Here is a 56,582-nt window from a genome sequence, read left to right as displayed (position 1 = left end):
GAGCATGCAGCAACAGCGCGTGATGGCCGCGTCCCGACTGATACAAACTCATCAGCCGTTCAAAGTCGCCGCGCAGCCACGGATACCAGCGCATCAGCCCTGCTCCCTGACCCACTCGGTGACAGTTCGACGAATCGCCGCGCTCACCTGTTCCAGCCCCCGGGTCGCATCAATGGTTTTAATGCGCGCATCAGCGGCGGCCAGTTCCAGATAGCGCGCCCGGGTGCGGTTAAAAAAGTCCAGCGATTCCTGTTCAATACGATCCAGCTCGCCGCGCGCCCGTGCGCGACGCAGGCCAACCTCCGGAGTAACATCGAGATAGAGGGTCAGATCGGGGGAGAAATCACCGAGCACGGCGTCACGCAGGGTTTTCAGCAAATGGGGATCAATGCCCCGCCCTCCGCCCTGATAGGCCTGGGTCGAGAGATCGTGGCGATCGCCGATCACCCAGGCGCCGCGCGCCAGGGCAGGTTTAATGACATTTTCCACCAACTGGATACGCGCAGCATAAAACATCAACACTTCGGCTTTATCGGTCACCACTTCATCCCCGGCAGCTTTGACGCCAAGCACCAGATCGCGGAGCTTTTCCGCCAGCAGAGTGCCGCCCGGCTCGCGGGTAAATACCAGGTCGGTAATACCCAGCCCCTGCAGCGTTTCAGTGATCAACGTGCGCGCCGTGGTTTTTCCCGAGCCTTCCAGCCCTTCTATGACGATAAATTTACTGCCCATCTTTATCCTTTAATGCCCTGATATAGTTCCGTACCGCCTTATTGTGGTTAGTCAGGTTGGTGCTGAACGCATGCCCGCCCTTACCATCGGCCACAAAATAGAGATACGGCGTTTTCGCCGGATGCGCCGCCGCTGTCAGCGACGCCAGACCGGGCACTGCAATAGGTCCCGGCGGCATACCGCTAATAACATAAGTATTATACGGCGTCGGCGTTTCGAGATCCTTGCGCGACAGTTTACCATCATAGCGCTCGCCCATGCCGTAGATAACCGTCGGATCGGTCTGCAGACGCATGCCGATACGCAGCCGGTTAATAAAGACGGAAGCCACCTGGTCGCGTTCCACCGCCACGGCGGTCTCTTTTTCAATGATCGAGGCCATGGTCACCAGTTGGTTCTGGTCTTCATAAGGGAGCCCATCTATGCGATCTTTCCAGACGGCGTCCACCTGAGCCACCATCTTCTGGTGAGCGCGCTTCAGTAACGCGACATCGCTGGTATTGGCGGTATACATCCAGGTGTCGGGGTAAAACCACCCTTCCACCCAGTCCGGATGCTCCATCTTCAGCGCCTCGGCCACCGTTGCGTAACGATCGTCTTTCAGGGTATGGCGGATATAGGGCGCCTCACGCAGTTGTTTGAGTAAATCACTCAGACGCATGCCTTCAATAAAGCGAATCGGAAACTGAGCCTCTTTACCGCTGGCCAGCAGCCTGAGCATGTCGCGCACCGTCATCTGAGGCGTAAAACGATACGTTCCGGCTTTAAAATTAGCCAGTTCCGGCTCTACGCGCAGCAGCCACTGGAATACCCGCGGACGATTAATGATTTTTTCATCATACAGTTGCACGCCCAGCGCCTGACGCCCGGTCCCGGCCTGTAGCGTAAAGATAGTTTCCTGCTCAATCAACAGTTTGCTGTCGGCCAACTGTCGAACTTTCCATAGTCCAACCCCGGCCGCCACGCCCAGCATAACCAGCAGCAGTAAAAAGAAGCTCAGCATCTTTTTCATTACGATGTTCTACTCACATTGGGGAGCCAGCCAGCGCCAGAGTTCCCGGGATGAATAGTGCCGCGTCTCCGTCTGCCTGACGGGCAGCACCGGCATCAGCGCATTACACGCCAGCACCTCATCCGCCTCTTCCAGCGTCTGAACCGGCTCTCTGACTTCAGATACCGACCATGGCGATGTCGCCAGTAGCGCAACAATATGCTGGCGCATAATACCGTTAACCCCGGCACGATCTACACTGGGGGTATAAACGCGGTTTCCTTTGCGCCAGAATAAATTGGCCGCACAGCATTCCACCAGCATCCCGTCACTGTCAAGCACCAGCGCCTCCTCGCCCCCTGTCTGGTCAAGATGCGTGCGAATCAGCACCTGCTCAAGGCGATTAAGGTGCTTTATCCCGGCCAGCGCCGGATTACAGCCCAGCCGCACCGGACTGAGCGCCAGAGCGACGCCCTGCTGCCGCCAGGCCAGATAGTGTTGCGGGGCGTCAGAAACGCAGAGGATACGCGTTGGCTGGCTACAGTTGGCCGCGCTATAGCCGCGCCCGCCGCTCCCGCGGGTAATAATCACTTTGATAACGCCATCCGCCTGCTGACGCGCCAGAAGGCGCATCTCTGCGCCTATCTGGCTGACATCCGGCTCCGCCATCAGCAACTGCCGACAGCCCTGCCGCAAACGCTGCAAATGTTGTTCCAGAAAGCGCACCTCCCCTGCCACCACCCGGGCGGTGGTGAAGCAGCCATCGCCAAACTGGATAGCGCGATCGCCTGCCGGTAGTTGCTGTTGCCAGTGGCCGTTAATCAAATACACGGGAGACTCCTTTTCATCGACAGGTCCGCTAGTTTCTCAGGCTCGCCGGCGCAGAGCAACCAGGGGGTAATCTCATACCAGAGGAGGAAGGCTGGAAAGAAAAAAGCCCGCCAGGCGGGCCTTAAGAGTACAACTGAACGGATCAGACCTTTTTAAACACCAGTGAACCGTTAGTGCCGCCAAAACCGAAGGAGTTACACAGCGTGTATTCCATACCGCTCACCTGGCGTGCTTCGTGAGGCACGAAATCAAGATCGCAGCCTTCATCCGGGTTATCCAGGTTAATGGTCGGCGGTACCGCCTGATCGCGCAGCGCCAGAATCGAATAAATCGACTCTACCGCGCCCGCCGCGCCCAGCAGGTGACCGGTCATCGACTTGGTTGAGCTGACCAGCACCCGGCTGGCGGCATCCCCGAAGACCGATTTCACTGCCTGCGCTTCCGCTTTATCCCCTGCCGGGGTGGAAGTACCGTGGGCGTTGACATAGCCAATCTGCGCCGGTTCAATCGCCGCGTCGCGCAGCGCATTTACCATCGCCAGCGCCGCGCCGGCGCCGTCTTCCGGTGGCGACGTCATGTGGTATGCATCGCTGCTCATACCGAAACCAACAACTTCGGCGTAAATTTTCGCGCCGCGCCGCTTCGCATGTTCGTACTCTTCGAGTACGACGATGCCGGCGCCGTCGCCCAGTACGAAACCATCACGCTCTTTATCCCACGGACGGCTCGCCGCCTGCGGATTATCGTTGCGGGTGGATAGCGCACGGGCGGCGCCAAACCCGCCGACGCCCAGCGGCGTACTGGCTTTTTCTGCTCCGCCCGCCAGCATAGCATCCGCGTCGCCATAGGCGATGATGCGCGCCGCGTGGCCAATATTATGGACGCCGGAAGTACAGGCGGTGGCGATAGAAATACTCGGGCCACGCAGGCCATACATGATGGTCAGGTGACCGGCCACCATATTCACAATAGTAGAGGGAACGAAGAACGGGCTGATTTTACGCGGCCCGCCGTTAACCAGCGAACTGTGGTTTTCTTCGATCAGGCCAAGACCGCCAATGCCGGAACCTATGGCGGCGCCGATACGGGTCGCGTTCTGCTCTGTCACTTCAAGGCCAGAATCCTGCATGGCCTGCCAGCCCGCAACAATTCCATATTGAATGAAGGCATCCATCTTGCGCTGCTCTTTGCGCGAGATAATGTCATCACAATTAAAATCCTTTACTAAGCCAGCAAATTTCGTTGCATAGGCGCTAGTATCGAAATGGTCGATCGGGCTGATGCCACTCTGACCGGCAAGGAGAGCTTTCCAGGTAGACTCTACGGTATTGCCGACAGGAGACAACATGCCCAGTCCGGTCACAACTACACGACGCTTAGACACGTTTGTCCTCCAGGGAGGGAAAAATAGACACTATGTGGGACGACAAAAAGAAAAAACTCAGGCGGTCGAATGACCGCCTGGAGATGTTCACTTACGCCTGGTGGCCGTTGATGTAATCAATGGCAGCCTGAACGGTGGTGATTTTCTCAGCTTCTTCGTCCGGAATCTCAGTATCAAACTCTTCTTCCAGAGCCATTACCAGCTCAACGGTGTCAAGAGAATCAGCGCCCAGGTCTTCAACGAAAGAAGCATTGTTGGTGACTTCTTCCTGCTTAACGCCCAGCTGTTCGCCGATAATTTTCTTAACGCGTTCTTCGATAGTGCTCATACTCTTAAATTTCCTATCAAAACTCGCTTTCGCGATGGTTTTCGTAGTGTATAAAATGTTGAAAAAGTTGCAACTAAATCCCGGCAGGTCGTACCACGATTTTACGCTATTTTGAGGCCTTTTGGACCGATAACGCAAATAAATTTCTTCGTGGTTAAACCATATACATTCCGCCGTTGACGTGCAGAGTCTCACCAGTGATGTACCCTGCTTCGTCAGAAGCTAAGAATGCAACCGCATTGGCGATTTCTTTTGCGTCACCGAGGCGACCCGCAGGAACCTGCGCCAAAATACCCGCACGCTGGTCATCAGAAAGCGCGCGCGTCATGTCCGTTTCAATAAAGCCCGGAGCAACTACATTCACAGTAATACCGCGGGACGCCACTTCACGCGCCAGCGATTTACTAAAGCCAATCAGACCCGCTTTCGCCGCAGCGTAGTTAGCCTGACCCGCATTTCCCATGGTACCAACCACAGAACCGATGGTGATAATACGCCCATGACGCTTTTTCATCATAGCGCGCATTACCGCTTTTGACAGACGGAAAACCGATGACAGATTGGTTTCCAGGATGTCATCCCATTCGTCTTCCTTCATGCGCATCAATAAATTGTCGCGGGTGATACCGGCATTATTTACCAGAATATCGACATCACCAAATTCTGCGCGAATATTTTCCAGAACGGATTCGATAGATGCCGGATCGGTCACATTCAGCATCAGACCTTTCCCGTTGGCGCCCAGATAATCGCCAATCGCCTGCGCGCCGCTTTCGCTGGTGGCAGTACCGATGACAATAGCTCCACGCGCGACCAGGGTCTCAGCGATAGCGCGCCCGATACCACGGCTCGCGCCGGTGACCAGCGCAATCTTTCCTTCAAAGTTCATGGGGTTCCTCGTTTTATTGCGAAAGCGCCTCTGACACGGCCGCCGGTTCGTTAAGCGCGGAGGCGGTCAGGGTGTCTACAATACGTTTTGTCAGCCCGGTCAGTACTTTACCCGGCCCGGCTTCATACAGATGGGTCACCCCCTGAGAAGCCATGAATTCAACGCTCTTCGTCCACTGTACCGGACTATACAGCTGGCGTACCAGCGCATCACGAATGGCCTCAGGGGTGGTTTCACACTGCACGTCAACGTTATTGACCACCGGAATCTGCGGCGCACTGAACGTGATGTTGTTGAGTTCGACGGCCAGTTTTTCCGCCGCCGGCTTCATCAGCGCACAATGGGACGGCACGCTGACCGGCAGCGGCAGCGCACGCTTGGCCCCCGCCGCTTTACAAGCCGCGCCGGCGCGCTCAACGGCCTCTTTATGGCCGGCGATCACCACCTGGCCCGGCGAATTGTAGTTTACCGGCGAAACCACCTGTCCCTGAGCGGATTCTTCACAGGCATTAGCAATCGACGCGTCATCCAGACCAATGATCGCCGCCATCGCGCCAGTGCCTTCCGGTACCGCTTCCTGCATAAATTTACCGCGCATCTCCACCAGGCGCACGGCGTCGGCGAAAGCGATAACCCCGGCGCACACCAGCGCGGAGTATTCGCCGAGGCTGTGACCGGCCATCAACGCCGGCGTTTTACCGCCCTGCTGCTGCCAGACGCGCCAGATAGCCACAGAGGCCGCCAGTAACGCCGGCTGGGTCTGCCAGGTTTTGTTCAGTTCTTCCGCCGGTCCCTGCTGAGTCAGCGCCCAGAGATCGTAGCCCAGTACATCAGAGGCTTCACGGAAAGTTTCTTCGACCACCGGGTATTCCGCCGCCAGAGAGGCCAACATGCCAGGCGACTGGGAACCCTGTCCCGGGAAAACAAAAGCGAATTGCGTCATTGTTTTTAGTCTCTGTTAATCAAAAACGAACCAGCGCGGAGCCCCAGGTAAAGCCGCCGCCAAAGGCTTCCAGCAAAATCAATTGGCCGGGTTTAATACGCCCGTCGCGTACCGCTTCGTCAAGCGCGGCAGGCACCGAAGCGGCAGAAGTATTGCCGTGACGGTCAAGGGTGACCACCACGTTATCCATCGACATACCGAGCTTTTTCGCCGTTGCGCTGATAATACGCAGGTTAGCCTGGTGCGGCACCAGCCAGTCCAGCGCCGCATGGTCGAGGTTATTTGCCGCCAGCGTCTCATCAACAATATGCGCCAGCTCGGTCACCGCGACTTTGAAAACCTCATTACCGGCCATGGTCAGGTACGCCGGATTTTCCGGCGTGACGCGATCCATATTCGGCAGCGTCAACAGCGCGCCATAGTGACCGTCGGCGTGCAGATGGGTAGAAATAATGCCCGGCTCCTGCGAAGCGCCAAGTACAACCGCCCCTGCGCCGTCGCCAAAAATAATGATCGTTCCGCGATCGGTGGGATCGCAGGTACGCGCCAGTACATCGGAGCCAATCACCAGCGCATGTTTCACGGCGCCGTTTTTAACATACTGATCGGCAATGCTCAACGCATAGGTGAACCCGGCGCAGGCCGCCGCCACGTCGAACGCCGGGCAACCTTTAATGCCCAGCATCGCCTGAATCTGGCAGGCTGCGCTGGGAAACGCGTGGGTCGAAGACGTGGTGGCAACCACAATCAGGCCAATGTCGTTTTTATCCAGCCCGGCCATGTCCAGCGCCCGCAGCGCTGCCTGATAACCCATCGTAGCGACTGTTTCGTCCGGCGCCGCAATCCGCCGCTCGCGGATCCCGGTACGCGTAACGATCCACTCATCAGAGGTGTCGACCATTTTTTCCAGATCGGCGTTAGTACGCACCTGCTCGGGCAACCAGCTGCCCGTACCAATAATCTTTGTATACATGTACGCTCAGTCACTCCTGGGGTAATACAGATTCCAGACGAGCGGCTATCCGTTCCGGAACTTGCCGTCGTACTGCCTGCTCTGCCTGCTCAATGGCGACCGCAAACGCTCGCTGATTGGCCGCACCGTGGCTCTTAATCACCGTGCCGCGCAATCCTAACAGACAGGCGCCATTATACTGGTCGGGGTTGAGGTGACTGAATCGCCGGGAAAGCCTTTTTTGTAACCAGCGTTTAACTAAAATCAGCCACCATGACCGTTTTTTGCCCTCACCCTGAGATTTCAGCAGTGAAAGGAACATTCTGACAACACCTTCCATCGTCTTCAGTGTGACATTACCGACAAATCCGTCACATACCAGGACATCCGTTTTACCGGTCAGTAATTCGTTGGCCTCTAAATAGCCAATATAGTTGATGGAAGGAGAAGATTTCAGCATTGCCGACGCATCGCGAATGCTATCCAGCCCTTTGGTCTCTTCTTCGCCGATATTAAGCAACGCGACGCGGGGTTGAGCGATTTCCAGCACTTCTTCCGCCATGACCGACCCCATAATGGCGAATTGCACCAGCATCGTACTGTCGCAAGCGACGTTGGCGCCCAAATCCAGCACAACGGTTTTGCCCTTTTGCTGATTGGGCAATACGGTCATCAGCGCCGGACGTTCAATGCCCTCAATCGGCTTGAGAAGCAGTTTCGCCAGCCCCATTAGCGCCCCGGTATTGCCGGCGCTGACGCAGGCCTGCGCCCGCCCCTCTTTGACCAGTTCCAGCGCCACGCGCATGGAAGAACCCCGGCTATTACGAATCGCCTGGGACGGTCTGGCATCACTGGCAATAACCGACTCCGCAGCAATAATCTGCAGCCGCGAACGTTGTTCGAAGTCAGCTTTGGCAAGTAATGGCGTGATGGCGTCGGGATCGCCGACTAACAGAAGGTGCAGTTGTGAATTAGAATCCAGCGCCTGCAAAGCCGCAGGCACTGTCACGGCGGGGCCAAAATCCCCGCCCATGACATCTAACGCAAGGGTTAGACGTGTCAAGATATCGCCGGATGACGGTTTAACCCCGCGTCGGCGGGGCGAAACACGCTAAGCCGAATCACGCTTGCGCGTGATTACTTAGCGATAACCTTACGACCGCGGTAGTAACCGTCGGCGGTAATGTGGTGACGCAGATGGGATTCACCAGAAGTCTTGTCTACAGACAGGCTGGTTACAGCGGTCAGCGCATCATGAGAACGACGCATGCCACGCTTGGAACGGGTGGGTTTATTCTGTTGTACGGCCATGGACCTTACTCCTCAATTACGGTTTATCCCTGTTTTTTCAGGAAAGACCTATTACTTACGCTTTAAACTGGCTAATACGGCAAATGGGTTTGGCTTTTGCGCTTCATCAGGCAGTTCGCCAAAGACCATGTCCGCTTCGGACACTTCACAGTGTTCAGAATCGTGCACCGGAACTACCGGTAAGGAGATGATAATTTCATCTTCTACCATCGCCAGCAGATCGATTTCACCGAATTCGTTAACCTCAATCGGTTCATACGCTTCCGGCAACGCTTCGGCCTGGTCGTCACTTCTGACCGGACTGAAACAATACTGCGTGTAGACCTGATGAGATAATGGCTGGCCGCAGCGTTGACATGTCAGGGTAACCGACACCCGGGCATCCCCGCGGATCACCGCAAGACGCTGGCTGTCAACCGCAAACGACATCGCGCATTCCACATCACTGTCCACACTGACTACAGATTCGGCGACACGCTCAACCTGTTCAGGGGTATAAATACCCTCGTAATCAAGGCGTTTCTGAGCCGTACGAACCGGATCAAGAGTCAGGGGTAATTTTACCTTTTGCATAGGGCGCGCATATTAACTTTGTAGCGGGATATAGTCAAAGAAAAAGGCAGCCAGGGCTGACCTTTTGCCATTTATTCGCACACATTCGCAGCGGACAGTTTAAAATAGCGCTTACAGAACGGCTAAACCGACGGAAAAATATGACCCCCATCGTGCTTGCTTCCACCTCGCCCTTTCGCCGCGCGCTGCTGGAAAAACTGGGCATCCCCTTTATTTGCGCCATTCCGGACGCCGACGAAACGCCCCGCGAAGGCGAAACGGCACGCCAACTGGTCACGCGCCTGGCCCGGGAAAAAGCGCAATCATTACGCGTTCAGTATCCCTCACACCTTATTATAGGCAGCGACCAGGTTTGCGTACTGGGAAATAACATTACCGGCAAGCCGCACACTGAACGAAATGCGGTCGCTCAACTGCGGCAGGCGCGCGGAAACAGAGTGACCTTTTATACCGGCCTGGCGCTCTTTAATTCCAGCAACGGGCAACTGCAAAGCGAATGCGAGCCGTTTGACGTCCACTTTCGCCACCTCAGCGATGAAGAGATCGACCATTATGTGCGTCGCGAACAACCGCTGTGGTGCGCAGGCAGTTTTAAAAGCGAAGGATTAGGGATAACGTTGTTCGAACGTCTGGAAGGACGCGATCCCAATACCCTGGTCGGACTGCCGCTGATCGCCCTGTGCGCGATGCTACGCAATGAAGGGGTTAATCCGCTGCTGACATAAACGGCAGGATAGCGACAGGAAGCAGGCAAGAACTCGCCTTGCCTGACGTCAGTCACTTGCTGGCGCGCAGTACCTGCAGACACTGTTTAAGCCGATCGTCCAGCGGCGCTTCCATACGCATAATTTCGCCGGTCGCGGGATGCGTAAAGCGCAGCGCCGCGGCGTGCAGAAACAGGCGATTTAACCCGGTGCCGGCTGCCGTTAGCTGGCTGTCGAAATCGCGATCGCCGTAGCGGTCGTCAAACGCGATGGGATGCCCGGCATGTAGGGTATGCACGCGAATCTGGTGAGTACGCCCGGTGATCGGGCTACAGCGCACCAGAGTGGCGAAGGCATAGCGCTCTTCTACCTTAAAACGCGTCTCCGACGGTTTTCCTTCACCGCTGACCCGGACGATGCGCTCGCCGCTCTGCAGGATATTCTTGAGCAGCGGCGCCTGAACCGCTTTAACGTGCGACTGCCACTGGCCGCGCACCAGCGCCAGGTAATCTTTCTGCATTCCTTTATCGCGTAACTGTTCATGCAGCGAGCGCAGCGCGGAACGTTTTTTCGCCACCAGCAGCACACCGGATGTATCGCGATCGAGACGGTGCACCAGCTCCAGGAAACGCGCCTCCGGGCGCAACGCCCGCAACCCTTCGATCACCCCAAAACTCAGGCCGCTGCCGCCGTGCACCGCGGTACCGGAGGGTTTATTCAGCACCAGCAGATGATCATCTTCATAAAGAATGACATCGCTGAGGGCGGCGACCTTTTGCAGGTGCGGCGAAACCGCCTCTTCTTCTCGCTCGGCCACGCGTACTGGTGGAATACGGACTTCGTCCCCGGCTTCCAGCTTATATTCAGGCTTGATGCGCTTCTTATTTACCCGCACCTCGCCCTTACGCAGGATGCGATAAATCATACTTTTCGGTACCCCTTTTAACTGGGTACGTAAAAAGTTATCGATACGCTGCCCTGCTTCGTCAGCAGAAATAGCAACGATTTTTACGGATGGCGTCTCTGTTTTCATGGTCGGCGATTCTAAATAGCCGGGGTGAATAGCGCCACCTCTTTTTCTGTGCTTATATTTAGAATCATCCTGGCGCGCAGTAAAAAAGCCGGTCTTTCTGTTGGTTATTGCAGCACAGCGGGAAGAGCGGTGCAAAAACTGTGAGAAACCGGGTGATAAATGGCAAAAGTCATCTTGCTATCACGCGCTGAGCAGTGGAATAATGCTGTGGTTTTCCGTGTTCAGACTTGTTAAGCAAGGACTTTTGCGGAATTACCCATTTTGCCTGGTCATTCATTCACGCAGCAATGGCGTAAGACGTTATGAATTATCAGGCAGTTAGCGGGCTGCGGGTTGCAGTACTTACCGGCAAATGGAATCTTTTCTGGCAAACCATAACCCAGACTATTCCCGGACTAAATTGCGCTGTTTTTCCGTTTGAAAGACAGGCAGCCGATACTGTGCGCCTCCATGCAAGCGACAACCGTGAGGTTGACGACTTTGCGAATAGTCACGAGGCCATCGGTCATACACCGGTAAGTCGTCGCCATGCCCGCCGCTCTGTCACTAATGAATGTAAGAATAATGAGTAAGTTACGATGAAAAGAATGTTAATAAACGCAACTCAGCAAGAAGAGTTGCGTGTCGCCCTTGTTGATGGGCAGCGTCTGTACGACCTGGATATCGAAAGCCCGGGGCACGAGCAGAAAAAAGCGAACATCTACAAAGGCAAAATCACTCGTATCGAACCCAGTCTGGAAGCAGCATTTGTCGATTATGGCGCCGAGCGCCATGGTTTCCTCCCTCTGAAAGAAATCGCCCGCGAATACTTCCCCAGCAATTACGCCTCTCACGGTCGCCCGAACATCAAAGATGTGCTGCGCGAAGGTCAGGAGGTTATTGTCCAGATCGATAAAGAAGAGCGCGGCAACAAAGGGGCTGCGCTGACCACTTTTATTAGTCTGGCGGGAAGTTATCTGGTGTTAATGCCGAATAACCCGCGTGCCGGCGGTATTTCACGCCGGATTGAAGGCGATGACCGCACCGAACTGAAAGAGGCGCTGGCGTCGCTGGAAGTCCCGGACGGCATGGGTCTTATCGTGCGTACCGCCGGGGTGGGGAAATCCGCCGAAGCGCTGCAGTGGGACCTCAGCTTCCGCCTCAAGCACTGGGAGGCCATCCAGAAAGCGGCGGAAAGCCGCCCGGCGCCGTTCCTGATTCACCAGGAAAGCAATGTCATTGTCCGCGCTTTCCGCGATTATCTGCGCCAGGACATCGGCGAGATTCTCATCGACAACCCGAAAATCCTTGAACTGGCCCGCCAGCATATCGCCGCGCTGGGTCGTCCGGATTTCACCAGCAAAATTAAGCTGTACACCGGCGAAATTCCGCTGTTCAGCCACTACCAGATTGAATCGCAGATCGAATCCGCGTTCCAGCGCGAAGTACGTCTGCCGTCCGGCGGCTCTATCGTTATCGATACTACCGAAGCGCTGACCGCCATTGATATCAACTCCGCCCGCGCCACCCGCGGCGGCGATATTGAAGAAACCGCCTTCAACACCAACCTTGAAGCGGCCGATGAAATTGCCCGCCAGCTACGCCTGCGCGACCTCGGCGGTTTGATCGTCATCGACTTTATCGATATGACTCCGGTGCGCCACCAGCGTGCGGTGGAAAACCGTCTGCGTGAAGCGGTGCGTCAGGACCGGGCGCGCATACAGATCAGCCATATTTCGCGCTTCGGCCTGCTGGAGATGTCCCGTCAGCGTCTGAGCCCGTCGCTCGGCGAGTCCAGCCACCACGTGTGCCCACGCTGTAGCGGCACTGGTACTATTCGCGATAACGAATCCCTGTCGCTTTCCATTCTGCGTCTGATCGAAGAAGAAGCGCTGAAGGAGAACACCCAGGAAGTGCACGCCATCGTGCCGGTGCCGATCGCCTCCTATCTGCTGAACGAAAAACGTCAGGCCATCAGCGCCATCGAACAGCGCCAGAATGGCATCCGCTGCATCGTGGTGCCTAACGATCAGATGGAGACGCCGCACTATTCCGTACTGCGTATCCGCAAAGGCGAAGAGACTCAGGTTCTGAGCTACCTGTTGCCGAAGCTGCACGAAGAAGAGATGGCGGCTGGGGTAATCGACGATGAGCCGACCGAGCGTAAGCGTCCGGAACAGCCGGCGCTGGCGACCTTTGTGATGCCGGAAGTTCCGCCGATGCCGGCGGAAAGCGCGCAGCCTAAAGCGCAGGAGAAAACCGCGCCGACCGTTGTCGCCAGTAGCGCAGCCGCGCAGCCGTCAGGCCCGGGCTTCTTTGGACGTCTTATTGCCGGTCTGAAGAAAATGTTTGCCGGCGATGACAGCGCTGAAACCAGTGTGGCTAAAGAGGCAAAAGAAGAGCAGACCACCGCTAAGCAGCAGGATCGTCGTAACAACCGTCGCCAGAACAATCGCCGCGACCGTAACGACAGAAACAGTAATCGCGATAACCGCGGCAGCGAAGCGCGTGAAGGCCGTGAGCCGCGTGAAAATCGCGACGATAATCGCCGCAATCGCCGCCAGGCGCAGCCGCAAACCAGTGATGTTCAGGCACGCCAGACCAGCGGCGCCGACGAGCAGCAGCAGGATAAACCGCAGCAGCCGCGTCGTGAACGTAATCGCCGTCGCAATGATGAAAAACGTCAGGCGCAACAGGAAGTTAAGTCACTGCAGCGTGACAACGTCACCGAGCAGGAAAATGAACAGGAAGAACGCGTTCAGGTGATGCCGCGCCGCAAACCGCGCCAGCTAAACCAGAAAGTACGTATTGAAAGCGCAGAAAGCGCCGCGTCGCAGGATGTCGTCGTACAGGAAGTCGTCACTGAGGCGCTGGCCGCCCCTGTTGCGTCGCTGCCCGCGACTCTGCCAGCCGAACCCGCGGCGCCAGCGCTGCCTGTTGCTGTCAACACTACGGAAACCAGTAGCGCTGAGGATGAGAATGGCGAAGCGCGCAGCGAAACCAGCGCCGGTATGCCGCGTCGTTCCCGCCGTTCTCCGCGCCATCTGCGCGTAAGCGGCCAGCGTCGCCGTCGCTACCGCGATGAGCGCTACCCTGCCGTATCGCCGATGCCGCTGACCGTGGCCTGCGCCTCTCCGGAAATGGCTTCCGGTAAAGTGTGGATTCGCTACCCGATCGCCCGTCCTCAGGACGAAGCGCAGGAAACCCGCGATAGCGTAATCGCCCTGCCGGCCGCCACCGAACAGCCAGAGGTTGCTCAGGTGGAAGTTATTCAGCCGGTGGTATCGCCGGTCAGCGTTGCCGCGCAGCCTGCGGTCGCCGATGAGCCAACCGTGACCTCTGAGCCGGTACAGGTTGAACCGGTAATCACTCAGGAAACAGCGGTCGCCGCTGCTGTTGAGCCGCAGACCACGCATCCGGAAGTGATTGCCGCACCGGTGACTGAACAGCCGCAAATCATTGCCGCCGCCGATATGCCGGTAGCAGAAAACGTGGCTGAACAGGCTGTCGATGCGCAAGTCGTGACTGAACAGGAAGAAGCCGCAGCAGCACAGCCAGAAGCCGTGGTTGAGCCGGTGGCAGAAACTACCGTACCGGTTATCGCCGCGCAATCTACTGCTGAACCCACTGCGCCAGTCATTGCCGCCAGTGTTGAATCTGTCGAAGCGCCGGCTATCGTGGAACAACCAGTTCGCGCCGAACCACAGCCTGCGGTGACTGAAACGACAAAAGCGGTGGTTTCCGGCGGGCACGCCAGCGCCCCAATGACCAAAGCGCCGGCACCGGCCTATGTCGCACAGGCGCCGCGTCACAGCGACTGGCAGCGTCCGGCGTATCAGTTCGCAGGCAAGGGTTCCGCCGGCGGCCACAGCGCCAGCCAGCAGGCTTCCGCACCGGCGGGCAAACCGCAATAACCGTCGGGTTCCCTGACGTGATCGATGGCCAGCACCCGCTGGCCATTTTTTTATCTGTCGTTACGCCCGGAAACTCCGCCAGGATCGCCATGCAAAATAGCCTGGCGGGTCTGCGGAGAATCAATGAACACCGCTTACCTGCGGGAAAACGCGCTCAGGATATCAATCGGAGCAATAAAAAAACCCGCTGCACATCCGGGCCAGCGGGTAAATAAAGCATGTTCCGGCAAGATACATGCTCTAAAGCGAATAGGGTTTATTTATTGAGCTGGAACAGGGACATCGACTGCATATCGCTGAACGTCTTATACGACGCCTGGAGCGCCGCCTGCTGCATAACATACGAGGAGATGGTGGCATTCCAGTCGGCATCCACCAGGTCGCTCATCTGCTGAGTCTGCGCCAGGCTGCGGTTATCCCCCGCCTGGTCAAGAGATTCCAGCTCATCGAGCTGAGTCCCCAGTCCGGCGCGCACCGTCAGTACGTTGTTAAGCGCGTTGCGTAATCCGCGGTTAGTTTTCTCTACCGCTGCCTGTAGCGTCGCTTTGCCGGCGTTATCAAGATCCGCCTGCGGCGTGTTCAGCGCATCGATCGCGCTGTCCAGCATCCGGAACAGACTACTTTCGCTGGCGCTACCATCCGGCTCCGCCACCGCGTTCGCCGGCAGCGTATCAAACACCTGGCTTCCGGTATGACCAATCACCATGATGCGGGCGCTATCCACCTGCTGGGTGACCTGTTTATCCCCGCCCTGATACACCACGTTGCCGGAAGCATCTTCCGCAAAGGGTTTAGTATCGGTTTTATAACCGGCAAAGATGGCGTTACCGTTACCATCAGTACTGTTGGCCAGGTTCAGCAGGTTGTCACGGATCCCCTGAAGATCGGTCGCCAGCGACGCCCGGTCGTTATCGCTCAGGGTGCCGGTCGACGCATAGACGATCTTCTCCTGCGCCGACTGTATAGCGGTGGTCACCTGTCCGAGAATATTCTCCTCCATCGATACCTTTTGGGTGGCGAAAGTGCGCGCTGTAGCATACTGGCTGTTTTGCGCCTGCGACTGGCTCAACACCACCGCCTGCGCCGCCGCCACGGGATCGTCCGAAGGACGGTTCACCCGCTTGCCGGTTGACATTTGTTCACCGGCCGCCAGCCAGACGCTCTGGGAACGCGTAATGCCGCCCATGGTCTGCTCGTACATCATCTGGGTGCTGACCCGCATCGCAATAGTTCCTTATGATCGAATGGATAACAGGGCGTCGAACAACGTACTGGCGGTGCGCAACACCTGAGCATTGGCCAGATAATATTGCTGGTAGCGCTGCAGATTGCCGTACTCCTCGTCAAGATTAACCCCGGAGATCGACTGTTGCTGTTCGGTCAGTTGCGTCACTACGCTTGCCTGAGTGGCGCTGGTGGTTTTCAGGGTACTGGTCTTGTTACCGATGTCCGCCACCATCCCGGCATAGCTATCGTTAAAGGTTTTATTGCCCCCGACAAGGCTGGCGTTTTGCAGATCCAGCAGCGCCTGGGCATTGCGATTATCGCTCTCCCCGGCATCGCTTTCCCCGGCCAGCGCCAGTTGCGCGCCGTCGTTGATGGCAACGCTCATCCCGGCAATCACATCGCGCACCGGGTTAACGGTAAAGCTGTCGCCCGGCGCGGCGCTACCGCTCACCGACAGCGACAGCGACAGCCCTTCAAATTCAATGGTCAGCGGCGAATTATTGCTCACCTGAGCGTCCACCACGGTTCCCGCGGGTTGACGCGTCACCTGCCAGCCCTGCTGGCCGTACGCCACGCGGTAACTGCTGGCCTGCACCTGGCGACTATCCGTCACGCTGATGCTCAGGGATGCAGATCCGTCATTGTGCTTATTGCCCTGTGCTGCCGGGGCGCCAGAGGTAAATAGCGCGCTTCCCGCATCGCCGTTCGCATCAAAACCGCTGGCGTGCTGTTGGTTAATCGCCGATGTAAACGCCAGCGCCAGTTGTCCCATCTGATTGCGCGCACTATCCAGATCCTGACTGCGAAAAGTCAGTACCCCTCCCAGCGAGCCAGAGGCAATCTGCTGTTCGGGAATCTCGAGCGTCCCGGCAACGCTATCAACCGTCGCCACTACCGTGCGACCGGGATCGGCGGCGGAAGGAACTGCCGCCAGGGCCGATGCGCGTCCTCCCTGCACCAGGGTAATCCCGTTGGCCATACTGACATTCCAGCTATTACCATCCTGAACCGTGACCTGAACGCCGACAATTTTGTTCAGTTCGCTGAGCAGTTGATCGCGCCTGTCCAGCAAATCATTAGGCTGCGCGCCGCTACCTACAGCGGTCATCTGGCCGATTTTGTCGTTCAGCGCGGCAATCTGTTGGGTATAGCTATTAATCTGCGCCACACTGGAGCTAACAGCGCTGTTCACCTGTTTATCCATATTGCGCAAATACTGGTCCGTAACCCGGAACTGATTGACCAGCCCGTAAGCCTGGCCCAGTAAGGATTCGCGGGCGGCGGGATCGTTGGCGTTACTGGTTAAAGTGGTCAGGGCCGAGAAAAATCCGCGCATTGCCGTAGTCAGATTACTGGTGCTGTCGGCAAACAGGTCATCCACCTGCGCCAGTTGCTGATAACGGCTGGTCAGCCCACTGCTCTGGGTCTGCGCCGCGTTCAACTGACCGCTGATAAACGCATCATATTCACGCTGGATAGCACTCACCGTGACGCCATTGCCTGACCATCCTCCGGCCCCGAGGGTACTCTGCGTCTGGGTTAACACCGTGGTCTGGCGTGAGTAACCCGCCACATTATAGCTGGAAATATTGTTGCTTACGGTATTCAGCGCCACCTGAGCGGCGCTCAGACCGCTCATGGCGCTGTTAATCAGGCTGCCTGACATGGCGACTCCTTCTCAACAGATATCATCGGGGTTATCGACCCACAGCGCTAAAACTTGAATCAAAACAGATCGTCGATCGGTTTCTGGTAAGCCCGGCTAATATTTTCCCCCATCCCCTTCAGTTGCTGGATCATGACGGTCAGCTTGCGGGCATAGTTCGGGTCAGTGGCATAGCCGGCCTCCTGTAACGCCCGTGCCCCCTGTTCAGCGCTGGCGGCGCCGGCAACTGCCGCATAGCGCGGATTACCGGTCAGCAGCCGCACATAATCGGTCAGGGCCTCCTGGTAAGAGTGATACACCCGGAAGCTGGCGGTGGTTTTCCTGGCAATGCCGTTTTCATATTCGGTGGTGGTGATATCCGTCACATCCCCCTGCCAGTTCCCCGATGCTTTGATACCAAACAGATTGTAGCTGGGCCCGCCGTCCCGGGTGCGAATCTGCCGCTGCCCCCAGCCGGACTCCAGCGCCGCCTGGGCGAGGATCAAATGATGTGGAATACCGCTGTGAGCGCTGGCCTCACGGGCGGGCGCGGTCAGTTGCGCCAGAAAATCGCGGCTGTTCTCCGGCAGGCGGCGCGCCAGCCCGGCAGTATCCGGCAGCGCGGAACGCACCATTTGCGTCAGGGTCTGATTCTGATAGCTGGTCACCGTAGCGTTATCCAGCGTCAGCGGCGTGACGCCAGCCTGTTCTCCCGGCGCGGCGGACGGCGCGGACAACTGGCTGACCATCATCTCCGCCAGCCCCAGTCCTCTGGCGCTCATCTGCCGGGCGATCTGCTGATCATACAGACTGGTATACAGGCGAGTTTGCTCGCTGCTGAACAATCCATCCCTGGGCAGCGCGTCACGCATGCTTTTCAACATCATCTGTACGAACATGCCCTCTACTTCACGGGCCACCGGCTGCAGATTGCTGCGAGGATCCTGTGCGGTGCGGGTTTTGAGATCATTCAGCGCCCGGGCATCCCAGGCCGCGCCATCGGGTAACGGGCCGGCTTTCAGCATCAGATGATCTCCAGCCGGGCGCGCAAACAGCCGGCGCTCTGCATCGCCTGGAGAATCGACATCAGGTCGATGGGTGAAGCGCCCAGCGCATTCAGCGCCCGTACCACATTGTTGAGACTGGCGCTGGCGTTCACATGCTGTACCGCCCCGCCGCTCTGGCGCACATCGATCTGCGTTTGAGGAGTGACTACCGTCTGGCCGCCGCCGAACGGCGTATCTGGCTGGCTGACGTTTAGCTGACGGTTAACCGTCACCGCCAGGTTGCCCTGAGCGACCGCGCAGTTACCCAGCATCACCTCCTGGTTCATCACCACCGAACCGGTACGTGAGTTAATAATCACCCGCGCATCCTGAGGGGCGATATTGACTTCAATATTCTGAATATCCGCCAGAAAGCGCACCTGTGAGCTGCCCCCCGTCGGCACCCGCACCTGGATGGTCCGGGCGTCCAGCGCCGTAGCGCTGCCGTAACCGCTGTAGCGGTTAATCGCGTCGCTAATCTGCTGGGCGAGCGTGAAATCTTCATTATTGAGTTGCAGGTTCAGGGTATTACCGCTGCCGAAGGTCGACGCCAACTCCCTTTCAATAATCGCGCCATTACTGATACGCCCGCCGTTGAGCTGGTTGACCTGTACGCTGCTGCCCCCCGCCGCCGCGCCGGCGCCGCCGACCAGAATATTGCCCTGCGCCAGCGCATAGACCTGATTATCCACCCCTTTTAGCGGTGTCATCAGCAGTGTGCCGCCGCGCAGACTTTTGGCATTACCCATTGAAGAGACCACCACATCGATAGTCTGCCCCTGGCGGGCAAATGCCGGAAAGCTGGCGGTAACCATCACCGCCGCCACGTTTTTCAGTTGCATATTGGTGCCTGCCGGTACCGTGATCCCCAACTGTGACAACATATTGTTCAGGGTCTGGGTGGTAAACGGGGTTTGCGTGGTCTGATCGCCGGTGCCATCCAGCCCTACCACCAGGCCATAGCCGATCAGCGAGTTTTCCCGTACCCCCTGAACGCTGGTCAGATCGCGAATGCGCTCCGCCTGCGCCGTAATAGCCAACCCCAGCCAGAGCAGCAGTACTATAAAACCTCGGATCATCGGGTCCTCGCTTACATCGGTGACAAATTGAGGAAGAAGCGCTGTAGCCAGCCCATATTTTGCGCTTCGTTGATATAGCCATTGCCGACGTACTCAATGCGGGCGTCCGCCACCTGGGTAGAAGAGACGGTATTGCTGCCGCTGATAGTGCGCGGGTTCACCACTCCGGAAAAGCGAATAAACTCCGTGCCCTGGTTAATGGCGATCTGTTTTTCTCCCACCACATTCAGGTTGCCGTTGGCCAGCACCTGATTGACGGTCACGGTCAGAGTACCGCTGAAGGTATTGCTGGCGTTGGCGCCGCCTTTACCGGCAAAACTATTGCCGCCGGAGGCATCCACCGCCGCGCGCTGGTTGCCAAACAGCCCCTCCAGATAGCGCGGCGTGGTATCAAAACCAAAATTGGTTTTGCCGTCCCGGCTGGCGTTGGCAGAAGAACTCTTGCTGGCGCTGACGTTCTCCTGTAGCACGATGGTCAGGGTATCGCCGATATTGCGCGGCCGACGATCCTCGAACAGCGGCTGATAGCCGTAGTTGATCGGCTGGGCCGTCTGGAAAATCGAACCATTAGCCAGCGGCTGGGGGCCAGGCAATGGCTGCGCGGTGGTGGTTCCCTGAACCAGCGGCGTCGAGGGGATCCACGCACAGCCGCCGGTCATCGCTATCACCAGCAGCAGCGGACCACAGGTAAAACCAGATTTATGCATCACAGGTATTCTTTTGCTGGCGCGGCCATCTGGCCGGCGCATCATTAAATTTGGCTCAGCTTTTGCAGCATCTGATCGGTGGTGGAAACCGCTTTACTGTTAATTTCATAGGCGCGCTGGACCTGAATCATATTCACCAGTTCTTCGGCGACATTGACATTGGAGGTTTCCACATAGCCCTGGTACAGCAGTCCGGCGCCATTGAGTCCCGGCGTACTTTCATTCGGCGCGCCGGATGACTGGGTTTCGACATACAGATTTTCGCCGATACTCTCCAGGCCGCTGTCGTTCATAAAGGTGGTCAGATTGAGCTGCCCCACCTGAACCGGCTGGGTTTGCCCCTGCTGGGTGACGCTCACCACGCCGTCGCGACCGATAGTAATACTCAGGGAGTTAGCAGGAATCGTGATCGCCGGCTGTACCGGAAAGCCGCTGGCGGTCACCAGTTGGCCGTTCTGATCCACCTGGAAAGAGCCATCCCGGGTATAGGCGGAGCTACCGTCCGGTAACTGAACCTGAAAAAATCCCTGGCCTTTGATAGCCACATCTTTACTGTTGTCGGTCTGGGACAAGTTACCCTGGGTGTGGATACGCTCCGTGGCCACCGGACGAACCCCGGTGCCGATCTGCAACCCGGAGGGCAGCGTGGTTTGTTCTGATGACTGCGCCCCCGGCTGACGCAGGGTCTGATAGAGCAGATCCTCAAAGACCGCGCGCTGGCGTTTAAAGCCGTTGGTACTGACGTTCGCCAGGTTATTGGCGATCACATCCATATTGGTTTGCTGGGCATCAAGACCGGTTTTGGCGATCCACAGTGAACTGATCATAAGTCATCCCGTGAGTTAGCTGAGCGACAACAACTGGTTAGCGCGCTGTTCATTTTCATCAACGCTGGTAATTACTTTCATCTGCATCTCAAAGCGCCGGGCATCGGCTATCATGTCGGCCATTACCGCCACGGGCTTGACGTTACTGCCCTCAAGCACTCCGGATACCACCCTGGCGCCCTCGTCCCGCGCCAGCACCGCCCCGCGCGCCGCGCGCGCTTCAGTGGTGAGGCGAAAAACGCCGTCATCGCCGCGCATGACTTCCCGGGCATCGGCTTTAACCAGTTTCAGCCGGCCGATTGGCGCCACGGTATTCGGGGCATCGCCCGGGTTAAGAGCCGATATCGTGCCGTCAGCGGCGATAGTGATCTCCGCGCCTTCCGGAACAGCTATCGGGCCACCATCCCCGAGTACCGGCATTCCCTGCACTGTCAACATCCCGGTCGGGCTACGTGTGATACTGCCGTTGCGGGTGTAGGCTTCAGTACCATCCGGGCTCTGCAGCGCCAGCCAGCCATCCTGCTGAAGCGCCACATCAAGCGCGCGTCCGGTGTAATTCATTTCGCCGGGGCTCATATCCACCCCCGGGGTGGAAGCCGTCACCAGCGCCCGGGTGGGAACCGAATACCCTTCCACCGGCACCGCGCGCAGGGCGTTGAGCTGGGCGCGAAAACCCGGCGTCGAGGCGTTGGCGAGGTTGCTCGCCGTTACCGCCTGCTGGTTGAGGGTCTGGCTGGCCGCTCCCATCGCGGTATAAATGGCATGATCCATAACGCTTTTCGCCCCGTCGCTTAGCGCAGATTCACCAGGGTATTCAACACCTGATCCTGAGTTTTAATGGTCTGGGCATTCGACTGATAGTTGCGCTGGGCGACGATCATGTTGACCAGCTCATTGCTCAGATCGACGTTGGAAGCCTCCAGCGCGCCGCTGGTCAGAGTGCCAAAATTGCCGGTATTCGCCGCCCCCAACAGCGGCAGGCCGGAGGCATTAGTCGCCGACCAGACGTTATCGCCCTGCGACGCCAGCCCTTCCGGGTTGGCAAAGTTCGCCAGCACGATCTGCCCCATTAGTTGCGTCTCTTCATTGGAGTAAGTACCGACGATCGTGCCGTCGTCATTGATCTGGTAGCTCACCAGGCTGCCGGGCGCGTAACCGTTCTGGTTAACCGCTACCACGTCATTACTGCCGGTGTTCTGCTGCATTGAGCCGGTCAAATCGAGGGTAAAGGTCGCTGGTATAGCGCCGTTCAGCGCCCCGGTGGTCAGGGTAAAGATCGGATCGGTCACCGGATTGCCCGTCGCGTCGGTCAGCGGCGTGCCATCTTCCTGCAACAGCCCGGCAACGGTGCCGTTAGCGGTAAACTGAATGCCGCCCGTGAAGGTAACCGCCCCGCCGGTGCTGGCATCCTGGCTGTAGACATTCCAGACATTATCCGCCGTTTTAACAAACCAGAGACTCATGTCATGACTATTGCCCTGACTGTCATACACGGTCACCGCGGTTTTCTTGTTATAACTGTTGCTGTCTTCAACGCTGAATTTTGTCGCGTCATGTACCGCGTCCGAGGAGTTCAGGTTAATCGCCATCCCGGCGCTGGTGGTGGAGCGGGCCGGCATCAGGGTATTGGGGATTGACAGCGGTGCCGGCGTCGCGCCCTGTTGAATGGCCGGCGGCGTGCCGCTGGCCGGATAACCGGTCAGGTAGATCCCCTGGGTATTCACCAGATTGCGGTCAGAATCCAGTTGAAACTGGCCGTTACGGCTGTAGTAAACCGCGCCGCTGTTATCCACCAGGCGGAAAAAACCGTTCTGGCTAATCGCCACATCCAGACCGCGTCCGGTATTGGTGGTGGTGCCGTCGCTGAAATCCTGCGACACGCCGGCGACTTTAACGCCCAGTCCTACTTTCGAACCGGCATACATATCGGCAAACGACACCGCGGCGGATTTAAAGCCGTAGGTGGCGGAGTTGGCAATGTTATTGCCGATCACGTCAAGATTACTGGCGGCGGCATTCAGGCCGCTGACCGCTTGAGAAAAAGCCATGTTTTACTCCTGAGTCACAGAGCGTTAAATAATCTGGCGTACCTGATCCAGTGTGGTAGTGCCGTAAGTTCCCAGATCCAGCAAACTGCCGCTGTCGGCGCGGGTAATGCCGTTTACCAGGGCAAAAGTCAGCGGCTGGGCCAGCTGCGCGGCGCCGTTGCTGCTGGCGTTTATCGTCACGCTGTAAGCGCCGTCCGGCGCGGCCGTACCGTCGCTGAGGGTACCGTCCCAGGAAAAGGTGTGGACGCCGGCGCTCAGGCCGCCCAGTTCGATGGTGCGCATCACTTTGCCGCCGCTGTCGGTAATGGTGGCGGTGGTTTTATCGGACGCCTGCTCCAGCTCGACGCCAAACGGCGTAGTCGCACTGTTGCCCACCAGAATTGACGAGCCGGGCACCATTACGCCGTGTCCCACCAGCGCGGCGGCTTGTAGCTGCTGGCTGTCGTTAATCTGCCCGGAGATCGACCCCAGGGTGGTATTGAGCTTTTCAATTCCGTTCAGGGTGCTGATCTGCGCCAGTTGCGAGGTCAACTGGCTGTTATCCATCGGGTTGGTGGGATCCTGGTTTTTTAACTGAGCGACCAACAGGGTCAGGAAGTTATTCTGGAGATCGGCGGCGCTGCTGGTATTCAGGCTCCCCGCGGTACTGGTCAGCCCGGCGCTGGTGGTATCATTAACATTCACGGCTATCGACACGCAGAGTCCTTACTGACCGAGGGTCAGGGTTTTCAGCATCATACTTTTGGCCGTATTGAGCACTTCCACATTGGCCTGGTAGCTGCGCGACGCGGACAGGGTATTGACCATCTCCCCCACCACATCCACATTAGGCATTCGCACGTAACCTCTGGCATCCGCCAGCGGGTTGCCAGGCTGGTAGACCATACGATCCGGCGCCTCGCTCTCCACGACCCCGGCGACCCGCACCCCGCCAGTGGCCGCTCCCGGTTCAGCATTTACCTGAAACACTACCTGCCGGGCGCGATACGGCTGACCGTCCGGCCCGGCGACGCTGTCGGCATTGGCCAGGTTACTGGCCGCAACGTTCAGGCGCTGGGACTGCGCCGTCAGCGCCGAACCCGCGACGTCAAAAATATTTACCAGTGACATGTTTTACCCCTGTGACTGCAGCACCGACATCATGCTTTTAATCTGCCCGCCGATAGCCGTCAGGCTGGTTTGATATTGCAGCCCGTTATCGGCAAACTGCGTGCGTTCGCGATCCATATCGACGGTATTGCCGTCCAGCGCCGGCTGATCGGGGATGCGATACATCAGGGTCTCGGCGACGGTATTCTGCGCCCGGGCGGCGATATGTCCCGGTGCGGTAACCGCCAGCGCCAGCCCGCCGTTTTCCGCACGGCCGCGGCGCAGCACCTGCTGCAATTGACCGGCAAAGTCGATATCCCGGGCCTGGTAGCCGGGGGTATCGGCGTTGGCGATATTGGCCGCCAGAATCTCCTGGCGTCGGGCGCGCAAATTAAGCGCCTCCTGCTGGAAGTGCAGCGCGGCGTCCAGTTTATCAATCATGAATCCTCCCCAGACATGACGGGTGATGGTGCACAGCTTAATGCGCGCGCGACATGGCTTATCGCAGGAATAAGGGCAAAATCGCGCGCTATTTGTTGCCTTGAGCGCTACGGCGAGCCGCTAAAATCGTCGCCAGCCCGCTACAGGAGAGTTCGTCATGAAACGCTACATCATCCTCAGCGCCGTCCTGCTGACGCTGAGTCTGCCGGCCAGGGCCGCCGATCTACAGCGTAGCCTGACTCGTTTTTTCAGCGACCGGCTACAGGGTATCGCCGATACCGTCAGCGTGACGATCCGTACTCCGGACGCCCGGCGCCCGACCTGCCCGCAGCCGCAGCTAACCCTGGCGGGCAACAGCCGTCTGTGGGGAACGCTCAGCGTACAGGCGCGCTGCGACGGAGTGACGCATTACCTGCAGGTACAGGTGATGGCAACCGGCGATTATGTGGTAACGAGGACGCCGCTGGCGCGCGGTACGGTAATCGACGCCGCTAACCTGACGCGCCAGCGCGGCCGTCTCGACCTGCTCCCCTCCCGGGCGCTGCTGAGCGACGATCGACTCTCCGGCGCCATCACCCTGCGCGATATCGCCGCGGGGCAGCCGATTCTGCCGTTTATGGTGCGCGCTCGCTGGGCCGTCACCGCCGGCCAGCGGGTTCAGGTGATTGCCAGCGGGGCCGGATTCAGCGTCAATAGCGAAGGGCTGGCGCTCAATAATGCCGCCGTGGCCGGTAACGTTCGGGTACGGATGAACTCGGGCCAGGTGGTCAGCGGACGGGTGGGCGATGGTGGGAATATTCTGATTAATATGCCAGCGTTATAAAGTAATTGCGGTAATTGCCGATAGAAAACCTAACTCCGACGCAAAATGTCACTTAGATTGAGCCGTATTCTGCGGCGAGGATGAATATCATGAGTATCGACCGTACGTCGCCACTGAAGCCCGTCAGCACTGTCCAGCAGCGCGAAGTGCAGGAATCCGCTGTTCCGGCCGGGCGCAGTGCGCAAAGCGCCGCGCCGGACAGCGCCAGCGTGACTTTGAGCAACGCCCAGAGCCGCCTGACGCAGTCCGACGCCAGCGATATCAATATGGAACGGGTGGAAGCCCTGAAAACCGCGATTCGCAACGGTGAACTGAAAATGGATGCCGGTAAAATCGCCGACGCGCTGATTCAGGAAGCGCAACAATCGTTGCAGGGGAAATAATGCTGACGCCATCCGCCATTGCCGACCAGTTGCTCAGCACCCTCAACGAACTTGAGCAGACGCTGGAAAGTGAACAGCGACTGCTGTGCGGCGCCCAGGTCGACGGCAGCGCCCTGCAGCACCTCACCAACCAAAAAAGCGCGCTGCTGGCGACGCTTGCCTGGCTGGAACAACAGCGCCAGGACGCCACCGCGCTCCCCGGGGCGAGCGAACAGCAGATTAGCGAACGCCTGCGCCGGCTACGCGAGCTCAATCAGCACAACGGCTGGCTGCTGAATACCCAGATGGATCGCAATGCCCGGGCGCTGGCGATACTTCAGCCGGCACAGCAGGCCGCGCTCTACGGAGCCAACGGTAAACCCGCGACGCTGGCGCCGGCCAGCGCCGGGGGCAAAAAGATCGCTATCTGACGCCGTCGGCGGCGCCAGGGAAAAGTTACAGGGTACGCCGGGCGAAATCTTTCGGTCTGAAGCCCAGCAACAGCAGCGTAATAAAATAGGCGCCGACGCCGGCAATCACCAGCCCCATCAGGCGCAGCAGGCGATACGGCATATTGCCGACATGCCATTCCGGCATCACCTGCATCAACCCCACCAGTACCGCTGCCATTACCAGCACCGCAATAATCAAACGCGCCAGAAACCCTTTCCAGCCCGGCTGCGGATGGAAAATATCGCGTTTACGCAGTTGCCAGTACAACAGTCCGGCGTTAAGGCAGGCCGCCAGACCAATCGACAGCGACAGCCCGGCATGCTTCAGCGGCCCGATAAACGCCAGGTTCATCAACTGGGTCATGATCAGCGTGACAATAGCGATTTTTACCGGCGTTTTGATGTCCTGGCGCGAATAAAATCCCGGCGCCAGCACCTTCACCACAATCAGCCCCATCAATCCTACAGAGTAGGCCACCAGCGCCCGCTGGGTCATGGCGGCATCAAACGCGCTGAACTTGCCGTACTGAAACAGGGATACCACCAGCGGCTGCGCCATGATCCCCAGCGCCACGGCGCTGGGCAGCGCCAGCAGGAAGCACAGGCGCAGGCCCCAGTCCATCAGGCGGTTATATTCATCATGATTGCCGCTGGCGAAGCTCTTTGACAGGGAGGGCAACAGGATAGTGCCCAGCGCCACCCCGAGCACCCCGGACGGGAACTCCATCAGACGGTCGGCGTAGTACATCCACGACACCGAGCCGGAAACCAGAAACGAGGCAAAGATAGTATTGATGATCAGCGAAATCTGGCTGACAGAGACCCCGAGAATCGCCGGCCCCATCTGTTTCAGTACCCGAACTGCTCCGGCATTTTTAAAACTGATGCGCGGCAGCACCAGCATGCCAATCTTTTTCAGATGCGGCAGTTGATAGAACAGTTGCAGCACCCCGCCGACCGTCACCGCCCAGGCCAGCGCCAGCACCGGCGGGTTAAAGTGCGGCGCCGCAAACAGCGCGAAACCGATCATACTGATATTGAGCAGCGTCGGCGCGAACGCCGGCACCGAAAAACGGTTCCAGGTATTGAGGATCGCTCCGGCCAGCGATGCCAGCGAGATCAGCAGAATATAGGGGAAAGTAATGCGCAGCAGTTGCGAGGTTAGCGCGAATTTGTCGGCGGTATCGGCGAATCCCGGCGCGGTGACCATAATCACCCACGGCGCGGCCAGCATGCCCAGCACCGTTACCAGCGCCAGCGCCAGAGTCAACAGCCCGGAAACATAGGCGACAAACACCCGGGTCGCCTCCTCCCCCTGCTGGCTTTTATATTCCGCCAGAATCGGCACAAACGCCTGGGAAAACGCCCCTTCGGCAAAGATGCGTCGCAGCAGGTTGGGTAATTTAAACGCCACAAAGAAAGCATCTGTAGCCATCCCGGCGCCAAAAACCCTGGCGACAATGGCGTCGCGCGCAAAACCCAGCACACGGGAAAACATGGTCATTGAGCTGACTGCCGCCAGCGACTTGAGTAAATTCATTGTTATGTTCTTTTATTCCTCAGACTGCAGTTGTGTGGCTGGCGGTAGCCCATCCCCGGCGCCGCTGCCATGCATCCTGAATGATGTGATATCCGTATTCATTGCCGAACCGGACGCCTGTCGCCAGGCATCCGCTACATTTCGCGAAGCGCTTAGTCTACTCAACCGGAAAGGAATTACTACCGCGAGTTGTTACAGCCCGTTATTCGCTCATGGCGTCGCGCCACAGCTTTTCCACCACTCTCTGGGCCGCCAGCGCCTGTTCGCCGGAGGTTTCCGGCGCCGTCTGGTTGGCGACGCTGTCGATAAAATGCCGTGCGCAGCCGACAAATCCCCGCTGTTCCAGGGTACTCTGCCATCCGGGAGTCGGCTGACATACCACACCGTGATGCTGCTCGCTGCGCCATTCGCGCATATCGGTGACGTCGAACAAGCCGCCGTCGGTCACCATTTGCAGCCACTCTCGCTGGCTACCGGCCCGGCGGTGCATGCAGGTGGTTATCTGCAGGTGCTCATGGGCGAAGTGATGTTCGGCGAACAGCATTTCCCCCTCGTCGCTGGTCAGGATAGCGCCGCTCTGTAACCGCCCTTTCCCGCCGCTGAGCCACAGCGCGGTGTCCACGACGTGTAGATAGTCATCGAGCAGCGTGAAGCGCAGATCCCGGGGCCCCACACTGTCCGCGCGGTGTTTATCCATCCGCAGCGACGCAGCGCCGTCGGCCAGCGATTTCAATTGCCGGTACAGCGGCGCAAAACGGCGGTTAAAACCCACCATCAGATGCAGCTTGCGACGTTCGGCCATCTCCACCAGCCGCTCGGCGTCCGACAGACTCTCCGCCAGCGGTTTATCGACGCAAACATGCACCCCGGCCTGCAACAGTTCGCTGACGACCGCATAGTGGCTGCTGGTGGCGCTGTGGACAAACACTGCATCGCAGTTGGCGGCCAGCTCGCGCAGCGAAGAGTAATAAGGCATCCGATACGCCGCACACAGCGCCTGCGCCTTCTCCCGGCCCGGCGAGAAGGCGCCGCTCAGGGTCCACTCTTCCGCCGCCGCCAGTACCGGCAGCCAGGCCTTGCGGGCGATATTTCCCAGCCCGACGATGCCAATCCGTATCGTTGACATGGTTATTCCCCCAGCCGCGCCAGCAGGGTATCAAGCCGCGCTTTCAGCTCCTCAACCTCTTCTTCCAGTCGGGCGACTCGTTCACTGAGCAATTCATCCATCGGTTCGCTGACGCTGTCCGCCACCGCCGCCAGCATTTCCACCTCGCCACAGAACAGGTGCATATAGCGGCTTTCCCGCTTGCCCGGTTCACGCGGTAAGCGCACCACAAACGGACCATCTTCACGGCTGGCTAACCGTTCAAGGGTGCTTTCCACCTCGGCCATATCGGCGAACTCGTGCATCCGCGCCGCCCGGGTACGCAGTTCGCCGGGGGTCTGCGGCCCACGCAGCAGCAGCGAGGTCACAATAGCCACTTCCGCCGCCGAAAGTTTGAGGTTGCCGAATTCGGAATTACAAAAGCGCTGCTCATATTTGGTCACCCGATTGCCAAAACCGCTTACCGTACGCAGAAAATGGCGCTTTACCAGTTGATCAAGGGTCTCCTGCACTTCGTATTCCGCAAGGTTCATCACCGGCTCACGATTGGTTTTCTGGTTACAGGCGGTCACGACGCCGTTGACCGACATCGGATACTGCTCCGGCGTAGTAACCTGCTTTTCCAGCAGGCAGCCAATGACTCGCGCGTCAATAGCACTCAACTGATATTTCATCTCTTCTCCTTATCTCCCGGCGTTCCATTCACGGGTGGTTAATGCGGTTAATACGTGGTCGCGCCAGACACCATCAATCAGTAAATAGTCTTTGGCATAGCCTTCTTTTTCAAAACCCAGTCGCGCCAGCAAATTGCCGCTACGCTGATTATGCGGCATGTAGTTAGCCATAATACGGTGCATATGTTGGGTACGCTGCATATAACGAATAGCCGCGCTCAGGGCCTCAAACATGAACCCTTGCCCCTGCCACTTCTCCCCCAGCGAATACCCCAGATAGCAGGCGTGGAATGAACCGCGCACCACATTGGAAAAATTCGCCACGCCGTAAATTTCTTTTTCATCCGGATCAAAGAGGGCGAAATAATAGGCGCTGCCCTGTTTGTGTAATTCATTGATCATCCCCAGGCGGGCCTGCCAGCCGGAAGGGTAGCAATGGCTCTCATCGCGAATCGGCTCCCAGGGCTTCAGAAACAGACGATTCTCGGCATAATAGTCCGCCAGACGCCACGCATCCCTGTCATAGACCAGACGCACCACCAGTCGATCAGTGGTTAAACGCACTTTTGGCACATTACTGCGATAGCCAAACATGATTGCCTGCTCCTTTCTTCATTATTCGTCTCATTCCGGCCGGCTATTATCAGGGCGGAAAAAACGCAGACTGTCATCGTGTTATTAACTATACCTGCCGATACTCACAGTGTGAAAATGGCAACGCGCGCTTTTCTGACGATCGCACATCTTTTTAATGAAACTGGTCAATCAATCTCCAGTTTCGATAAAAAAATATTATCGCGCGCGCCTCTGGGAAAAGCGCAGCAAACGGGTGAGAATAGAAAAAGCGCATTTTTCATTTTCTTCTTTCATCTCAGGTGGAGACATGGCCCCGGTGTCGCAGGCAAGGAGCCTCGGTAAGTATTTTCTGTTACTCGATAATATGCTGGTCGTACTTGGCTTTTTTGTGGTCTTCCCCTTGATCTCCATTCGCTTTGTCGATCAGATGGGCTGGGCGGCGCTGTTGGTTGGTATCGCCCTCGGGCTGCGCCAGTTCGTTCAGCAGGGGCTGGGCATTTTCGGCGGCGCTATCGCCGACCGCTTCGGCGCTAAACCGATGATCGTCGCCGGCATGTTGCTGCGCGCCGCCGGCTTTGCCACCATGGCGGTCGCCCATGACCCCTGGCTATTATGGCTGTCCTGCATTCTTTCCGGTCTCGGCGGCACCCTGTTCGATCCGCCCCGGGCGGCGCTGGTGGTGAAACTGGTTCGCCCCCACCAGCGCGGGCGCTTTTTCTCTATTCTGATGATGCAGGACAGCGCCGGCGCGGTGGTCGGCGCGCTGCTGGGAAGCTGGCTGTTGCAGTACGATTTCCGGCTGGTATGCGGCGCCGGCGCCCTGCTGTTTGTCGCCTGCGCCGGGGTTAACGCCTGGCTGCTGCCAGCCTATAAACTGTCCACAATACGTACCCCGATGCGCGAAGGCATGGGCCGGGTGCTGAACGATAAGCGTTTCGTGACCTATGTCCTCACCCTCGCCGGGTACTACATGCTGGCGGTGCAGGTGATGCTGATGCTGCCGATCATGGTTAACGAAATCGCCGGTACGCCGGCGGCGGTCAAATGGATGTACGCCATTGAGGCGCTACTCTCGCTGACCCTGCTGTACCCGATCGCCCGCTGGAGCGAAAAACGCTTTCGCCTTGAACAACGTCTGATGGCCGGGCTGCTGCTGATGTCCCTGAGTATGCTGCCGATAGGCTTTACCAGTACGCTGCAGCAATTATTTACTCTGATCTGCCTGTTTTATATCGGTTCTATTATCGCCGAACCGGCCAGAGAAACCCTCGGAGCCTCGCTGGCCGATGCCCGCGCCAGAGGTAGTTATATGGGGTTCAGCCGTCTGGGCCTGGCCATCGGCGGCGCATTGGGCTATGCCGGCGGCGGCTGGCTGTATGACAGCGGCAAGGCGCTCGACATATCGGAATTACCGTGGGTGATGCTGGCGGTGATTGGGCTGATTACCCTGATCGCCCTGTGGTGGCAGTTCAACAGCCAGCGCCTGCGCGCGCCGCTGGTGAAAGCTGGCGGTTAATTGCTCCCGCTGAGTTTCTGCCCCATACTCACGAAACCAGGAGCATGTCACGGGGGAGGAATCCATGAAGCTATATGTGTATGACCACTGTCCGTTTTGCATCAAAGCGCGCATGATTTTCGGTTTGAAGAACATTCCTTTAGAAATCAAAATATTACTTAGCGACGACGAGACAACGCCGGTCAGCATGATTGGCCAGAAGATGGTGCCGATCCTGCAAAAAGATGACGGTAGCTACCTGCCGGAAAGCATGGATATCGTCCACTATGTCGACAAACTGGACGGCGCGCCGCTGTTGACCGGTAAACGCAGCCTGGCGATTGATGAGTGGCTGCGTAAAGTGAACGGCTATGTTAATCGCCTGCTGATTCCCCGCTTTGCCCGCTCCAGCTTTGACGAATTCGCCACCCCGGATGCGCGGGCGTGGTTTGTCAGAAAAAAAGAGGCCGCCATCGGCAGCTTTGAAGAGCACCTGGCTCACACGCCTGGACTGCTGAAAAACATCAACGACGACCTGCGCGCGCTGGATAAACTCATCCAGAAACCAAACGCGGTTAACGGTCAGCTATCGGAAGACGACATTCATCTGTTCCCGCTGCTGCGCAATCTGACGCTGGTCGCCGGGATAGACTATCCAGGTCGTGTGGCGGCCTGGCGCGATAATATGGCGAAACAAACCGCGATTAACCTGCTCTCCTCCCGGGCAATCTGAGTTGCTCCACCGGCGTTATGCGCCGGTTTTTCAGTTTTATCCTCTGGCACAGAGTGTGCTGGCGGCGCAAGCTGCTTTATGTCAGGATCGTTACCTGTTGATATCCCGGAAGGAAACTCATGAAGAAGTTTATCATTGCCGCCGCGCTGCTCTGCAGCGGTCTGCTGGCGGGCTGTAACCAATTAACCCAGTACACGGTGACAGAGCAGGAGATCAACCAGGCGCTGGAGAAGCGTAACAATTTTGCCAAAGATATTGGCGTTCCCGGGCTGGCCGATGTGCATATTGTGCTAAGCGATCTGAACAGCCAGATTGGCCGCGCCGAACCCAATAAAGTGACCCTTACCGGCAATGCCAATCTGGATGTCGCCTCGCTGTTCGGCAACCAGAAAGCCGTCATGAAACTGACTCTCAAAGCCCAGCCGGTATTTAACAAAGATCAGGGCGCCATCTACCTGCAGGAGATGGAAATTGTCAGCGCTGACGTTGAGCCAAAGAAGATGGAAACCATCCTGCAGACAATGACGCCGTACCTGAACCAGGCGCTGCGTAACTATTTTAACCAGCAGCCGGCCTACGTGCTGAGCGAAGATCGCAGCAAAGGCGAAGCGCTGGCGAAAAAATACGCCAAAGGCATTGAAGTCAAGCCCGGGCAAATTGTCATTCCCTTCCTCGAATAATTCACCGCGGGGGATTTCCCCCGCCAATGTATCAAAAAGAGTGCAAAGGAAAACGTTTCCGCTTATCCTTAGTGCCCGGCGTAAAAACAGCCTTTCCTGACTGATTCCACCAAGCCGGAGCACTTTCATGACCGAACAATCCCAGGTATTAAAAATCCGCCGCCCTGACGACTGGCATCTCCATCTGCGTGATGGCGAAATGCTCAAAACCGTGGTTCCCTGGACCAGCAAAACTTATGGTCGCGCGATTGTTATGCCCAACCTGGTACCTCCGGTCACCACCGTTGACGCGGCGATCGCCTACCGCCAGCGGATCCTTGACGCAGTGCCGGCGGGCCACCATTTTCAGCCGCTGATGACCTGCTACCTGACCGACAGCCTGGATGCGGATGAGCTGGAACGCGGCTTTCGTGAAGAAGTTTTTACCGCAGCTAAACTCTACCCGGCAAACGCCACCACGAACTCCAGCCACGGCGTTACCAGTACCGACGCGATCATGCCGGTGCTGGAGCGCATGGAAAAGCTCGGGATGCCGCTGTTAGTACACGGCGAAGTGACCCATGCCGATGTGGACATTTTTGACCGCGAAGCGCGGTTTATCGAAACCGTTATGGAGCCCTTGCGTCGCCGCCTGCCGGGGCTGAAAGTGGTTTTTGAGCACATCACCACCAAAGACGCTGCCGCTTACGTGCGCGAAGGCAACGACAAACTGGCTGCCACCATCACGCCTCAACACCTGATGTTCAACCGTAACCATATGCTGGTAGGTGGGATTCGTCCGCATCTTTACTGTCTGCCGATCCTCAAGCGCAGCGTCCATCAGCAGGCCCTGCGCGAACTGGTCGCCAGCGGCTGTGAGCGAGTGTTCCTCGGCACGGATTCCGCACCGCACCTGCGCCACCGTAAAGAAGCCAGTTGTGGTTGCGCCGGCTGCTTTAACGCCCCTTCCGCGCTTGGCGCCTATGCGACGGTTTTTGAAGAGATGAATGCGTTGCAGCACTTTGAGGCGTTCTGCTCGCTGAATGGACCGCGTTTTTACGGGCTGCCGGTGAATGAAGAGGTGATTGAACTGCGCCGCGCGCCGCAGTCGGTGGTGGAAAGCATTGCGGTGGAAGATGATGTGCTGGTGCCTTTCCTGGCCGGAGAGGTGGTGAGTTGGTCGGTGGGGGAGTAGGTTTTTGTTCGCGCGTGCGATGAGGTTTTCGTTCGCGCGTGTGCGATTAGGTTTCCGTTCGCGCGTGGGCCGAGGCTTTCCGTTCACTTTATGTTTGGTGCTCTTTGTTAACTCCGGTTATCAGTGAACGGGTCGGGGAGCGTCCCGCTCGCTCCCCGACACCCCTCGCGGCCCCGCAACGGAAATCGCCGCTTCGCGGTCCCTTCCACTCCCGGCCTTATCCCGCGGACCGGGCATGACTCGACGTCCTGTCCCGGCATGCCCTCCCGGCGCCATCCATGGCGCCAGGTCCTTGTCTCACGACCTTCGTTCCAGCGATTTCCAGCGGGGGAACACAACCCTCGTGATAATATCCAGTAAAACCTGACTTACGGTATGGCTGTATGATTTTGTGGTCGGATCCTTGTCTCGCGGCCTTCGTTACAGCGATTTCCAGCGGGGGAACACAACCCTCGCGATAATAGCCAGTAAAACCTGACTTACGGTATGGCTGTATAAGTTGTTGCCAGAACGTTCATGTCCGCGATTTCCCGCGGGAAGCACAACCCTCGCGGTAATGCCCAGTAAAACCCGACTTACGGTATAGCTGTATGAGTTGCTGCCAGAACTTTCATGTCCGCGATTTCCCGCGGGGAACACTACCCTCGCGATAATATTCCGTAAATTCTGGCTTGCTGTATGGCTGTATGAGTTGTTATCAGGGCCTTGCCTCACGGGCGGCCGAAACGGCATAACGCAGAGAACAACTGGCTGGTAAGTATATTTATTCTCCCCTCTTGCATATGCGCCCCGATAACTGTATATATAAACAGTATTATATACAGGGGGATATCATGCGCATCGAAGTGACCATTGCTAAAACCACGCCGTTGCCTCCCGGTGCCATGGAGGCGCTGGGGAGCGAACTTACTCGCCGTATCGGCAAGCATTATCCGGATAGCGAAAATCATGTCCTGGTTCGCTATGCCGGCAGCAACAACCTGTCGGTCATGGGCGGCGCCAGAGAGGATAAAGAACGTATCAGCGAAATCCTTCAGGAAACCTGGGAAAGCGCTGATGACTGGTTTTGTGCGAGCGAATAATATTCGTTCTTTTTACCGGGCGTCGCCGCCCGGCTTTTTATTCAGTTGACCACTTTTTATCCTGCCTTTTCCCCGGTTTTTTACTATTTATCCGAATTACTCACCCTCAGGTTGCTCAGATAATTCATAAAGTGTAAAAAAGAGAGGTAGTTTTATCCGTCGACGATCCAGACTGGCATGTTTCTGATATAATTAATTTGCTTCGCTAAAACATGCATTGAACCTCGTAAGTCGTTGTCTTAAACACGCATTAAGGGGGTTATGATGGAAAAGAATAAAGAAGTCATCCACACTCATCCCCTTGTCGGATGGGATATCAGTACGGTAGACAGCTATGACGCGATGATGCTGCGCCTGCATTATTTGACACTTAATCATCCCGACCAGGAAGAAACCGAAGTTGGCCAGACCCTTTGGCTCACTACGGATGTTGCCAGACAGTTTATTTCCATACTTGAAGCCGGTATCGCAAAAATTGAATCCAGCGATTACCAGGAAGGTGATTATCGTAAGCATTGATGTTGCTTAAATATCAACCAGGGCACCCTACAGGGTGCCTTTTTTATTATCATGACTTGTTTGTTATCGTTTGGTTAATTAGTCTGCGAGTGTATCTGTCAGAAATAGAGTAGCGCTATGCAATATGATTTTATCGTCGTCGGCAGCGGTTCTGTGGGCGCCGCCGCAGGTTACTATGCCACCCGCGCCGGCCTGAAGGTGCTGATGATCGATAGCGCCCATCCGCCCCACCAGCAGGGAAGCCATCATGGCGATACGCGGCTGATTCGTTACGCTTATGGCGAAGGAGAGAAATATGTTCCCCTGCTGTTGCGGGCCCGCCAGTTGTGGGAGGCGCTGCAGCAGGAAAGCGGAGAACGATTGCTTGATCGCAGCGGAGTCATCAATATCGGTCCGCAGGATTCCACTTTTCTGAGAAATGTCGCCGCCAGCGCCGCCGCCTGGCAACTCCCCCTGGAAACCCTGACGGCAGCAGAGACCATGAGCCGCTGGCCACAGCTCCGCGTTCCTGAAAACTATATCGGGCTGTTTGAGCCGGATGCCGGGGTATTACACAGCGAGACGGCAATCGCCGCCTGGATTCGCCTGGCCCGGGAAAACGGCTGTGCGCAGTTATTTAACTGCCCGGTCACCGGAATTACCCGCAGCGCGCAAGGTGTGGAAGTCACTACGCCGGAGGGATGCTATCAGGCGCAACGTTTACTGATCAGCGCCGGTACCTGGGTAACCAGGTTGCTCCCCGATCTACCCGTAGCTCCGGTACGTAAAGTATTCGCCTGGCACCAGGCGGACGGCCGCTACAGTAGTAACAATCACTTCCCCGGCTTCACCGTGGAGCTTGCCAACGGCGATCAGTTCTATGGCTTCCCGGCGGATAATAACGCCCTGAAAGTCGGAAAACATAATGGCGGGCAGCCGATTAGCGCCCCGCAACAGCGGGTCCCGTTTGGCGCCTGCGCCAGCGACGGCAGCGAATCGTTCAGCTTTTTGCGTCAGTTTCTGCCCGGCGTTGGCGTTTGCCTGCACGGCGCCGCCTGTACTTATGACAACTCCCCGGATGAGGATTTCATTATCGATACCCTGACGGACCTCCCTGAAGCGCTGGTAATCAGCGGCCTGAGCGGGCATGGTTTTAAATTCGCCAGCGTTCTCGGGGAGATAGCCTGCGCATTTGCTTGCGGAGAGGAAAATGGCTTCGATCTGGGCCCGTTCAGCCTGTCGCGGTTCAGACCCTGAAGTAACCGAGCCTGGCGGACAGGGAGGCCTCAGGGCCGCGCGGATAAGATGCCGCCGCGCGCCTTGCCTGCAACTCATCGCCAGTCAAAACTGGCCGGCGTGCCAATAACCAGCCCGGGAACAGATAACATCAATGCAGCGGTTTATTCATTTTTTAATTAATAACATTCGCGAACACCTGGTACTTTACCTGGTGTTATCCGCTCTGCTGGCAATTATGGATATTATTTATCTTTATTATTTTTAATCTTTCCGCACATGCCATAACTGACAAAAACTGACATTTCATCAAGATAATTTATTTTAACCACTATATTCGATGATCTGTATTGTCTCAAAGTCCTGGATGCATCTTGTTGTTTTCTGACAATAATGTCAGTTTAATTGCTTCTTTTTGCTAATCATCTGATAAAAAACATGACATTTCATTCAATTTATTTGACAGAAAGAAATAATGTCGTCCCGACCAATCATTTTAGTTGCATTTAACATTTCACCCGGTAATGTTGCACATTATCACTTCACATTAACAGGGATTTAAATATGCAATGGCGTAATACCCGGGAACGGTTTGGCGCATTTTCCGTAGCGCTCCACTGGCTGGTAGCCATCACGGTATATGGCATGTTTGGACTGGGGCTATGGATGGTGTCACTGGGCTACTACGATGTCTGGTACCACAAGGCCCCTGAATTGCACAAAAGCATCGGTATCATCCTGCTGCTGGTCCTGGTGATACGGGTGATATGGCGCTTTCTCTCCCCGCCGCCGCCCGCTCTGCCTGGTTACTCAAAGCTGACCCGGGCGGCGTCGGCTGGCGCCCATATTCTGCTGTACCTGCTGCTCTTCTCTATCTTGATTAGCGGCTACCTGATTTCCACCGCCGATGGAAAACCCATCAGCGTGTTTGGTCTGGTGGAGATCCCTGCCACCCTCAGCGACGCCGGCGTTCAGGCCGACCTCGCCGGGCAGATTCACCTGTGGCTGGCATGGTTTGTAGTGATTCTGTCACTGCTGCATGCGCTGGCTGCCCTGAAGCACCACTTTGTCGATAAAGACGCCACCCTGAAGCGTATGCTCGGGAAGGCGACACATTAATCATGGAGCATAATATGAAGAAAAGCCTGCTGGGGATCACCTTAGGTGCCCTGTTACTGACCACCGGTTCCGCTGTCGCTGCCGATTATAAAATTGATAAAGAAGGTCAGCACGCCTTCATCAATTTCCGCATTCAGCATCTGGGCTACAGCTGGCTGTACGGGACATTTAAAGACTTTGACGGCACTTTCACCTTCGATGAGAAAGACCCCTCAGCGGATAAAGTTGACGTCACCATTAATACCGCGAGCCTTGATACAAACCACGCGGAACGCGACAAACACCTGCGCGGCGCCGAGTTCCTGAATACCGGTAAATATCCGCAGGCAACCTTTAAATCCACGGCGGTGAAGAAAGAAGGCGACGAGCTGAACATCACCGGCGATCTGACGCTGAATGGCGTGACCAAACCGGTTACTCTGGAGGCGAAATTAATCGGTCAGGGTAATGATCCGTGGGGTGGCGTTCGCGCGGGCTTTGAAGCCGAAGGTAAAATCAGCCTCAAAGATTTCAACATCACCAAAGATCTGGGACCGGCCTCCCAGGAAGTGGATCTGATTATCTCTGTGGAAGGGGTTCAGCAGAAGTAACCCGATTTCCGGCCCGCAAGCGGGCCGGAATGTCGCGATTACTCCGGATCGGCTATCGTCGGCCTGATCCGCAGCGCTCCGCGGGATTTATTAAAGATTCTGGCTTCACTTTCCCGCCCGGCGCGCCGCCGCCGCTGCTCTTCCTGCGGCAGCGCCAGTTCCTGCTGGCAACTCACGCTACAACATCCATCATACTTCGCGGCGCAGTCCGGACACTGAATAAACAGCAGGTGACAGCCGTCATTCTTACAGTTGGTGTGGCTGTCGCAGGGTGCCCCGCACTGATGGCAATGAGCAATCACATCCTCAGAGATCCGCTCGCCCATCCGCTCATCAAACACAAAGTTTTTACCGACAAAGCGTACCGGCAGCCCCAGTTCTCTGGCACGGCGCACATACTCAATGATACCGCCTTCGATATGGTAAACCTGATTAAAGCCATTATGGCGCATCCAGGCGCTGGCCTTTTCGCAGCGAATCCCTCCGGTACAGTACATGACGATTTTACGCTCGCGGTGCGCTTCCATCATCTCCACTGCTTTAGGCAACTGCTCGCGGAAGGTATCCGCCGGGATTTCCAGCGCGTTCTCAAAACGGCCGACTTCATATTCATAGTGATTACGCATGTCGATGAACAGCGCATCCGGATCATCAAGCAGCGCATTCACTTGCGGGGCTTTCAGATACTCCCCGACATCGCCGGGATTAAATGTCGGATCGTCGATTCCGTCAGCCACAATGCGTTCGCGTACTTTCATGCGCAGAACCCAGAATGAACGCCCGTCATCATCAAGAGCGATATTCAACCGCAGCCCGTCCAGCGCCGGATGGAAATCAGATAGCGTGGCACGTAACGCCTCCAGACGGCTTGCCGGTACACTGACCTGGGCGTTGATCCCTTCCCGGGCGATATAGACGCGGCCAAAAACTTGCAGCGCGACAAATGCCTGGTACAGAGCGTCGCGAAAAGCCTGCGCATCGTCGATGGTGAAATACTTATAAAAAGAGACGGTGGTGCGCGGTTCGCTCTCCGCCAGCATCTTCGCTCTCAGTTCTTCATTGGAAATTCGGTTGTGTAACACTGGCATGGTGTACCCTTCCTGATCGTGGCGGTAAAAAGACGCGCGATCATAAAGCAATTACAGATAATTTACATCCTTACATTTTACGCTACATTTAATTCCCCCGTTCTCACTCTGACGCAGGATCGGGGACAATTTTGGTATCTTCTTAAAAAATGTCACAATAGTGCGATGGATAGTTGAAGCTCTGATACAACAGGATTTTCATGACTCATTTACCCCGTTTTTCGCTGTCGTTACTGCATCCTCGTTTCTGGCTGACCTGGCTGGGCATTGGCGCGCTGTATCTGGTGGTGCTACTCCCCTACCCGGTTATCTACCGCCTTGGCTGTGGGATTGGTCGCCTGGCGATGCGTTTTATGAAGCGACGCGCCAGAATCGCCTACCGCAATCTGGAATTGTGCTTCCCGGAGATGAGCGACAATGAACGTCACCAAATGGTGGTAAAGAATTTTGAGTCCGTCGGTATGGGGGTTATGGAAACCGGCATGGCCTGGTTCTGGCCCACCTGGCGCATTGAACGCTGGTTTGATGTCTCCGGTACCGGGATAGTAAGGGCATTGCAGGAACAGAAAAAAGGCATTTTGCTGATCGGTTTACATTTTCTGACCCTGGAACTGGGGGCGCGAATTTTCGGTATCCATAACCCGGGTATCGGCGTGTATCGTCCTAACGATAACCCGCTGCTGGACTGGCTGCAGACCTGGGGCCGTCTGCGCTCAAATAAAGCGATGCTTGACCGCAAGGATCTCAAGGGGATGGTCAGAGCCCTGAAGCACGGCGAGATCATCTGGTATGCGCCGGATCATGATTATGGCCCGCGCAGTAGTGTGTTTGTTCCCCTGTTCGCCGTGGAGCAGGCCGCTACCACCACCGGTACCTGGATGCTGGCGCGCATGTCGCAGGCGGCGATTGTCCCGTTTGTGCCACGCCGCAAGCCGGACGGCAAAGGTTATGAGATGATCATTCTGGAGCCGGAAAGTGCGCCGCCCCTCGACAGCGCGGAGTCTACCGCGCTATGGATGAACAAAATCGTCGAAAAATGCATTCTGATGGCGCCGGAACAATACATGTGGCTGCACCGTCGCTTTAAGACGCGTCCGGAAGGGGTTCCCTCACGGTATTAATGCATTTATCAACCGGAGCCCCGCAGATTGCGGGTCTCCCTCGCCCGAAGAGCTTTACGACGCCATCAACGCAGAGATAACCAGACTGCTCCCGGACTAAGCCCCGCCCTGCGCGGCCTGCGACAGATTTTTTTATCATCGCGGCCTTGACCTGACAAAAGTTCGGCTATTCTTTTTCTGAAACATCCGCACAGACTCAGGGAGATAATCATGTCCATGTATGCCACTCTGGAAGAAGCTATTGATGCCGCACGTGAAGAGTTCCTCGCCAGTAGCCCCGGCGTGGAGGAAGAAGATGCCGATGTCCGTCAGTTGAATATCCAGAAATATATCCTGCAGGATGGCGACATCATGTGGCAGGCAGAATTTTTCGCCGAAGAGGGAGAGGAAGGCGAATGTCTGCCAGTGCTCAGCGGCGAAGCGGCGCAAAGCGTCTTTGACGGCGACTTTGACGAAATTGAGCTCCGCCAGGAGTGGCTGGAAGAAAATACGCTGCATGAGTGGGACGACGGCGAGTTTCAGCTCGAACCTCCGCTGGATACGGAAGAAGGCCAGGCGGCCGCCGACGAATGGGACGAACGTTAAGCCATTGTTCCGCGGATGCCGGATAGCCCAGGCGCCGGCAAAATAGAGGTAAGCGCCGCTTACCTCTTATTCGTAAGGACCGTGATGAGCGTCCAGCGGCAGTAACAACGTATCCAGGATCAGCGAAAAAGGTAAATCCAGCACAGTGATATAGCGCCACGAAGTATCACGCACATCCCACTGGACGCCGGGATAGTACTGATTCCCGTGCCCTTGCCCCGGGATCGCCCGGCTGATAATACTGCCGCAGCCGCTCAGCAGCAGCACCATAATGGCAACCATAACAGCCTTCATCACTCCTCCAGGGGAAATACCGCCATCAAAAAACGCCGGCGCAAACCAACGCCGGCGCAGATGATACGCCATTCACCGTGGAGTGAGAAATATCTTCCGGTTCTCCCGCGGGCGCCTCAGGAAAAGCATAGCCAAAAGCGCGCTGAAAACCCATCAGAGATCATCGCGCTTTGCCGTTCTCTGCCTGAACCGGGACTATGGGTGCTTCGCCTTCCAGCCATCCCACGCCTGTTTAATTTCCTGCTTCGCCGCCGCGGCATCGCTAAAGCCATTCAGCTCGACCTTTTTGCGTCCGTCTGGCAACTGTTTATAGACCCGGAAAAATGCTTCCAGTCGCTGCTGCTCAATCGCCGGCAAATCGGTAACGTTATGGATATTGTCCCAGGTCGGGTCAACTTTGCTGACCGGAACAGCAACGATCTTGTCATCCTGCTCCCCGCCGTCGACCATCTTCAGAACGCCGATCGGTCGCAGTTTGATCAACGTGCCCGGCGCCAGCGGCGCCCGGGTATAGAACACCACATCCAGCGGATCGCCATCTCCCGCCAGTGACTGGGTCAACGAACCGTAGTTTGCCGGGTACGCCACCGGCATAGACTGAAAACGATCGGCGATGATAAAACCGGTAGCCGCATCAGTTTCATATTTAATGATACCGCCCGCCGGAATTTCAGTAACCGCATAAAACTCATCGGGATTATTTTCCGGCTGTGGAAAATCGAGAATATTTTGCGCCTGTACTGACGCCGAAAACAGCGCCACGCTGAGCAATAATTTTTTGACCAGAAACATGATGATGACTCTTTTGTAATCAGGAGAGTGCAGATTACGCAGAGTGTATGACAGGCCGATGACATGACCGTCTGGCCGGTGAACGGGAAAAAAATACCGCCGGTAAAACCAGCGGTATTTTAAAGCCTTAACAGGCTGGCGATGTTTTAGCCGTGGCGCAGCGTCTGAGGATTAAGCTGCAGCGTCTGGTAATGACTGACCCACGAAGAGTACTTTTCCGGAAACGCCCAGACCCGATAGTGCAGGCGGGACATAGTAACCGGATCGCTTAACAACACCAGCCGGCGATCGCGGTTCAGTTTATCCGGTGTCTCGTTCAATGCCTGCTCAACGTGGCGATCGCGGGCGATTTCCAGCACCTGGCTGCGACGATGGCGAGCGGTAGCCATCGCGGTAGCCAGCGCGTTCAGGGACGGGTTAAATACGGCATGCATAAAGCCATCCCCCAGCTCGCGACTGCGGTTCAGTTCCAGGTACTTGTCGGTATCGACCAGCACCTGCGGCGGCGAATACTCTTCCGGAATCAGGAACAATTTCCAGCGCTTGCTGCGCAGCCCTGCTGTCGCCCGGCTGGAAATCACCGACACAAACGGCGACAAAATCAGCGAGAACACGATCGGCGCCAGCCAGAACAGGAAACGCAGATCCAGCCACGCCATTCCGATGGCCCACACCAGCCCCAGCAGCAATTGGGAGCCATGACGCATAAACGCCTCGCTCCACGGGGTGGAATCATCATCGCGCTGCGGCGAGTTCCAGGCGACCTCCCAGCCAAGGAACGCGCTGACCACGAACACGGTGTGGAACAGCATCCGCACCGGCGCCAGCAGCACAGAGAACAGCACTTCCAGCAGTAAGGAAAGGGTTACCCGCACAAAGCCGCCATAGGCTTTCGGTCCTTTGCACCAGACCAGAATAATACTCAGCAGTTTCGGCAGGAACAGCAATACCATGGTGGAAGCGAACAGACCGATCGCCAGCTCCGGACGCCACTGCGGCCAAACCGGATACAGCTGGCGCGGCTGCAGGAAGTACTGCGGCTCAGTGAGCGCATGCACCACCTGCAGCGCCGTCGACAGCGCCAGGAACATAAACCACAGTGGCGCCGACAGATACGACATTACCCCGGTCAGGAACACTGCCCGGTGCACCGGGTGCATACCTTTCACCAGAAACAGCCGGAAGTTCATCAGGTTACCCTGGCACCAGCGGCGGTCGCGCTTGAGCTCATCCAGCAGGTTCGGCGGCAACTCTTCATAAGAGCCGGGCAGATCGTAGGCGATCCACACCCCCCAGCCGGCACGGCGCATCAACGCCGCTTCGACAAAGTCATGGGAGAGAATCGAACCCGCGAAGTTTCCTTCGCCGGGCAACGGCGCCAGCGCGCAGTGCTCAATAAAAGGCTTAACGCGGATGATGGCGTTATGTCCCCAGTAGTGGGACTCCCCCAGTTGCCAGAAATGCAGGCCGGCGGTAAACAGCGGCCCGTACACCCGGGTGGCGAACTGCTGGCAGCGCGCATAAAGCGTGTCCATGCCCGATGCCCGCGGAGAGGACTGAATAATCCCGGCATTCGGATTCGCCTCCATCAGACGCACCAGGCCGGTCAGACATTCGCCGCTCATCACTGAGTCAGCGTCCAGTACCACCATATAGCTGTACTGGCTGCCCCAGCGCCGGCAGAAATCGTCGATATTACCGCTCTTACGTTTGACGCGGCGGCGGCGGCGGCGATAGAAGATCTGCCCTTCGCCCTGCACTTCGGCTACCAGTTCCATCCACGCCTTCTGTTCGGCAACGCAGATATCGGGGTTGTAACTGTCGCTAAGGATATAAACATCAAAATGCTGCTGCTGACCGGTCGCCTTCACTGACTCCCAGGTAGCGCGCAGACCGGCGAACACCCGGTTCACATCCTCGTTACAGATTGGCATGATCAGCGCCGTGCGATGTTGCGGATTCAGAGGCTCGTCACCCACCGTCGAGGCGGAAATACTGTACTTATCTTTGCCGATCAGCAGTTGTAAAAAGCCCATCAGCGCGGTCCAGAAACCGGCGGAAATCCAGCAGAACAGAATGACAAACAGAATCAGGATCCCGCTTTGCAGCACATAGGGCAACAGCTGCATAAACGACACCCATAAATTCTGGCCAAGCATATCGGAGGGGTTAACCAGCGCCCAGCCCTGGTAAGGAAGAATAGACTTCATATACCAGGTTGCCACCACGGTCTGCGCCAGCGTCAGCAGCAACAGGATATAGCGGCGAATAGTGCCCACGGTACGCCACTTCTGTTCCGCCTCTTTTTCTTCTTCTGTCAGGCGCGCCAGATAGCGCGGCGTGACATCGCGCCCGCGCAGGCGGTCCCAGAAGCGGCCAATCGGGTTAGTGCGCCACGGATCCGGAAACATTGAAGAGCGTTTCGCCTTCGGCATCGCCTCAATCTGCGTGCGCCCTTCATCATCGTTGATCACTTTGCCGCTACCGGCGGCTTGCGGCCATGCGCCCTCCAGCCGGGTCTTTACCGACCCCAGCGGCGCGTCATCCTCACGCGGGTAGTCGCGATGTTCATCGTCCAGCGCCTGATGCACCGCCCGGATATTGGATGTCGGTAATTCCGCTTTCCGGTCGTCAGAAAGCGGTAGAGCCTGAATATATTCAGGCACAGTTACAGTTGATTTATTCATTGGCAGGTAGCTGGTAGCTCCAGGTTTCACTCAACGTATTGTCACCATTGACCAGCGCCGCGCGCATCTCAGTGGTTTTCTTCTCGTCTTTGATCTTCACGCGCAGCACCATACGCCAGCCTTTTATCACCGGGTTATAGCGCACGCTGCTTTCAACGATCTGTCCGTTGTCGCCAATGCTGGCCTGGGCGGTTACCGGCGTATCTTCCGCCAGCGTCTTCATCTGCTGGCCGGTAAAATCGACCACAAAAGCGATGGTGCCGTCCGGCTGACGAATCAGGTTCGACTGTTTTACATCCCCCTGCGAACGGCGCGTCTGCACCACCCAGGCGCTGTCAGCGGCATGCAGTTTGTCTTCATCGCGGGTGAAGGTGATACTATATTTATAGTTCATCTCTTTACCCGGCTCCGGCAGTTGCTCCGGCGTCCAGTAAGCCACGATGTTATCGTTGGTTTCATCGTTAGTCGGGATTTCCACCAGCTCGATACGCCCTTTCCCCCAGTCACCCTGCGGTGTTACCCAGGCGCTTGGACGTTTGTCATAGCGATCGTCCAGATCCTCAAAGCGCGAGAACTGACGGCCGCGCTGCAGTAAGCCAAAGCCCTGCGGATTTTCCGTGGTGAAACTACTTACCGCCAGATGTTTCGGGTTATTCAGCGGCCGCCAAATCCACTCGCCATTACCGGCATGGATCGACAGGCCATTGGAGTCATGAATTTCAGGACGGAAGTTAGTAGTCGGCGACGGCTGATTCGGGCCAAACAGGAACATACTGGTCAGGGGAGCGACGCCCAGCTTGCCCACTTTATCGCGCAGGTAAATTTTCGACTGCACATTAACGACCGTATCCCGGCCCGGCAGCACCACAAACTTATAGGCGCCGGTCGCCCGCGGCGAATCCAGCAGCGCGTAAATCGTTAAACGCTTGTCGGCGGGTTTCGGTCGTTCAATCCAGAACTCGCGAAAACGCGGAAACTCTTCCCCGGAAGGCAGCGCGGTGTCAATAGCCAGGCCGCGCGCGGAGAGGCCGTACACCTGACCGGCGCCGATAACCCGAAAGTAGCTGGCGCCGAGCATGCTGACAATTTCGTCGTTCTTATCTTTACTGTTGACCGGATAAAGCACTTTAAACCCGGCGAATCCCAGATCCTTGACGGTGTCTTTGTCGTGCTGCACATCGCCAAAACTAAAGTAGTCCGGGCTGTATTTGATCTTACGCACCGCCGTGGCGGTGACCTCATTGATAGCCACCGGCGTGTCGAAGTACATACCCTGATGGTAGAATTCAAGCTTGAACGGGGTCTTCAGATTGCTCCAGTAGGCTTTGTCATGGTTAAACTGGATCTGCTGATAGTCCGCGTACTTCATGTCGCGGAAAATGGAAGGCAGGTTGCTTTTCGGCGCCTCATAGCTTTTACCCGCCAGAGACTTTGCCTCTTTAGCGACATCATCGATAGAAAATGCCCAAACGGTGCTGGTATATAGCGACAGAATGACAGCGGCACCCAGCCAATGCATCTTCATCATTTTTGGTTTATGTTTCATATTAACCAGCACATCCCCCTTTGTGTGCTTAAATCAATCCGATCCATTTTAATGGATAGTTAAGGTTTCCGACAACCAAATCACGGCATTGTTCTGTTTCAGTATGCGGAGTTTAAACCGGGAAAAGATAATGGTCAGGGAATGCGCACAACTCCTGAAGACAGTGAATTGCAATTAGTGTAGGGTTGCCCGCAGTTGCCTGGCCGTTTGCCTTATGGATAAGGCGAAATTTCTGAGATTTTTCTGGAGTCACATGAGTAACGCACCTGCACAAAGAGAATTTTTTCTGGATTCCATCCGGGCATGGTTAATGCTTTTAGGGATACCGTTTCATATTTCTCTGATTTACTCCAGCCACCAGTGGCACGTCAATAGCGCCGAACCATCATGGTGGTTAACGCTGTTTAATGACTTTATCCACGCCTTCCGGATGCAGGTTTTTTTCGTCATTTCCGGCTATTTTTCATACATGCTGTTTTTACGCTACCCGCGCCCGCGCTGGTGGAAAGTACGCGTTGAACGTGTGGGGATCCCCATGCTCACAGCTATTGTCCTGTTGACGCTGCCGCAATTTATTATGCTGCAATATGTTAAAGGCAAAGCGCAAAGCTGGCATACGCTAACCTGGTATCAAAAATATAATACCCTGGTCTGGGAACTGGTTTCCCACCTGTGGTTTCTACTGGTCCTGGTGATATTAACGTCGATCGGTGTTTTTTTGTTTCAAAAAATAAAAAACCGCGCTATTAATGACGGTAACCATTCATTCTGGCAAAACATAACGCATGGTAAGCTGACGATTATTTTTCTGTTTCTGGGAATTGCCTACGCCGCCCTCAGAAGAATTATTTTCATTATTCACGCGCCGTTATTAAGCGATGGGTTATTTAATTTTACGGTCATGCAAACCCTGTTTTATTTACCGTTCTTTATTCTGGGTGCAATCGCGTTTAAACGACCGGACGTCAAGGCGCTGTTTATTAACCCCTCTCCGGGCTGCATGGTCGGAGCGGCGCTGGCGTTTATCGCCTATCTACTTAATCATCGTTACGGCAGCGGCGACGCATGGATGTACGAAACGGAGAGCGTCATCACGATGGTGATGGGACTGTGGATGGTAAATGTGGTCTTTGCCTTCGGACACCGGATGCTTAACTTCCATTCGCCGCGCGTGACTTACTTCGTTAACGCATCACTATTTATTTACCTGGTACATCACCCGCTAACACTGATCTTCGGCGCGTGGATCACGCCCCATATCAGTTCCAACGCGCTGGGATTCCTGGCCGGCCTGGTATTTGTGATCGGTATCTCCCTGGTACTGTACGAAATCCACCTGCGTATTCCGCTATTACGATTCCTGTTTTCCGGCAAGCCGCAGAATAAGAGGCCGCCTTCAACGCCCGCCGCCGGCTAATAACCCGCGCCAGCGACACCCTTTATTGCCGGCGCTGGCGCGGCAGTCTGACTGCCGCACTTGTTTACAGGCATCCAGCAACCCGGGACCAGCGGCAGCATAAATCGCGCCACCTCCACCACCTCCACCCACCGCCATGAGTTCACGGCATTAAGCCTGGCGCGTTATATCGCCTTTCAGAACGATCATTCAAGTCTGTATATATACTTCTGGCAGTGATCTTTAATCATAGCTAAATATGCTGAACTTTATATCCATAACATCTGGCACGTTATTTTTACGCCGAAAATCGCCTCATAAAATCTATTTATATCGCTATGATATAGTTATATCAATTTTGTATGACAAACAAATCCATCGAATCAAGAGCCAGCATCATATTGATTTGTTTGAATTTATTAATGGATTGCTTTTTTTTCATGCCATCTGCCTGCTAATTCTCTGGTTTACGCCATACTCATTTTTCAATTCCAGAGTGCAGGTTTACCCGCAGCAACGACGGGCACACTCTTTTTCCCATGAATAATTACCCGGAAGTGATCGGGCTGATCTGGTCCGTAGTCCCTATGTTGACAGGAGCACACTTATGGCGAGTGAAGCGCAAAAAGTTGGTCTTATTCCGGTCATGTTAATGGTCGCAGGAAATATTATGGGTTCCGGCGTTTTCCTGTTACCAGCGAACCTGGCCGCAACTGGTGGTATTGCGATTTTTGGCTGGTTAGTCACCATTATCGGCGCTCTGTCGCTGTCTATGGTCTATGCAAAGATGGCATCGCTCGACGACAGCCCTGGTGGCTCGTATGCCTATGCACGCCGGGCATTCGGTCCCTTTCTCGGCTACCAGACCAACGTCCTGTACTGGCTGGCTTGCTGGATTGGCAACGTGGCAATGGTGGTCATTGGTGTTGGCTACCTGAGCTATTTTTTCCCGGTACTGAATCAACCCTGGCCGCTGACAGTGACCAGCATTGCTATTCTGTGGCTGTTTGTTGGACTTAACATCACCGGCCCAAAGATGATCACCCGGGTACAGGCGGTAGCCACAATTCTGGCACTCATCCCCATTGTTGCGGTTGCCATTTTTGGCTGGTTTTGGTTCCACAGTGATACCTATATGGCCGCCTGGAACGTCAGTGGTAAAGGAACCTTTGGTGCAATTCAGAGCACTCTCAGCGTTACGCTGTGGTCATTTATCGGTGTGGAAAGCGCTTCAGTTGCCGCCGCGGTAGTGAAAGATCCGAAAAAGAATGTGCCTATTGCCACTATTGGCGGAGTTCTGATCGCCGCTGTCTGCTACGTGTTATCCACCACCGCTATCATGGGTATGATCCCCAATGCCGCTTTGAAAGTGTCAGCCTCGCCTTTCGGCGATGCCGCGCGACTGGCGTTAGGCGATACAGCCGGGGCGATAGTCTCTCTGTGTGCGGCGGCAGGGTGTCTCGGCAGCCTCGGGGGCTGGACACTACTGGCCGGACAAACGGCGAAAGCCGCTGCCGATGATGGCCTGTTTCCGGCTATTTTCTCTAAAGTGAACAAGGACCAGACGCCAGTGGCCGGGTTACTGATCGTCGGCGTATTGATGACCCTGTTCCAGTTGTGCAGTATCTCTCCTGACGCGACCCAGCAGTTTGCCGTCGTCTCTTCCGTGTCAGTCATCTTCACCCTGGTTCCTTACATCTACACCTGTGCGGCTCTGATGCTGGTCGGCCATGGGCATCTGGGAAGCCAGCGCCGCGTATACCTTGGCCTGACGGTCATTGCGTTTATCTATTGTATCTGGGCAGTTATCGGTTCTGGCGCTCAGGAGGTGATGTGGTCATTTATCGCCATCATGGTGATCACCGCGATGTACACCATCAATTACAACCGTCGCCACCAGAACCCATATCCACTTGAAACATTCGATAAAAAAGAATAACAGGAGCATCTCATGATTGATCTAAGCAGACATCAAAAACGAAAAATCCTGGTTATCGACAGTAGTATCAGTGATGTCGCCACCACCAACGGTCGCGCAATTTCTGAACTGATTGCCGCCCTGCAGGATGACAACTTTGCCGTTATTAGCGCCGCATCATTCGAAGACGGTATGGCCACCGTCACATCAGACGCCTCACTATGCTGCGTTTTCCTGGACTGGACTTCCGGCGGTGACGATGACGCCTCACACAGCCAGGCATTCGCCCTGTTACAGGAGATCCGACGTCGTAATAAGGATTTACCCGTGCTGTTGATGGCGGAGCATCCCTGTCTTGACACGCTCAGCCTCGACACAATGCGCATGGTAAACGAGTTTGTCTGGATGCATGAAGATACCGCGGAATTTATCGCTGCCCGGGCCCGCACCCTGATTCGCCAGTATTATCATCAACTACTGCCCCCCTTCACCCGCGCACTGTTCGATTATACTGAGGACAATCCGGAATATTCGTGGGCAGCGCCAGGGCACCAGGGCGGCGTTGCCTTCACCAAATCCGCCGTTGGTCGCGAGTTTCTGGATTTTTTTGGCGAGAATCTGTTTCGCACCGACACCGGTATTGAACGCTCCTCACTCGGTTCCCTGCTCGATCACAGCGGCCCTATTAAAGACTCTGAAACCTATGCTGCGCAGGTCTTTGGCGCCGATATGAGCTATTCGGTACTCAATGGAACATCTGGCTCTAACCGCACCATTATGCAGGCAGTGATCGGGGAAAATGAGATTGCCCTGTGCGATCGCAACTGCCATAAATCCATCGAGCAGGGGCTGGTGATGACCGGGGCTATTCCGGCATACTTCATCCCTACCCGCAATCGCTACGGTATTATTGGTCCAATTCCGCGCCAGCAATTGATGCCGGAGAACATTCGCCAAATGATTGCCAACCATCCACTGCGATCGAACTTCAGCAGCGATACGCCAGGTTATGCCGTGATCACTAATTGTACCTATGATGGCATGTGCTACCACGCCGAGGAAGCTCAGGCTCTGCTCGGGCAAAGCGTCGATCAGATCCATTTTGATGAAGCCTGGTATGCCTATGCCCGTTTTAATCCGCTATATACCGGGCGCTACGCCATGCGCGGCGCAGCCAAGGATTTTGACCGATCGGGCCCAACGGTTTTCGCTACCCATTCAACCCATAAGCTTCTGGCCGCCCTTTCCCAGGCGTCATGGATTCACGTGCGCAATGGTCGCAAGCCTGTAGAACATTCACGTTTCAATGAATCTTATATGCTACAGGCAACCACTTCACCGCTGTATGCGATCATTTCCGCCAATGAAATCGGCACAGCAATGATGGCGGACGGCAAAGGTGAAGCGCTAACTCAGGATGTAATTAATGAAGCCGTCGACTTTCGGTTGGCTCTGGCAAAAGCCCACGACGAATTTGCCCGCCAGGGGGAGTGGTTCTTCGCGCCCTGGAACGCGCCAACGATAAAAACGCCCGAAGGCAAAATGGTACAGTTTGCCGATGCCAGTCGAGAACAACTGGCCACCGACCCTGGCTGTTGGCTACTGGAACCCGGGGCAAGCTGGCACGGTTTCGATGAGTTAGTATCCGACTGGTGTCTGCTGGACCCTATCAAAACCGGCATTCTGTGCCCGGGAATGGGTGAAAACGACACGCTGCAGGAGCATGGTATCCCGGCTGCACTGGTCACCGCCTATCTCGGGGAGAGAGGCATTGTCCCGTCGCGTACCACCGACTTTATGGTACTGTGCCTGTTTTCTGTCGGCGTTACGAAAGGCAAATGGGGAACGCTTATCAATGTTCTGCTGGGATTCAAGCAGGATTACGATAATAACACCCCTCTGAAACATTGCCTGCCAACGTTGATTAAAAGTTATGGAACACACTATGCAGGTATGGGCCTGAAAGATCTGTGCGAAGATATGTTCAATTATATGAAAACCAGTCAGATGGACAGACTTCAGGCTGCTGCATTCGGGCAATTACCAACACCGGCAATGCGGCCTCGGGCCGCATTTCAGCACCACATGGCCGGTCGCAGCGAACATCTACCACCGGACCAGCTTTCTGGTCGTATCGCCGCCGTTGGCGTAATTCCCTACCCGCCGGGAATTCCGATTATTATGCCCGGTGAAAACTTTGGCAGCGATGAGCAACCCTGGTTGCAGTACATTCGCAGTATTGCCGAATGGGGTGAACACTTTCCGGGATTTGAAAAAGTCCTGGAAGGTGCCGAATTAATCGATGGCAAATATCATATTTGGGTATTATCAAAATAACAAATAAAGCGGCACAGTTGGGTGCCGCTTTATATTCAGCAATGGCTTATTTATATTCTACATTAATAATTGCCAGATTAGGTCTCCCCTGGATATTTTGGCGACTTATCCGCTCTATGCGGTAATCCCTGGAGGTCAGCGGTGATAAATTAGTCACCGATGCCTGATAAACGACTGGCTTTCCTTTATCGTCGCAGGTCATATTTAAATGCTGCCCATTTTGGGTTATATCACAACCCGATTCAACAACCCGTCCGTAAAAATGGATAACTCCGCCGGATGCGGCTTGAGCAGACATTATGTTGAATATCAATATGATAAAAATACAGAGATTGCCTGATTTTATTTTCATAACCCTTACTCCATATGATGACCATCCATGAAGGGGGTTTTGCTTCCGGTTTGCACTTTAAGCATGGCACAAGCCGTTACCACCGCCAGTCAGTTTAATCTAAAAAATACAAAATATTAAAGATTCCCTCTAAGTCAGAATAAAAAATACAGAGTGCAGAAAAAACCCTGGCTTTATATAAAAAGCATAGCGAAGTACATTCTTAATATAATCACATTACTTTTGGGTGAGACAAAATCATTCACCATGAGAATATTATATATTCTCGTGGTGAATGATTAAGTGATATATATTCCAGAAATCCCAGCAATAGTGAATTACTCAGGCGTCTGATACGACACAGGCTGGCGACGATGGGCCAGCCACTGGCCACTCCATTTCATAGCATAGCCAAACGCCAGTCCCAGAATCAGCGCGGGCAATACATGCCGCCAGTCCCCTTGCGCGCCAAATGTCGCACAGGCGCCGATAAACGTCCCCGGAACAAAAGCGAGCAGTGTGTGGCGAGCCTGAGAACACATAATAAAAGCCACTACGCCAGTCATCAAATAACCGGCCACTTCTGTGTAAGGCGCGAGCGTACTGCCATGAATAATCACTTCAGCCCAGAAAACACCGCTGCATAGCGAACCCAGGGTGGTCAGGAGCCCTTTAAAACCCGGAACCGGGCAGGCAAACCAGGCGGTGCAACCGAGAAACCCGACCCATCCTGGTAAACCCAGCGACACGGCAACCCAGGCCCACAGGCCTGAAAGAATACCAGTCGTTAATGCGAGAAATAGTTGTGTGTTCATAGCGGCGTATCATAACAGGCCCAACGCTGCTAAATGAGATCTAACTCATTTTTTAAAGATTTCAGAAAATAACGTTGCATTTATATTGTGATAAAAATCACAACTAAGAGGCATCTTCATCCACTTCCTGAAGTTCTTCCCACATGGCGTCCAGGGCCTCACGCGTCAATTGCGCCAGCGTGCGCCAGAACGGGGTTGCAGCGTGCGCTTCCAGCTTGCCGAGAAAAGTCCCGCTCCAGGGCAGGATGTAAGCGGCGAACAGGGTTTCCAGGGCTTCACTCTCCCCTTCCCCGGCATTATCTTCCAGCCATGATGCCGCCAGTAGCAGTGTTCCGAAATGGTCTGCTGGCGATGTACTTAGCGGCATACCGCGCACACTCAGAAACTGGCGTACTTCGGCTTCATTCGCCCCATCCAGCCATGCCGAACGATACGGCGGAACACTGCAATCGTCGCCGACAAAGAGCGCATTGTAGTTCGCGGTCATTGCCGACAGGTCGTATTGCTGCTGCAGGCGTCCTAACAATTCTTCCTGCGCCAGCGGCCAGTTGGCCGCCAGCTTGCCATCGCGAATCAGCGTTAAGAGCGGTTCCAGCAGCGGATCCTGAGGCTGACGGTAGTACAGCGATCCCAGCACGCGACAAATCATTGAAAACTCATTCATAGGAAGGTATCCGGTTCAGTAGAAAATGATAATGCGGCAAATTCAGCAATCGGCGCCATCCCGCGCTGCCCCAGGAAATTGAGTAGCCGCTGCGGCGAGACATTCAGGATCCGCTCCCGGGGAAACGACACGGCATCCAGTATTTTCTGGCATTCATCAAAATCGCCAATGGTAAACGCCGTATGGGAGTCCGAACCCAGGGCGAGCCAGCCGCCGGCATCGCGCACCGCAGCGGCAATCGCCCGGCAGTTATGCTCACTGCCTTTGCGGGAGTGGGTAAAGGAAGAGTTATTGATCTCCAGCGCGACATTGTGGCGCGCAGCCGCTGCGGCAACTGCCGGAATATCAACCGGATATTTAGGGTTACCGGGATGGCTGATAATATGCACATTACCGCTGGCGATAGCCGCCACCAGCGCTTGCGTATTGGTGTCCCGATCCTGCGGCGCAAAAACCGGCTCATGAAACCCGGCAATGATCAGATCCAGGGAGTCCAGCATCGGCCCGCTGCAGTCAATTTCCCCGAGGGTATTTTTGATGTTGGCCTCAATACCGCGCAGAATGCCGATGCCGTCCACTACCCGCGGCCAGATACGCATGTTCACAAAATGCCAGTAGTGCGGCGCATCCGCCATATCCGGCCCGTGGTCGGTAATGGCAAACAATTTGACGCCTTTTTGTTTCGCAATGGCAATATAGTCGTGAAGGGTGCTGTATGCATGGCTACTGGCGACGGTATGCATGTGCAAATCTACGGGATACATGTCTCTCTCCTTAATTATCTCCCGCAAGGATACCAGTATTTCATGCCCTTTTTTAGCGCAATCCCGGCAAGGGCGCCGGGATCTCTGCTAATACCCTCTTTTCAGATTCACTTCCCCGCCCGGGCGATCGCCGTTTTCAATTGCCCGGATGGCGGCTCTGATCCAGGCGATAGCTTCTTGCGGGCGCGTCACCGCGGCGATATGCGGTGTCATCGCCACCCGGGGGTGCCGCCACAGCGGGCTTTCCGGCGCCAGCGGCTCCCGGGAAAAGACATCCAACATCGCGCCATTTAATTGTCCATCATCCAGCGCCGCCAGCAGGTCGTCCTCCACCACGTGAGTACCGCGCGCCAGATTGAGTACATAAGCGCCACGCACCAGTTGTTGCAACAGATCACGATTAATAATGCCGCGCGTTTCCTGGGTATCGGGCAACAGGTTAATCAGCACCCGGGTTCCCGCCAGGAACGCAGGCAGCTCTTCTGCGCCTGCATAGCTGGCAACCTGCGGATAGTGCTTGCGGCTGCGGCTCCAGCAGCGTACCGGAAATCCCCACGACACCATGCTTTCCGCCACTTTACCGCCCAGCACGCCAGCACCGAGAACGCCAATCGTAAAGTCTTCGCGCTGATACTCTTCCAGCGGTTCCCAGCGGCACTGTGATTTCAGCCTCTGATAATCATCAAAACGCCGGAACCAGTGTAATACCTGGCTGACGGCATATTCCTGCATTTGCAGTCCCATACCGGTATCTTCGAGACGGTACAGCAGTACTCCCTGCGCCAGCATGCCCGGGTGTTCGCGGAGCTGGCTGAGGATAGAATCCACACCGGCGCCAAGCGCAAAAACGGCTTTCAGTCCGCGGCGGCCATTCAGCATAGCGACCGGAGGCCGCCAGACCAGCGCATAATCTGCGGGTTGGTTATCTCCTTCCTGCCACACCCGCAGACGGGCCTGAGGCAGTTGTTGTTGTAATCTTTCCAGCCAGAATGAAGCATCAAATGTGGGATGATGAAAAATGATATCCATGACTTCCTCCTTTCATGCCCCAGGATTACACGAAACGTCTGGCGTTTCAAAACTGAATTGTTATAAAAAACATCACCTTTCGCTGTTTAAAGCATCAAGTTGCTGGAAGTTTATCTAATTGCGCGCCGGGCATGAAAAAGAGCATTGACGAAGGGAATGGTTTTCCCTACATTAGCGGCCGTTCCGGCGTGCCAGCGCGGAGCAGACAATATGGTGAGGTGTCCGAGTGGCTGAAGGAGCACGCCTGGAAAGTGTGTATACGGCAACGTATCGGGGGTTCGAATCCCCCCCTCACCGCCATATCTCATAAGAGAGCCTGAGCTTACACTCAGGCTTTTTTATTGCCTGCGGCACAATACGGGGGGGATGAGAAGCCCCGACCGGGGTTCGACAACCGGCGCAG

59 protein-coding genes and 1 tRNA gene (1 of these 60 running past the window's edge) are annotated in these 56,582 nt (G+C 56.0%); 22 read left to right on the top strand and 38 right to left on the bottom strand.

What is annotated here, in order from left to right:
* The 12 genes from holB to yceD all read right to left on the bottom strand — a co-directional run.
* A protein-coding gene (holB, locus tag AQ981_RS22390) for a DNA polymerase III subunit delta' (protein ID WP_058913986.1) crosses the window boundary here: on the bottom strand, window positions 1-94 show its start. Its footprint begins 914 nt before the window's first position; the window shows 94 of its 1,008 coding nt (coding positions 1-94); it begins with the start codon at window positions 92-94; its stop codon lies beyond the left edge, outside the window.
* A complete protein-coding gene (tmk, locus tag AQ981_RS22385; RefSeq protein WP_058913985.1) occupies window positions 94-732 on the bottom strand; it encodes a dTMP kinase in 639 nt (212 codons plus the stop codon). Before tmk ends, holB begins: the two co-directional genes overlap by 1 nt.
* Complete coding sequence (gene yceG, locus AQ981_RS22380; protein ID WP_058913984.1) at window positions 722-1,744, bottom strand: cell division protein YceG; 1,023 nt, start codon at window positions 1,742-1,744, stop codon at window positions 722-724. Before yceG ends, tmk begins: the two co-directional genes overlap by 11 nt.
* A gap of 9 nt (window positions 1,745-1,753) precedes the next feature.
* Window positions 1,754-2,554 carry an aminodeoxychorismate lyase gene (gene pabC / locus AQ981_RS22375; RefSeq protein ID WP_058913983.1) on the bottom strand — a complete coding sequence of 267 codons (801 nt, stop codon included), beginning with the start codon at window positions 2,552-2,554 and terminating at the stop codon, window positions 1,754-1,756.
* 142 nt (window positions 2,555-2,696) lie between these two features.
* Window positions 2,697-3,938, bottom strand: coding sequence for a beta-ketoacyl-ACP synthase II (gene fabF / locus AQ981_RS22370; protein WP_058913982.1), 1,242 nt, complete (start codon window positions 3,936-3,938; stop codon window positions 2,697-2,699).
* 91 nt (window positions 3,939-4,029) lie between these two features.
* Complete coding sequence (gene acpP, locus AQ981_RS22365; RefSeq protein WP_000103754.1) at window positions 4,030-4,266, bottom strand: acyl carrier protein; 237 nt, start codon at window positions 4,264-4,266, stop codon at window positions 4,030-4,032.
* A 154-nt stretch (window positions 4,267-4,420) separates the two neighbouring features.
* Entirely contained in the window at window positions 4,421-5,155 is a 735-nt protein-coding gene (fabG, locus tag AQ981_RS22360; RefSeq protein WP_058913981.1) for a 3-oxoacyl-ACP reductase FabG, read from the bottom strand.
* Between the two features lie 13 nt (window positions 5,156-5,168).
* Window positions 5,169-6,098: an ACP S-malonyltransferase gene (fabD, locus tag AQ981_RS22355; RefSeq protein ID WP_058913980.1), complete on the bottom strand. Its 930-nt coding sequence runs from the start codon at window positions 6,096-6,098 to the stop codon at window positions 5,169-5,171.
* 19 nt (window positions 6,099-6,117) lie between these two features.
* On the bottom strand, window positions 6,118-7,071 hold the full coding sequence (locus AQ981_RS22350) for a beta-ketoacyl-ACP synthase III (RefSeq protein ID WP_058913979.1): 954 nt from the start codon (window positions 7,069-7,071) through the stop codon (window positions 6,118-6,120).
* Window positions 7,072-7,081: 10 nt separating this feature from the next.
* Entirely contained in the window at window positions 7,082-8,113 is a 1,032-nt protein-coding gene (gene plsX / locus AQ981_RS22345; protein ID WP_071608986.1) for a phosphate acyltransferase PlsX, read from the bottom strand.
* Window positions 8,114-8,187: 74 nt separating this feature from the next.
* Window positions 8,188-8,361: a 50S ribosomal protein L32 gene (gene rpmF, locus AQ981_RS22340; protein ID WP_058913977.1), complete on the bottom strand. Its 174-nt coding sequence runs from the start codon at window positions 8,359-8,361 to the stop codon at window positions 8,188-8,190.
* 51 nt (window positions 8,362-8,412) lie between these two features.
* Window positions 8,413-8,934: a 23S rRNA accumulation protein YceD gene (gene yceD / locus AQ981_RS22335; RefSeq protein ID WP_058913976.1), complete on the bottom strand. Its 522-nt coding sequence runs from the start codon at window positions 8,932-8,934 to the stop codon at window positions 8,413-8,415.
* Between the two features lie 140 nt (window positions 8,935-9,074).
* Here yceD and AQ981_RS22330 point away from each other — a divergent pair, with 140 nt between their 5' ends.
* Window positions 9,075-9,659, top strand: coding sequence for a Maf family protein (locus AQ981_RS22330; RefSeq protein ID WP_058913975.1), 585 nt, complete (start codon window positions 9,075-9,077; stop codon window positions 9,657-9,659).
* 52 nt (window positions 9,660-9,711) lie between these two features.
* Here AQ981_RS22330 and rluC read toward each other — a convergent pair whose 3' ends face one another.
* Entirely contained in the window at window positions 9,712-10,671 is a 960-nt protein-coding gene (gene rluC / locus AQ981_RS22325) for a 23S rRNA pseudouridine(955/2504/2580) synthase RluC (RefSeq protein ID WP_058913974.1), read from the bottom strand.
* A 302-nt stretch (window positions 10,672-10,973) separates the two neighbouring features.
* Here rluC and AQ981_RS27765 point away from each other — a divergent pair, with 302 nt between their 5' ends.
* Both AQ981_RS27765 and rne read left to right on the top strand, forming a co-directional pair.
* A complete protein-coding gene (locus tag AQ981_RS27765) occupies window positions 10,974-11,243 on the top strand; it encodes a hypothetical protein (RefSeq protein WP_154675973.1) in 270 nt (89 codons plus the stop codon).
* A gap of 6 nt (window positions 11,244-11,249) precedes the next feature.
* The gene (rne, locus tag AQ981_RS22320; protein WP_058913973.1) at window positions 11,250-14,564 is read left to right on the top strand and encodes a ribonuclease E; all 3,315 of its coding nucleotides are present in this window, start codon (window positions 11,250-11,252) and stop codon (window positions 14,562-14,564) included.
* A 256-nt stretch (window positions 14,565-14,820) separates the two neighbouring features.
* Here the strand turns inward: rne and flgL are convergent, their stop codons facing one another.
* Genes flgL through flgB form a run of 11 tightly spaced genes read right to left on the bottom strand, consistent with a single transcriptional unit; the run spans window position 14,821 to window position 24,673 of the window.
* Window positions 14,821-15,786, bottom strand: coding sequence for a flagellar hook-associated protein FlgL (gene flgL, locus AQ981_RS22310; protein WP_058913971.1), 966 nt, complete (start codon window positions 15,784-15,786; stop codon window positions 14,821-14,823).
* Window positions 15,787-15,798: 12 nt separating this feature from the next.
* A complete protein-coding gene (gene flgK, locus AQ981_RS22305) occupies window positions 15,799-17,457 on the bottom strand; it encodes a flagellar hook-associated protein FlgK (protein ID WP_058913970.1) in 1,659 nt (552 codons plus the stop codon).
* 59 nt (window positions 17,458-17,516) lie between these two features.
* Window positions 17,517-18,461 carry a flagellar assembly peptidoglycan hydrolase FlgJ gene (gene flgJ, locus AQ981_RS22300; RefSeq protein ID WP_058913969.1) on the bottom strand — a complete coding sequence of 315 codons (945 nt, stop codon included), beginning with the start codon at window positions 18,459-18,461 and terminating at the stop codon, window positions 17,517-17,519.
* Complete coding sequence (locus tag AQ981_RS22295; protein ID WP_058913968.1) at window positions 18,461-19,561, bottom strand: flagellar basal body P-ring protein FlgI; 1,101 nt, start codon at window positions 19,559-19,561, stop codon at window positions 18,461-18,463. Before AQ981_RS22295 ends, flgJ begins: the two co-directional genes overlap by 1 nt.
* A gap of 11 nt (window positions 19,562-19,572) precedes the next feature.
* A complete protein-coding gene (gene flgH, locus AQ981_RS22290) occupies window positions 19,573-20,268 on the bottom strand; it encodes a flagellar basal body L-ring protein FlgH (protein ID WP_058913967.1) in 696 nt (231 codons plus the stop codon).
* A 44-nt stretch (window positions 20,269-20,312) separates the two neighbouring features.
* Window positions 20,313-21,095: a flagellar basal-body rod protein FlgG gene (gene flgG, locus AQ981_RS22285; protein WP_058913966.1), complete on the bottom strand. Its 783-nt coding sequence runs from the start codon at window positions 21,093-21,095 to the stop codon at window positions 20,313-20,315.
* Between the two features lie 15 nt (window positions 21,096-21,110).
* Entirely contained in the window at window positions 21,111-21,866 is a 756-nt protein-coding gene (locus AQ981_RS22280; RefSeq protein ID WP_058913965.1) for a flagellar basal body rod protein FlgF, read from the bottom strand.
* 20 nt (window positions 21,867-21,886) lie between these two features.
* Window positions 21,887-23,143 carry a flagellar hook protein FlgE gene (gene flgE / locus AQ981_RS22275; RefSeq protein ID WP_058913964.1) on the bottom strand — a complete coding sequence of 419 codons (1,257 nt, stop codon included), beginning with the start codon at window positions 23,141-23,143 and terminating at the stop codon, window positions 21,887-21,889.
* A 24-nt stretch (window positions 23,144-23,167) separates the two neighbouring features.
* Entirely contained in the window at window positions 23,168-23,839 is a 672-nt protein-coding gene (gene flgD, locus AQ981_RS22270) for a flagellar hook assembly protein FlgD (RefSeq protein ID WP_058913963.1), read from the bottom strand.
* A 9-nt stretch (window positions 23,840-23,848) separates the two neighbouring features.
* On the bottom strand, window positions 23,849-24,253 hold the full coding sequence (gene flgC / locus AQ981_RS22265; RefSeq protein ID WP_058913962.1) for a flagellar basal body rod protein FlgC: 405 nt from the start codon (window positions 24,251-24,253) through the stop codon (window positions 23,849-23,851).
* Between the two features lie 3 nt (window positions 24,254-24,256).
* A complete protein-coding gene (flgB, locus tag AQ981_RS22260) occupies window positions 24,257-24,673 on the bottom strand; it encodes a flagellar basal body rod protein FlgB (RefSeq protein ID WP_058913961.1) in 417 nt (138 codons plus the stop codon).
* Between the two features lie 157 nt (window positions 24,674-24,830).
* Here flgB and flgA point away from each other — a divergent pair, with 157 nt between their 5' ends.
* The 3 genes from flgA (at window position 24,831) to flgN (ending at window position 26,289) form a co-directional block, all read left to right on the top strand.
* Window positions 24,831-25,496, top strand: coding sequence for a flagellar basal body P-ring formation chaperone FlgA (flgA, locus tag AQ981_RS22255; protein WP_058913960.1), 666 nt, complete (start codon window positions 24,831-24,833; stop codon window positions 25,494-25,496).
* 89 nt (window positions 25,497-25,585) lie between these two features.
* Entirely contained in the window at window positions 25,586-25,879 is a 294-nt protein-coding gene (gene flgM, locus AQ981_RS22250; protein ID WP_058913959.1) for a flagellar biosynthesis anti-sigma factor FlgM, read from the top strand.
* Window positions 25,879-26,289, top strand: coding sequence for a flagellar export chaperone FlgN (gene flgN, locus AQ981_RS22245; protein WP_058913958.1), 411 nt, complete (start codon window positions 25,879-25,881; stop codon window positions 26,287-26,289). Before flgM ends, flgN begins: the two co-directional genes overlap by 1 nt.
* A gap of 25 nt (window positions 26,290-26,314) precedes the next feature.
* Here the strand turns inward: flgN and murJ are convergent, their stop codons facing one another.
* The 4 genes from murJ to rimJ form a co-directional block, all read right to left on the bottom strand.
* Window positions 26,315-27,850: a murein biosynthesis integral membrane protein MurJ gene (gene murJ / locus AQ981_RS22240; RefSeq protein WP_058913957.1), complete on the bottom strand. Its 1,536-nt coding sequence runs from the start codon at window positions 27,848-27,850 to the stop codon at window positions 26,315-26,317.
* Between the two features lie 202 nt (window positions 27,851-28,052).
* Window positions 28,053-28,976, bottom strand: a complete 924-nt coding sequence (locus AQ981_RS22235) for a Gfo/Idh/MocA family protein (RefSeq protein ID WP_058913956.1) — start codon at window positions 28,974-28,976, stop codon at window positions 28,053-28,055.
* A 2-nt stretch (window positions 28,977-28,978) separates the two neighbouring features.
* Window positions 28,979-29,629 carry a YceH family protein gene (locus tag AQ981_RS22230; protein ID WP_058913955.1) on the bottom strand — a complete coding sequence of 217 codons (651 nt, stop codon included), beginning with the start codon at window positions 29,627-29,629 and terminating at the stop codon, window positions 28,979-28,981.
* Window positions 29,630-29,638: 9 nt separating this feature from the next.
* A complete protein-coding gene (rimJ, locus tag AQ981_RS22225; protein WP_058913954.1) occupies window positions 29,639-30,223 on the bottom strand; it encodes a ribosomal protein S5-alanine N-acetyltransferase in 585 nt (194 codons plus the stop codon).
* Between the two features lie 289 nt (window positions 30,224-30,512).
* On the opposite strand from rimJ, the gene mdtH reads away from it, so the two are divergent.
* From mdtH to AQ981_RS22180, 10 genes are all read left to right on the top strand, one after another.
* On the top strand, window positions 30,513-31,721 hold the full coding sequence (gene mdtH, locus AQ981_RS22220) for a multidrug efflux MFS transporter MdtH (protein WP_058913953.1): 1,209 nt from the start codon (window positions 30,513-30,515) through the stop codon (window positions 31,719-31,721).
* Window positions 31,722-31,785: 64 nt separating this feature from the next.
* Window positions 31,786-32,433, top strand: a complete 648-nt coding sequence (gene grxB / locus AQ981_RS22215; protein WP_058913952.1) for a glutaredoxin 2 — start codon at window positions 31,786-31,788, stop codon at window positions 32,431-32,433.
* A gap of 119 nt (window positions 32,434-32,552) precedes the next feature.
* Complete coding sequence (locus AQ981_RS22210; protein ID WP_058913951.1) at window positions 32,553-33,113, top strand: lipoprotein; 561 nt, start codon at window positions 32,553-32,555, stop codon at window positions 33,111-33,113.
* A 127-nt stretch (window positions 33,114-33,240) separates the two neighbouring features.
* Entirely contained in the window at window positions 33,241-34,287 is a 1,047-nt protein-coding gene (gene pyrC / locus AQ981_RS22205) for a dihydroorotase (protein WP_058913950.1), read from the top strand.
* Window positions 34,288-35,120: 833 nt separating this feature from the next.
* Entirely contained in the window at window positions 35,121-35,369 is a 249-nt protein-coding gene (dinI, locus tag AQ981_RS22200) for a DNA damage-inducible protein I (protein ID WP_058914000.1), read from the top strand.
* Between the two features lie 264 nt (window positions 35,370-35,633).
* Window positions 35,634-35,888, top strand: coding sequence for a biofilm formation regulator BssS (bssS, locus tag AQ981_RS22195; protein WP_058913949.1), 255 nt, complete (start codon window positions 35,634-35,636; stop codon window positions 35,886-35,888).
* 117 nt (window positions 35,889-36,005) lie between these two features.
* Entirely contained in the window at window positions 36,006-37,124 is a 1,119-nt protein-coding gene (gene solA / locus AQ981_RS22190; protein WP_058913948.1) for an N-methyl-L-tryptophan oxidase, read from the top strand.
* Between the two features lie 133 nt (window positions 37,125-37,257).
* Complete coding sequence (locus AQ981_RS26390) at window positions 37,258-37,371, top strand: DUF2770 family protein (protein ID WP_071608985.1); 114 nt, start codon at window positions 37,258-37,260, stop codon at window positions 37,369-37,371.
* Between the two features lie 296 nt (window positions 37,372-37,667).
* Complete coding sequence (locus AQ981_RS22185; RefSeq protein ID WP_058913947.1) at window positions 37,668-38,222, top strand: cytochrome b; 555 nt, start codon at window positions 37,668-37,670, stop codon at window positions 38,220-38,222.
* Window positions 38,223-38,236: 14 nt separating this feature from the next.
* Complete coding sequence (locus AQ981_RS22180) at window positions 38,237-38,812, top strand: YceI family protein (protein ID WP_058913999.1); 576 nt, start codon at window positions 38,237-38,239, stop codon at window positions 38,810-38,812.
* Between the two features lie 38 nt (window positions 38,813-38,850).
* Here the strand turns inward: AQ981_RS22180 and trhO are convergent, their stop codons facing one another.
* On the bottom strand, window positions 38,851-39,900 hold the full coding sequence (gene trhO, locus AQ981_RS22175) for an oxygen-dependent tRNA uridine(34) hydroxylase TrhO (RefSeq protein ID WP_058913946.1): 1,050 nt from the start codon (window positions 39,898-39,900) through the stop codon (window positions 38,851-38,853).
* Window positions 39,901-40,100: 200 nt separating this feature from the next.
* Between trhO and AQ981_RS22170 the strand changes: the two genes are divergently transcribed.
* Together AQ981_RS22170 and AQ981_RS22165 are read left to right on the top strand one after the other, a co-directional pair.
* Entirely contained in the window at window positions 40,101-41,021 is a 921-nt protein-coding gene (locus AQ981_RS22170) for a Kdo(2)-lipid IV(A) acyltransferase (RefSeq protein WP_058913945.1), read from the top strand.
* A 210-nt stretch (window positions 41,022-41,231) separates the two neighbouring features.
* Window positions 41,232-41,606 carry a MysB family protein gene (locus tag AQ981_RS22165; RefSeq protein WP_058913944.1) on the top strand — a complete coding sequence of 125 codons (375 nt, stop codon included), beginning with the start codon at window positions 41,232-41,234 and terminating at the stop codon, window positions 41,604-41,606.
* Window positions 41,607-41,672: 66 nt separating this feature from the next.
* Here AQ981_RS22165 and AQ981_RS22160 read toward each other — a convergent pair whose 3' ends face one another.
* The 4 genes from AQ981_RS22160 to mdoG all read right to left on the bottom strand — a co-directional run bounded on the left by AQ981_RS22160 (window position 41,673) and on the right by mdoG (window position 46,907).
* Complete coding sequence (locus AQ981_RS22160; protein ID WP_058913998.1) at window positions 41,673-41,900, bottom strand: YceK/YidQ family lipoprotein; 228 nt, start codon at window positions 41,898-41,900, stop codon at window positions 41,673-41,675.
* A gap of 195 nt (window positions 41,901-42,095) precedes the next feature.
* Window positions 42,096-42,692 (bottom strand): inorganic diphosphatase, encoded by a 597-nt coding sequence (locus AQ981_RS22155; protein WP_058913943.1) that lies wholly within the window; start codon window positions 42,690-42,692, stop codon window positions 42,096-42,098.
* A gap of 146 nt (window positions 42,693-42,838) precedes the next feature.
* A complete protein-coding gene (gene mdoH / locus AQ981_RS22150; protein WP_058913942.1) occupies window positions 42,839-45,379 on the bottom strand; it encodes a glucans biosynthesis glucosyltransferase MdoH in 2,541 nt (846 codons plus the stop codon).
* A complete protein-coding gene (gene mdoG, locus AQ981_RS22145; RefSeq protein WP_121500714.1) occupies window positions 45,372-46,907 on the bottom strand; it encodes a glucans biosynthesis protein MdoG in 1,536 nt (511 codons plus the stop codon). Before mdoG ends, mdoH begins: the two co-directional genes overlap by 8 nt.
* Window positions 46,908-47,178: 271 nt before the next feature.
* Between mdoG and mdoC the strand changes: the two genes are divergently transcribed.
* The 3 genes from mdoC (at window position 47,179) to AQ981_RS22130 (ending at window position 52,576) form a co-directional block, all read left to right on the top strand.
* On the top strand, window positions 47,179-48,342 hold the full coding sequence (gene mdoC / locus AQ981_RS22140) for a glucans biosynthesis protein MdoC (RefSeq protein ID WP_058913941.1): 1,164 nt from the start codon (window positions 47,179-47,181) through the stop codon (window positions 48,340-48,342).
* Window positions 48,343-48,928: 586 nt separating this feature from the next.
* On the top strand, window positions 48,929-50,260 hold the full coding sequence (gene adiC / locus AQ981_RS22135) for an arginine/agmatine antiporter (RefSeq protein ID WP_058913940.1): 1,332 nt from the start codon (window positions 48,929-48,931) through the stop codon (window positions 50,258-50,260).
* A 12-nt stretch (window positions 50,261-50,272) separates the two neighbouring features.
* Window positions 50,273-52,576: an Orn/Lys/Arg family decarboxylase gene (locus AQ981_RS22130; protein ID WP_058913939.1), complete on the top strand. Its 2,304-nt coding sequence runs from the start codon at window positions 50,273-50,275 to the stop codon at window positions 52,574-52,576.
* Window positions 52,577-52,622: 46 nt separating this feature from the next.
* Here the strand turns inward: AQ981_RS22130 and AQ981_RS22125 are convergent, their stop codons facing one another.
* The 5 genes from AQ981_RS22125 to ghrA all read right to left on the bottom strand — a co-directional run bounded on the left by AQ981_RS22125 (window position 52,623) and on the right by ghrA (window position 56,179).
* Window positions 52,623-52,928, bottom strand: a complete 306-nt coding sequence (locus tag AQ981_RS22125) for a type 1 fimbrial protein (RefSeq protein ID WP_058913938.1) — start codon at window positions 52,926-52,928, stop codon at window positions 52,623-52,625.
* 317 nt (window positions 52,929-53,245) lie between these two features.
* Window positions 53,246-53,722: a DUF1097 domain-containing protein gene (locus AQ981_RS22120; protein WP_058913937.1), complete on the bottom strand. Its 477-nt coding sequence runs from the start codon at window positions 53,720-53,722 to the stop codon at window positions 53,246-53,248.
* A 103-nt stretch (window positions 53,723-53,825) separates the two neighbouring features.
* Window positions 53,826-54,386, bottom strand: a complete 561-nt coding sequence (locus AQ981_RS22115; protein ID WP_058913936.1) for a TorD/DmsD family molecular chaperone — start codon at window positions 54,384-54,386, stop codon at window positions 53,826-53,828.
* A complete protein-coding gene (locus tag AQ981_RS22110; protein WP_058913935.1) occupies window positions 54,383-55,150 on the bottom strand; it encodes a phosphatase in 768 nt (255 codons plus the stop codon). The genes AQ981_RS22115 and AQ981_RS22110 overlap by 4 nt, the downstream gene beginning before the upstream one ends.
* Window positions 55,151-55,237: 87 nt before the next feature.
* Complete coding sequence (gene ghrA, locus AQ981_RS22105; RefSeq protein ID WP_058913934.1) at window positions 55,238-56,179, bottom strand: glyoxylate/hydroxypyruvate reductase GhrA; 942 nt, start codon at window positions 56,177-56,179, stop codon at window positions 55,238-55,240.
* Window positions 56,180-56,391: 212 nt separating this feature from the next.
* On the opposite strand from ghrA, the gene AQ981_RS22100 reads away from it, so the two are divergent.
* A tRNA-Ser gene (locus tag AQ981_RS22100) sits at window positions 56,392-56,479 on the top strand.
* Window positions 56,480-56,582 lie beyond the last annotated feature (103 nt).

Origin of the sequence: Entomohabitans teleogrylli, assembly GCF_001484765.1 — a bacterium.
Lineage (GTDB): Bacteria > Pseudomonadota > Gammaproteobacteria > Enterobacterales > Enterobacteriaceae > Entomohabitans > Entomohabitans teleogrylli.
Note: the sequence above shows the minus strand (reverse complement) of the source record. Positions and strands in the feature narration are given on the sequence as shown.

Bases quoted from the DNA above. Each gene is read 5' to 3' on its own strand.
- tmk (WP_058913985.1), bottom strand. From the start codon at position 732: ATGGGCAGTAAATTTATCGTCATAGAAGGGCTGGAAGGCTCGGGAAAA.
- yceG (WP_058913984.1), bottom strand. From the start codon at position 1,744: ATGAAAAAGATGCTGAGCTTCTTTTTACTGCTGCTGGTTATGCTGGGC.
- acpP (WP_000103754.1), bottom strand. From the start codon at position 4,266: ATGAGCACTATCGAAGAACGCGTTAAGAAAATTATCGGCGAACAGCTG.
- fabG (WP_058913981.1), bottom strand. From the start codon at position 5,155: ATGAACTTTGAAGGAAAGATTGCGCTGGTCACCGGCGCGAGCCGTGGT.
- fabD (WP_058913980.1), bottom strand. From the start codon at position 6,098: ATGACGCAATTCGCTTTTGTTTTCCCGGGACAGGGTTCCCAGTCGCCT.
- AQ981_RS22350 (WP_058913979.1), bottom strand. From the start codon at position 7,071: ATGTATACAAAGATTATTGGTACGGGCAGCTGGTTGCCCGAGCAGGTG.
- rpmF (WP_058913977.1), bottom strand. From the start codon at position 8,361: ATGGCCGTACAACAGAATAAACCCACCCGTTCCAAGCGTGGCATGCGT.
- yceD (WP_058913976.1), bottom strand. From the start codon at position 8,934: ATGCAAAAGGTAAAATTACCCCTGACTCTTGATCCGGTTCGTACGGCT.
- AQ981_RS22330 (WP_058913975.1), top strand. From the start codon at position 9,075: ATGACCCCCATCGTGCTTGCTTCCACCTCGCCCTTTCGCCGCGCGCTG.
- rluC (WP_058913974.1), bottom strand. From the start codon at position 10,671: ATGAAAACAGAGACGCCATCCGTAAAAATCGTTGCTATTTCTGCTGAC.
- AQ981_RS27765 (WP_154675973.1), top strand. From the start codon at position 10,974: ATGAATTATCAGGCAGTTAGCGGGCTGCGGGTTGCAGTACTTACCGGC.
- rne (WP_058913973.1), top strand. From the start codon at position 11,250: ATGAAAAGAATGTTAATAAACGCAACTCAGCAAGAAGAGTTGCGTGTC.
- flgL (WP_058913971.1), bottom strand. From the start codon at position 15,786: ATGCGGGTCAGCACCCAGATGATGTACGAGCAGACCATGGGCGGCATT.
- flgK (WP_058913970.1), bottom strand. From the start codon at position 17,457: ATGTCAGGCAGCCTGATTAACAGCGCCATGAGCGGTCTGAGCGCCGCT.
- flgJ (WP_058913969.1), bottom strand. From the start codon at position 18,461: ATGCTGAAAGCCGGCCCGTTACCCGATGGCGCGGCCTGGGATGCCCGG.
- AQ981_RS22295 (WP_058913968.1), bottom strand. From the start codon at position 19,561: ATGATCCGAGGTTTTATAGTACTGCTGCTCTGGCTGGGGTTGGCTATT.
- flgH (WP_058913967.1), bottom strand. From the start codon at position 20,268: ATGCATAAATCTGGTTTTACCTGTGGTCCGCTGCTGCTGGTGATAGCG.
- flgG (WP_058913966.1), bottom strand. From the start codon at position 21,095: ATGATCAGTTCACTGTGGATCGCCAAAACCGGTCTTGATGCCCAGCAA.
- AQ981_RS22280 (WP_058913965.1), bottom strand. From the start codon at position 21,866: ATGGATCATGCCATTTATACCGCGATGGGAGCGGCCAGCCAGACCCTC.
- flgE (WP_058913964.1), bottom strand. From the start codon at position 23,143: ATGGCTTTTTCTCAAGCGGTCAGCGGCCTGAATGCCGCCGCCAGTAAT.
- flgC (WP_058913962.1), bottom strand. From the start codon at position 24,253: ATGTCACTGGTAAATATTTTTGACGTCGCGGGTTCGGCGCTGACGGCG.
- flgB (WP_058913961.1), bottom strand. From the start codon at position 24,673: ATGATTGATAAACTGGACGCCGCGCTGCACTTCCAGCAGGAGGCGCTT.
- flgA (WP_058913960.1), top strand. From the start codon at position 24,831: ATGAAACGCTACATCATCCTCAGCGCCGTCCTGCTGACGCTGAGTCTG.
- flgM (WP_058913959.1), top strand. From the start codon at position 25,586: ATGAGTATCGACCGTACGTCGCCACTGAAGCCCGTCAGCACTGTCCAG.
- flgN (WP_058913958.1), top strand. From the start codon at position 25,879: ATGCTGACGCCATCCGCCATTGCCGACCAGTTGCTCAGCACCCTCAAC.
- murJ (WP_058913957.1), bottom strand. From the start codon at position 27,850: ATGAATTTACTCAAGTCGCTGGCGGCAGTCAGCTCAATGACCATGTTT.
- AQ981_RS22235 (WP_058913956.1), bottom strand. From the start codon at position 28,976: ATGTCAACGATACGGATTGGCATCGTCGGGCTGGGAAATATCGCCCGC.
- AQ981_RS22230 (WP_058913955.1), bottom strand. From the start codon at position 29,629: ATGAAATATCAGTTGAGTGCTATTGACGCGCGAGTCATTGGCTGCCTG.
- rimJ (WP_058913954.1), bottom strand. From the start codon at position 30,223: ATGTTTGGCTATCGCAGTAATGTGCCAAAAGTGCGTTTAACCACTGAT.
- mdtH (WP_058913953.1), top strand. From the start codon at position 30,513: ATGGCCCCGGTGTCGCAGGCAAGGAGCCTCGGTAAGTATTTTCTGTTA.
- grxB (WP_058913952.1), top strand. From the start codon at position 31,786: ATGAAGCTATATGTGTATGACCACTGTCCGTTTTGCATCAAAGCGCGC.
- AQ981_RS22210 (WP_058913951.1), top strand. From the start codon at position 32,553: ATGAAGAAGTTTATCATTGCCGCCGCGCTGCTCTGCAGCGGTCTGCTG.
- pyrC (WP_058913950.1), top strand. From the start codon at position 33,241: ATGACCGAACAATCCCAGGTATTAAAAATCCGCCGCCCTGACGACTGG.
- dinI (WP_058914000.1), top strand. From the start codon at position 35,121: ATGCGCATCGAAGTGACCATTGCTAAAACCACGCCGTTGCCTCCCGGT.
- bssS (WP_058913949.1), top strand. From the start codon at position 35,634: ATGGAAAAGAATAAAGAAGTCATCCACACTCATCCCCTTGTCGGATGG.
- solA (WP_058913948.1), top strand. From the start codon at position 36,006: ATGCAATATGATTTTATCGTCGTCGGCAGCGGTTCTGTGGGCGCCGCC.
- AQ981_RS26390 (WP_071608985.1), top strand. From the start codon at position 37,258: ATGCAGCGGTTTATTCATTTTTTAATTAATAACATTCGCGAACACCTG.
- AQ981_RS22185 (WP_058913947.1), top strand. From the start codon at position 37,668: ATGCAATGGCGTAATACCCGGGAACGGTTTGGCGCATTTTCCGTAGCG.
- AQ981_RS22180 (WP_058913999.1), top strand. From the start codon at position 38,237: ATGAAGAAAAGCCTGCTGGGGATCACCTTAGGTGCCCTGTTACTGACC.
- trhO (WP_058913946.1), bottom strand. From the start codon at position 39,900: ATGCCAGTGTTACACAACCGAATTTCCAATGAAGAACTGAGAGCGAAG.
- AQ981_RS22170 (WP_058913945.1), top strand. From the start codon at position 40,101: ATGACTCATTTACCCCGTTTTTCGCTGTCGTTACTGCATCCTCGTTTC.
- AQ981_RS22165 (WP_058913944.1), top strand. From the start codon at position 41,232: ATGTCCATGTATGCCACTCTGGAAGAAGCTATTGATGCCGCACGTGAA.
- AQ981_RS22160 (WP_058913998.1), bottom strand. From the start codon at position 41,900: ATGAAGGCTGTTATGGTTGCCATTATGGTGCTGCTGCTGAGCGGCTGC.
- AQ981_RS22155 (WP_058913943.1), bottom strand. From the start codon at position 42,692: ATGTTTCTGGTCAAAAAATTATTGCTCAGCGTGGCGCTGTTTTCGGCG.
- mdoH (WP_058913942.1), bottom strand. From the start codon at position 45,379: ATGAATAAATCAACTGTAACTGTGCCTGAATATATTCAGGCTCTACCG.
- mdoG (WP_121500714.1), bottom strand. From the start codon at position 46,907: ATGATGAAGATGCATTGGCTGGGTGCCGCTGTCATTCTGTCGCTATAT.
- mdoC (WP_058913941.1), top strand. From the start codon at position 47,179: ATGAGTAACGCACCTGCACAAAGAGAATTTTTTCTGGATTCCATCCGG.
- adiC (WP_058913940.1), top strand. From the start codon at position 48,929: ATGGCGAGTGAAGCGCAAAAAGTTGGTCTTATTCCGGTCATGTTAATG.
- AQ981_RS22130 (WP_058913939.1), top strand. From the start codon at position 50,273: ATGATTGATCTAAGCAGACATCAAAAACGAAAAATCCTGGTTATCGAC.
- AQ981_RS22125 (WP_058913938.1), bottom strand. From the start codon at position 52,928: ATGAAAATAAAATCAGGCAATCTCTGTATTTTTATCATATTGATATTC.
- AQ981_RS22120 (WP_058913937.1), bottom strand. From the start codon at position 53,722: ATGAACACACAACTATTTCTCGCATTAACGACTGGTATTCTTTCAGGC.
- AQ981_RS22115 (WP_058913936.1), bottom strand. From the start codon at position 54,386: ATGAATGAGTTTTCAATGATTTGTCGCGTGCTGGGATCGCTGTACTAC.
- AQ981_RS22110 (WP_058913935.1), bottom strand. From the start codon at position 55,150: ATGTATCCCGTAGATTTGCACATGCATACCGTCGCCAGTAGCCATGCA.
- ghrA (WP_058913934.1), bottom strand. From the start codon at position 56,179: ATGGATATCATTTTTCATCATCCCACATTTGATGCTTCATTCTGGCTG.